We start from the raw sequence: 56,083 nt of genomic DNA, 5'->3' as shown, positions 1-56,083 counted from the left end.
CGTCCGTTTCCTCGTATTTGAGCTTGAACAATTGCGTCGCGTGATCCGTCTGGCGCAAGGTGAAACTGGTGTGGTCGGCCAGGGTACGCGCCAGCGACTGGCTGACGGCCACGGCGTCGCGCACGGCGCTGGCCCGCTCCTGGCCCACCTGGTACAAGACGGCCGCCCACAGCGCCAGCAGCAGGATGAGCGCGAACAGGGGCACCAGGCTGAGACGGTACAGGCGGCGGGCAAGGCGTTGCAGGGGTCTTGTTATCGCTATCACGGGCGCTTGCAGGCTAGATTGATGAAAAGGGGAACGTGGAGGAGCGGCGTGGCGCGCATGATAGCCGAATCGGCCCGCTTGCGCTGCGCCCTGTTGCTGCTCCCCACCGTCCGTTCGTAGTCTGTCGCTGATCCTATTCTGCGTTAATTCTGCGTTAAATCAAACATGCGTGGCGCTGCGCATGCTAAAAAAAGCGCCATGCTGCCGGCACGGGCGTGGCGAGTGGCAGAAAAAGTACAATTCGGCTTGCATCCTCATTAAAATGGTGGCTTCTTCCTCCCATATCGAAAGTTGTCATGCAGAGTAAAAAGCCCGACGCGGCAAGACTGGACAAGATCGTGGCCGAAGCGCGCCGCGCCGCCGACCAGCGCGAGAGCGGCTACCGCGAGCGCTCGCTGAAGATGTATCCGTGGGTGTGCGGCCGCTGCATGCGCGAATTTACGCGTGCCAACGTGCAGCAGCTGACGGTGCACCACCGCGACCATAACCACGACAACAATCCGCCCGATGGCAGCAACTGGGAACTGCTGTGTCTGTATTGCCACGACAATGAGCACTCGCGCTACCTGGAAGCGGATCGTGGCGCCGGCCTGCTGTCGGCCGAGGTGGCGCCCGCCACGCACAATCCGTTCGCCGCGCTGGCCGGCCTGATCAAGAAAAAGGACTGAGCGGGCCGCGCCGCTTTCCCATGCGCATCCTGCTGACCGAAGACGACCCGCAGCTGGGCCGCGCCACGCAGATCGGCCTGGAACAGGGCGGCTACGCCGTCGACTGGGTCACGAGCGCCGAACATGCGCACACGGCCGTGCGCCTGCACGACTATGCCTGCATCCTGCTCGACCTGGGCTTGCCGGGGCAGGACGGCATGCAGGCGCTGGGTGTGCTGCGCGATAACGGCTACAGCGGCGCCGTGCTGGTCGTCACGGCGCGCGACCAGGTGGGCGAGCGCATCGCCGGCCTGGACGCGGGCGCCGACGACTTCATCGTGAAACCGTTCGACCTCGACGAGCTGGCCGCCCGCATCCGCAGCGCCTGCCGCCGCGCCGCGGGCCGCCTGCGCGAGCACCTCGTGCACGGCGACCTGGTGCTTGACATCGCGGACCGGCAGGTGACGCAAGGGGGCGTGCCCGTGACCTTGACGGTGAAGGAATTCCGCATCCTGCAACTGCTGCTGGAACACGGCGGACGCGTGCTGAGCCGGGAACAGCTGGAAAAAAACCTGTACAGCTGGGGCGGCGAGGTGGAAAGCAATGCCGTGCAAGTGCACATCCACCACCTGCGCAAGAAGCTGGGGCGGGACTTGATACGCACGGTGCATGCGATCGGCTATTGCATTGATAAAGCGCAAACGGCTTGATGAAAAAACGGGCTACCCTGAGGCAGCCCGTTCGATGTTGACGCGGATGACGCCTTACATCATCAGACCTTACATCGTCAGAAATCGACGCTGGCCGATAGCCACAGACGGCGTCCGTCCAGGCTGTTGACGTAGCGGTTGGCGTAGTTCAAGGCCGGTGCGCGGTACGGCTGGTAGTCGATGAAGTCCTTGTTGAGCAGGTTGTACACGGCCGCGTTCAGGGTGACGCGCTGGTTCAGCTGGTAACTGCTGCCCAGGTGCAGCATGGTGTAGCCCTTGTAGTCGCCCAGCGCGGCCTTGGCGGCGCGCGTGGAAGCCGAGGTGCCTGGATCGCGGAAGCGCTCGCTGCGGTACTCGGCGCGCAGCCAGCCATTCCATGCGCGCGAGATATCCCAGCTCAAACGGGCGTTGACGGCGTGCTTGGGCGTGTCGCTCAGCGGTTTGCCCGCATTGCTGCCGCTCTTCTGTTCGCTTTCCGTGTACGTGTAGTTGGCGCTGGCCGACAAGGTTTTGCCCAGCGGGAAGCGCGTGTTCAGTTCGACGCCGCGGGTGACGGCCTCATCCACGTTGACGGATTGGCCAAAGGCATCGACGTTGGGCCAGTTGCCGAAGCTGACGCAGCCGGGACGGTTCGGCGACGGACGGTAACTGCAATTGACGAGGCCCGTGCCCGTCGTGATCTTGTCCTTGAATGTATTGTTGAACACGGTGCCGCTGGCGGTCCAGCCGGCCAGGTTGTCGAAGTAGGCGCCGATTTCCGCCGTCGTGCTCGTTTCCGGCTTCAGGTTCGGGCTGCCGACGAGCGGGATCGTGCCCTGGCCGCCGAAACCGTTGATGCCTGGCGACAATTGTTCCACGCGCGGCGTCTTGTAGCCCTTGCTGACGCCGCCCTTGACGGTCCAGCTCGGCGTCGCGTTCCACACGGCATACGCGCGCGGGCTGGTCTGGCCGCCAAAGATGCTGTGATCGTCATAACGGGCGCCGAAGGTCAGCGCGAGATTCTCCAGCACCTGCCATTCGTCTTCCAGGAACAGGGCTTTTTGCGTGAATTCGAATTTCTTTGGCGCCACGCCGTCCGTCATGTCCGCTTTCCACCATTGCGCGCCGACGGTCGCCATGTGTTTGCTCAAAGGCATGACCAATTTGGTGTCGAACACCTGGCTTTCCACTTCCAGCGTGCGCGCGCTGCCGGCGACGGCGCCCGGCGTGCCAGGCGGAATCGTGCGGCCCAGGGTTTCCGTCTTGTTCACCATGTAGCTGCTGTCGAGGGTGCCGAAGCCGAAGCGGCCCGTGTGCGACAGGGTCCACTGGTCGCGGTTGTATTTCTGCTCGGGACCGTAGCCGCCCTGCAAGCCCAGGGTGCCCAGCTGCTTCTTCGAATTGTCGTAGGTCTGGCGGCCCGCGTCGGCGTCGAGGATGACGGTGTGGTGGCGGTTTGGCGTGAAGGCCAGGCGCGCGCCGAAGTTGTCGATGTCCGCGCGCACGGGATTGGCGCCCATGTTCGGGGTGACTTCCGCGCCGGCCGCGTCGCTGTAGCGGATGTCGGCCGCGTCGCGGCGCTGCTTGCTGCCGCGCAGGGATAGGCCCAGCAGGTCGGTGGCGATGGGGCCGCTCAGGTAGAAGCGGCCGCTTTTCACGTCGCCGAAGTCCGATTCCTGCTGCACGGTGTAGTCGGCCGAGACGGAGCCCATCCACTGCTTGCCCACCTTGCGCGTGATGATGTTGATCACGCCGCCCATGGCGTCCGAGCCGTACAGGGTCGACATGGGGCCGCGGATGATCTCGATGCGCTCGATGGCGGCCAGCGGCGGCATGAAGCTTGTCTGCGTGCCGCCGAAACCGTTCGGCGTGACGTTGCCGGCCGCATTCTGGCGGCGTCCGTCGATCAGCACCAGGGTGTAGTCGCTGGGCATGCCGCGGATGCTGATGTTCATGCCGCCCGTCTTGTCGCCCGCCGCGCCCACGTCGATGCCTTCCACGCTTTCCAGCGCCTGCGTCAGGTTGCCGAAGCGTTCCTTCGACAGTTCTTCACGCGTCAGCACCGTGATCGAGGCCGGCGCCTGCTTGATGTCCTGCTCGAAACCGGAGGCGGAAACCACCACTTCAGGCATGCTGGCAGGCGTGCCCGTCTGGGCGTGGGCCGGCAGCCAGGACAGGGTGGCGAGCGCCAGGGCAAGCGTGGTGGGGCGCGGCAGGCGCGCGCGGAGGGGGCTGTGGGACATGCAAACTCCTGGAAGGTGGATTAGTTATTGGTCTGTATTGTTTAAGTAATGGGAATCATGAAAGCAATAAGAATCATTTACAATTACAGGCATGGCTTTCCCAAAAATATTTCGCTCCGGATCATGCGCAGAAGTTCTTAAGAGATTCTTAACTGCCGGCGGCGGCGTGCACACCTGGTCGCTGCGGCGCACCCTGCTGGCCGTGCTGCTGGGGCTGACCCTGGCCCTGTGGGTGGGCAGCGCCGCCATCGTGTATGTGGAAGCGCGCCGCGAAAGCCAGGAGCTGTTCGACCAGTCGCTGACCGAGACGGGGCATTTGCTGCTGTCGCTGGTGGAAAAGGACGTGCGCGAACATGGCTTGGCGGGAACCATCGACCTGCCGTTGCGCGGCCAGCGCAATCCCCACCAATACCTGCTGTTCAAGGTGCGCGACGCGCAGCAGCGCGTGCTGTACCGCAATGACGCGGCGACCGACATCGCCCTGTCGCGCAGCGCGCCCGATGGCCTGTCGTGGACCACGATAGCCGGCCAGCGCTGGCGTCTGTTTTCGCTGTGGGATCCGCAGCGCAGCCTGCAGCTGCTGGTGGCCGAACCGACCAGCCACCGCGACGACATCAGCCGCGGCTTCTTTTACCGCATCGCGCTGTTCGGCCTGCTGCTGGTGGCGCTGGCCACCGTCGCCATCTGGTGGAGCATCCACCGCGTGTTTCGCGTGCTGCAGGCGTGCGCCGAGGAAGTCTCGGCGCGCACGCCCGATGAGCTGGCCGACGTCAGGCTGGCTGGCGCGCCCGCCGAGCTGCATCCGCTGCTGCAGGAAATTAACCGCCTGTTCGGCAGGGTGCGGCACAGCCGCGACAATGAGCAGCGCTTCACGGCCGACGCGGCGCACGAGCTGCGCACCCCGCTGGCCGCCATCAAGACGAATCTGCAAGTGCTGCAGCGTGCCCGCAGCGCGGACGAGCGCGAGGAATTCATCGCCGCCCTGGGCGCCAGCGTGGAGCGCGCCACGCGCCTCGTCAACCAGCTGCTGGCGCTGGCGCAGCTCGATCCGCAGGCCCTGGAGATGCGGCTGGCGCCGGGCGACCTGGCGCACCTGCTGGCGCAGCAAGCCGCGCCCTGGCAGGCGCTGGCCGCGCCGTACGGACTGGCGCTGAGCGTGCACATGGCGCCGGCGCCGTGCGCGCTGCATGCGGATGGCCTGCATATGCTGCTGCGCAACCTGGTCGAGAATGCGCTGCGCTACACGCCGGCGCCGGGTGCCGTCGAGATCAGCTGCGGCGTGGAAGCGGGGCGCAGCTACCTGCGCGTGGCCGATACGGGGCCGGGCATCGCCGAGGAATGGCACGCGCGCGTGTTCGAACGCTTTGTGCGCCTGGTGCAGGTGGAAAGTGCGACGCAGCTGCCCGGCAGCGGGCTGGGGCTGTCCATCGTGCGCCGCATCGCCGAGCGGCATGGCGCGGACATCGTCCTGGGCACCGGCTTGCAGGGCAGGGGGCTGGCCGTGACGGTGGTGTTCCCCGCCGCGTAGCGTGACAGCGGGCTGGGCGATCCGGTAGCGATAAATCGCACAAGGCGCGTCCGGAATGCGGTATCTTTCTGTTATGCACAGCCCAGACAAGCCCATTCCTCCCGACCTCCCCCCGCTACCGCTGGCCGCCGCGCGCGCCCTGCACCTGGCCGCGCAAGGCTTGCTGCAGGCGCGGCGTAAAAAAGCCGTGAAGGCCGACGTGCTGGCCGCCATCCGCCAGATGGGCGTGCTGCAGATCGACACCATCCACGTGGTGGCGCGCAGCCCGTATCTGGTGCTGTGGAGCCGGCTGGGAGATTATCCGCAACCGTGGCTGGAGCAATTGCTGGCCGAGGGCGCGCTGTTCGAGTACTGGGCGCATGAAGCGTGCTTCGTGCCCATCGAAGACTATGGCTTGTACCGCCATCGCATGCTGGACCCGGCCGCCATGGGCTGGAAGTATTCGGTCAAATGGATGGCCGAGCAGGGCGAGGCCGTCGCGTCGGTGCTCGACCACATCCGCGCCAACGGCGCCGCGCGCTCGGCCGATTTTGAACGCACGGATGGCCAGGCGGGCGGCTGGTGGAGCTGGAAACCGGAAAAGCGCTCGCTCGAAGTGTTGTTTACGTCGGGCGTGCTGATGATCGCCAAGCGCCATCAGTTCCAGCGCTATTACGACCTGGCCGAGCGCGTGCTGCCGGGCTGGCACGACGGCTTGCTGCCGCCGGAAGAGCAGGTGCGCCGCCGCCTGCTGCTGGCCAGCGTGAAGGCGCTGGGCCTGGCGCGGGCCGGCTGGATCAGCGATTATTTTCGCACCAAACAGTCACGCGCCAGCCTGGCGCACGATCTGCAGGCGCTGGTGGACGAAGGCGCGCTGCTGCGCTGCACGGTGGACGGCTGGCTGGACGCCGTTTACGTGCATGCGGATCACGCGGAGCTGGCGCGCAATGCCGCCGCCGGCAAGCTGGCGCCCACCCTGACGACGATACTCTCGCCGTTCGACCCCGTCGTCTGGGACCGGCGCCGCGCGCTGGAACTGTTCGGTTTCGACTACCGGCTCGAATGCTACACGCCCGCTGAAAAACGCCGCTATGGCTATTTCACCCTGCCGATCCTGCGCCGCGGCGCCCTGGTGGGACGGCTGGACGCCAAGGCGCACCGCGCACTGGGCCGCTTCGAAATCAAGTCGCTGGCGCTGGAAGAGGGCGTGCGCCTCAGCTCCCGCCTGGTGCAGGACGTGGCCGGCGCCGTGCGTCGCCTGGCGCTGTGGCATGCGTGTCCGGAGATTGATATTGCGCAAGCGCAGCCGGCGCTATTTGGTGTGCAGCTGGCCGCCGCCCTGCACGACGGCGGCGCTGCCGCAAGGCAGGCCGCATGATGCTGCCGCCGGCCCCGCCCGCGCTGCTCGACGCCGAGGGCGTGCCCCATTTTGGCCGCTACACGGGGCAATTGAGCGCCTTCGACTGGGCCGCGCTGGCGCCGCCGCACGCGCGCGGGGCCCTGTGGCGCTTGTTCCACCACAAGCGCTGGCATTACGTGGCGCTGTCGACGCCGGCCATCTTTTGCGGCGTGGCCATCGTCGACCTGGGCTGGACCAGCACGGCGTTCGCGTATGCCTTCGACCGGCACAAAGGCAAGATCGTGGCCAGCTTTTCGCAGGATGGCGTGCCGGGCTTGAGCGCCACGGTGGCGCCGCACGCGGGTGCCAGCAGCCGTTTCCGCTTCCTCTCGCACCTGATCTCCATCGAGGCGCTGCCGCAGCAGCGCTACCGTTTGCGGCTCGATTGCGGCCATTTCGGCATCGATGCGGAGTTCGGACCGCCCGTGGCGCCCACCCTGCTGGCCGTCGGGCCCGTGGGCGAGGGCGGTTCCGTGCACGCGACGCAAAAGTCGGGCGGCCTGCCCCTGTGGGGCACGGTGCGCTGCGGCGCCATGGGCTACAGCCTGGACGACGGCGTGGCCAGCTTCGACTATTCGAACGGCTTGCTGGCGCGCGAGACGGAATGGCGCTGGGCCTCGGCGCACAGCCTGGACCTGGGTTTCAACCTGCAGGCCGGCTATTTCGGCGGGCACGAAAACGCACTGTGGCTCGATGGCCAGCTGTATCCGCTGGGGCGCGCGCATTTCGACTTCAATCCCGACAACCCGCTGGCGCCGTGGCACGTGTGGACGGACGACGATCTGCTCGACCTGCACTTCAAGCCCGAGGGCGCGCGGCGCGAGGATAAAAACCTGTGGATCGCCGCCAGCCGCTACATCCAGCCCATCGGCACCTTCAGCGGCTGGGTGCGCGCCAGCGCCGAGTCGCCCAAGCGCATCGTGGCGCAGCTGGCGGGGGTGACGGAAAGCCACCGCTCGCGCTGGTAGGCGCGCGCGGTTTTTTCGTGAAACGCTTTGCAAAGTCAAATTTTTTTGGCAACGCATCCTATACACTGGCGCAGCCACTCCGGCAATCCCGCTCCGGCAATCCATGAGGCCAGAACATGAGTATCCGTAATCTCGACAAGCTGTTCAAGCCGGCCTCGGTGGCCCTGATCGGCGCCACGGCGCGCGAACGCAAGCTGGGCGCCATCGCCCTGTACAACCTGCTGGGCGGGGGATATCAAGGCGAGATCTGGCCCGTGAATCCCAAGTACGACGAGCTGATGGGCCTGAAATGCTACCGCAAGCTGGCGCACTTGCCGAAGGCGCCGGAGCTGGCCATCATCTGCACGCCGCCCGCCACCATCACGGCGCTGATCCGCGAACTGGGCGCGCTGGGCACGCGCGCGGCCATCGTCATGACGTCCGGCCTCGATCCCGTGCGCGAGCAGTCGCTGCGCATGGCCATGCTGAAGGCGGCCAAACCGCATTTGCTGCGCATCCTGGGCCCCAACAGCATGGGGCTGCTGGTGCCCAAACTGGGCTTGAACGCCAGCTTCGCCCACGTGGGGGCAACGGCCGGCAAGATCGCCTTCGTGTCGCAATCGGGCGCGCTGGTGTCGGGCGTGCTCGACTGGGCCAACGCGCACGGCGTGGGCTTTTCCAAGTTCATTTCGCTCGGTGCCAGCTACGATATCGATTTCGGCGACCTGCTCGATTACCTGGCCGGCGACATCGACACGGCCGCCATCCTGCTGTACATGGAAGATATCCAGGCGGCCCGCAAATTCATGTCGGCGGCCCGCGCGGCCGCGCGCAGCAAGCCCGTCATCGTCCTGAAAGCGGGGCGCGAGGCGGAAGGCGCGGCCATGGCTGCCTGGCACACGGGCGCGCTGGCCGGCTCCGACGCCGTCTACGACGCGGCCATTCGCCGCGCCGGCATGCTGCGCGTGTATTCGGCCGAAGAACTGTTCGATGCCGTGGAAACGCTCACGCACATCCGCTCGCAGCGCGGCGAGCGCCTGGCGATCCTGTGCAACGGCGGCGGCCTGGGCGTGATGGCCACCGACGCGCTGGTGGGCAGCGGCGGCAAGCTGGCCGAACTGTCGCCCGATACCGTGATCGCGCTGGAAAAGGCCTTGCCACGGGGCTGGTCGCACGACAACCCCGTCGGCTTGCCCGGCGACGCGGCCGTGCAGCGCTATGCCGACGCCATCAAGCCCCTGCTCGACGAGCCGCAGGCGGACGCCTTGCTGCTGCTGCACGCGCCCACGGCCATGGTCTCGTCGATCGACATTGCCGAAGCCGTCACGCCGCTGATCAAGGCCACTTCGCGCACGGTGCTGTCGTGCCTGCTGGGCGGCACGACCGTGGCCCCCGCGCGCCAGGTTTTTAATCGCGCCGGCATTCCCACCTACGACACGCCGGAAAAGGCCGTGCATGGCTTCATGCAGATCGTGCAGTACCGGCGCAACCAGGAAACCCTGATGCAGGTGCCGGCGCAGCTGCCCATGTCGGCCACGCCGCGCCGCGCCAGGGTGCGCGAGATCGTCGCCGCCGCGCTGGCGGCCGGCCAGACGGTGCTGGGCGAATGCCGCTCGAAAGAGATTCTGGCCGCCTACGGCATCCCCGTGGCCACCACGCGCATGGCGGCCGACGTGGAAGCGGCGCTGGCCGTGGCGGCGGACATCGGCTACCCGGTGGCGCTGAAGATCCACTCGCCCGACATCGCCCACAAATCCGACGTGGGCGGCGTGGCGCTCGACCTCGACACGCCCGACATCCTGCGCACGGCCGCCGCCGCCATGCTCAAGCGCGTGCGCCGCATGCGCCCCGACGCGCTGATCGACGGCTTTACGGTGCAGCAGATGGCGCGCCGGCCGCAATCGCATGAATTGATCGTCGGCGTCACCACGGACGCCGCCTTCGGCCCCGTGATTCTGGTGGGGCAGGGCGGCATCGCCGTGGAAGTGACGGCCGACCACGCGATCGGCCTGCCGCCATTGAACATGGTGCTGGCGCGCGACATGCTGGCGCGCACGCGCGTGTCGAAATTGCTGGCCGGCTACCGCAACCAGCCGCCGGCCGACATCGACGCCATCTGCTACACGCTGATCCAGGTGGCCGAACTGGTGGCTGACATCGGCGAGCTGGCCGAACTCGACATCAACCCGCTGGTGGCCGACGCGGACGGCGTGATCGCGCTTGACGCGCGCATCCGCTTGCAGCCGGGCCAGCAGCGCGACCGCCTGGCCATCCGCCCGTATCCGCAGGAGCTGGAAGAGCAGGTGACGTGGATGGGGCAATCGATTCTGCTGCGCCCCATCCGCCCCGAGGACGCGCCGCAGCACATGGACCTGTTCCACGCGCTGGACCCGGACGACGTGCGCCTGCGCTTTTTTACCTCGATGCGCGAACTGCCCGTGTCGCAGCTGGCGCGCCTGACGCAGATCGATTACGACCGCGCCATGGCCTTCATCGCCACGCACACGGGGCCGGACGGCAAGCCGGAAACCCTGGGCGTGGTGCGCGCCGTGGCCGACCCGGACAATATCCACGCCGATTTCGCCATCGCCGTGCGCTCGGCCCTGAAGGGCAAGGGACTCGGGCATATCCTGTTCGAGAAGCTCGTCGACTACTTCCGCAGCCGCGGCACGGAAGCGCTGGTGGGCGAGGCCATGGCGCGCAACAAGGGCATGCAGCGGCTGGTGAAAAGCTTTGGCGGCGAGGTCACGCCGTCGGAAGAGCCTGGCGTCGTCAACTTGCATATCGGCTTGCGCGCGCCGTAAAAAAAGCGCGGGGGGCTCGCTGCGGGTTTGTGCAGGATCAAACCCATCCCTGTCGGTAGTCTTTACACTTTCACTTCCAGGATCAGATATCCAGCGTATTTTCGGGAGTGAGTGCATGCTTACGGCAACATATATATTGGTTTCCCTGTCGGTGGAACAGGCCAGCATCCGCATGAGCCTGCTGGCTTTTCAGAAATACATGCATGTGCAGTTGCGCCAGCAGAGCAGGCTCAGCATGGCGCAGCTGCAGTACGCGGGCGACTGGCTGAACCGGCTGTACCAGGGCGGTTACTGGCGCAAGGTCGAGATGTATCTGATTCCCGCCATCCGCCAGGCCGCACCGCATGCGGATGGCTTGCTTGATGAACTCAACGGCCTGAACCACGCGGCGCTGGAAAGCATCAATGTGGTGCAGCAGGGCGCGGGCGCCGCCATCGACCATTCCGAATTGCAGGCCGAGCAGCTGTGCGCCGCCATCGACGCCTTTTGCGCGGCCCTGCTGCAGCGCCTGGAAAAAGAAGAGCGCGAACTGTTCGCGCTGGCGCGCAAGGTCATCGTGGGCGAAGCGTGGTTTGCCATCGCCTACCAGTTCCTCGCCCACGATGCGCGCGCGCAGGAAGCGCGCCGTGGCAAGGCGCAGGTGCTGCCCTTTGTTTTGCCAGCGCCTTTGCCGGCCACCGGCGGCGCTGAAACGGCAGCCGATGAGGCCGCATCCGCGTTGCCCGTGCCGCCACAGCCGCTGCGTGCGCAGGCTTGAACGGGTAGCGAGCGCACACCCCGTCAGGCGGAGTCTGCCGGCGTCGTTTTTGTAATGGTGACTGGCGAGCTGTCATAGGGAAAGATATAGGGAAAAGATTCGTTTTATTCATTTGATAACTTGTTCGGCCCTGTCCGATGCAATACCCCGGGCTTTGTTATGATGGTGGTTTTGATCCACGCGAAACCCGTCATGTTCGAATTTCTCTTCAAGCGTTCTGCCAGCAAGACTGCCGTCCCCGATCCTGTCGTGGCAGAACAGGCCGCCGCCTCGGCGCAGAGCGCATCGCGCCGTGCCGAACAGGTTGCGCGTGCCCATGCCGTGGCGGGCGACGAAGCCGCCGCCTGTGAGTTCATCCTGTCCAGCGAATTTGCCGATGCCCGCCTGATCGCGGCCGAACACGTCCATAGCTTGCCCCTGCTGGAAAAAGTCCACCATGCCATGCGCAACACGGACCGCCGCGTTGCCAAGCTGATGCAGGGCCGTATCGACCTGATCCGTCATCAGGCTGCCGAGACGCAACGCGCCCAGGCCAGCATCGATACGGCCCAGCGCCTGATGAATGATGACAAGCTGAGCCCCAACCAGGTAGCCGAGCTGGACCGCCAATGGCAGGTCATCAAGTCCACGCCCGAGCTGGCGGCCGCCTTTGCCGCCGCGCGCGCCGCGCTGGCCGCCCGCCTGGAAGCGCAAGTGGTGCTGCAGCGCGCCGTAATCGACGCCGTGGGGGCCATGCGCGCGCTGGCCAGCAATGGCCAGTCCGCAGAAGAACTGGCCCAGTCGCTGGCCCGCCTGGACGCGGAACATGCGCAGCATGCACAGTCGCCCGAGCGCGGCTCGCTGCCGAAACACCTGGAACTTGACTTTGCGCAAGCACGCGAACAGGCGCAGTCCGTCTTGCAGGCGCTGCAGCAGCACCAGGCCGTGTTCGATGCGCGCCAGGCTGCGCTGGCTGAATGGCAGGCGCAGGACGCCGCCACCCTGGACGCCGACGCCTTGAAGCGTGGCTGGCAAGCCTTGCCGCGCCTGCCCGAATCGAGTTTGTCCGACAGCTTGCAGCAGCAATTTGCGGCCCTGCTGGCCAGTGCCCCAGCGCCTGTCGTTCCTGCTGCAGACGTGGCTGCGCCAGCGCATGCGGAACCGGCGCCGCGCAAGCCGCGCCAGGAACACGCCCCCGTGTCGAAGGAAGCAACGGAGCAGTTCATCAAGACCCTCGACGCCATGGACGCGGCCTTGCAGGAAGGCTTGCTGCACGTGGCGTCCGAGCACGATAAAACCTTGCGCGATAGCAAGCATGGCCGCTTGACGCCGGCCCAGTCCGACCGCCTGGCCCATGTGCGCGCGCAATTCAAGCAATTGGCCGACTGGGCGCGCTGGGGCGGCAACGTGTCGCGCGAGGAACTGGTTAAGGCGGGCGAGGAATTGCCGGCGCAGCAATTGCCAATGGCCGAGCTGGCCAAGAAAGTGGGCAGCCTGCGCGAGCGCTGGAAGTCGCTCGACACCTTGTCCGGCCCCGCGCCGAAGTCCCTGTGGGAGCGTTTCGACGCCGCCTGCAGCGTGGCATACGCACCGGCGGCCCAGCATTTCAAGCAACTGGCCGAAGAGCGCCACGGCAATGCGGCCAAGGCCCAGGAACTGATCGCGGAAACGGCGGCCCTGGCGGCCGAAGAGAGTACCGACTGGAAACATGTTGCTTCCGCCTCGCAGCGCTTGCGCCAGGCGTGGACGCGCCTGGGCACCATCGACCGCAAGGAAAAGAAACGCCTCGATGCGGAATTTGGCGCCGCGCTGGACGCCCTGTCGAAGCCGCTGGATACGCAGCGCCAGATCGAGACGGCGCGCCGCGAGCAATTGATCGTCGAGGTGGGCCTGCTCAAGCCATCGGAGCGCAACACGGTCGACATGCTGAAAGCCTTGCAGGATAAATGGCAGGAACTGGCGAAAGCCCTGCCGCTGGAACGCCGCGCGGAACAGGCGCTGTGGCAGCGTTTCCGCGCCGCCTGCGACGATATCTTCGCCAGACGCAAGGAAACGGCCCACGCGGCCGACCACGAGCGCCGCGAACACCTGCATGCGCGCGAAGCCCTGTGCGCCAGCCTGGAAACGGCCGTCGTGCCCGAGGGCGACGACAAGACCCGCAGCGCCTTCATCAATCACTTGCTGCGCGACACGCGCGCCACCTGGAACGCCACGGGCCCCGTGCCGCGCGCCAGCGAAGCGAAGATCGAGCAGCGCTACCAAGCGGCTGTTGCCGGCGTGCAAGCGCAGGCGGACGCCATCGCCGAGCGTGCCGGCGCGGCCCAGGCCAACGCCTTGCGCGACAAGCTGCGCCTGGTGCAGGCGCTGGAAGCCGCACTGGCGGACGGCGGCGACGGCGCCGACGCGGCCAGCTGGTCCGAGCGCTGGAGCGCCTTGCCGCCGCTCGACGCCCAGTACGAACGCAGCCTGCAGCAGCGCTTTGCCGCCGCCCAGGCCGCGCTGGGCGACGGTGCTGCCGCCTACGTGCGGCAATTGCAGGCCAACCAGGAACGCTTGCTCGCTGAAGTCTTGCGCCTGGAAATCGTTGCCGGCGTCGACAGCGGCGCAGAATTTGCCCGCGACCGCCTGAAAATGCAGGTGGAAGTGCTGCAATCGTCGCTCAAATCGGGCCAGAAGCCGCTCACGCAAGTGTCGCAGCTGATGCAGCTGTGCGCGATTGCCGCCGCTACCGATGCGCGCACGGCCAGCCGCATCGAAACCCTGCTGCGCCGCATCGGAGGCCACGCCAAATGAGTACATCCGTCCGCGTCCAGCACGCTGATTTTGACTTGAGTCAAGAAATCGCACAATTGCGTGCAGGCAACCCCAAGGTAGGCGCCGTCGTCGGCTTCGTCGGCACGGTGCGCGACATGAATGAAGGGCTGGACGTGGCCGCCATGGAGCTCGAGCACTATCCGGGCATGACGGAGAAATCCATCGAAGCCATCGTGGAGCAGGCGCGGGGTCGCTGGCCCCTGTCCGGCGCGCTGGTGATCCACCGCGTGGGTCCCTTGCTGCCGCAGGAGCAGATCGTGCTGGTGGCCGTCTCTTCCGCTCACCGGGGCGAGGCATTTGCCGCCTGCGAATTCATCATCGATTACCTGAAGACGGAAGCGCCGTTCTGGAAGAAGGAAGACACGCCCGAAGGGGCGCGCTGGGTCGATGCGCGCGACAGCGACGAGACGGCCCTGGACAAGTGGGCCGTAAAAGCAAGCGCCATTTGAAGCGAACGCGCCCCGCACCGTAGCATTTGCCAAAATGCATCAGTTTTCTGCTTTGTGTATGCTTGAAAAGTACTGCCTCACCCCAATTTGGTTAACAACTAATTAACCGGGAGCGCTTTTCATGCGACAAGACAAACTCACTACCAAATTACAGGAAGCCCTGGCCGATGCGCAAAGCTTGGCCGTGGGCAACGACAATCCCTATATCGAACCAGTCCACCTGCTGACTGCCCTGTTGAACCAGGACGACGGCGGCGCCCGTTCGCTGTTGCAGCGGGCCGGCGTCAACGTGGGCGGCCTGTCGAAGGCCCTGGGCGCCTCGATCGAACGCCTGCCGAAGGTATCGGGCACGGGCGGCGATGTGCAGGTCAGCCGCGAATTCGTGGCCCTGCTGAACCTGGCCGACAAGGAATCGCAAAAGGCGGGCGACCAGTTCGTGTCCAGCGAAATGGTCTTGCTGGCCATGACGGACGACAAGTCCGACTGCGGCAAGCTGGCGCGCGAAAACGGCCTGACCCGCAAGGCGCTGGAAGCGGCCATCGACGCCGTGCGTGGCGGCAACAAGGTCGATTCGCAAGAGGCCGAAGGCCAGCGCGAAGCCTTGAAAAAATACACCCTGGACCTGACGGAGCGGGCGCGCAAGGGCAAGCTCGACCCTGTCATCGGCCGCGACGATGAAATCCGCCGCACCATCCAGATCCTGCAGCGCCGCAGCAAGAACAATCCCGTGCTGATCGGCGAACCGGGCGTGGGCAAGACGGCCATCGTCGAAGGCCTGGCGCAGCGCATCGTCAACGGCGAAGTGCCCGAGTCGCTGAAAGGCAAGCGCGTGCTGGCGCTGGACATGGCCGCCCTGGTTGCCGGTGCCAAGTTCCGCGGCGAGTTCGAGGAGCGCCTGAAGTCCGTGCTGAAGGAACTGGCCATGGATGAAGGGCAAACCATCGTCTTCATCGACGAGATGCACACCATGGTGGGCGCGGGCAAGGCCGACGGCGCGATGGATGCCGGCAATATGCTGAAACCGGCCCTGGCGCGGGGCGAACTGCACTGCGTGGGCGCCACCACGCTCGACGAGTACCGCAAGTACATCGAGAAGGATGCCGCGCTGGAACGCCGCTTCCAGAAAGTGCTCGTCGACGAACCGACCGTGGAAGCGACGATCGCCATCCTGCGCGGCTTGCAGGATAAATATGCGCTGCACCACAAGGTGGAAATCACGGACGCGGCCATCATCGCCGCAGCGGAATTGTCGCACCGCTACATCACGGACCGCTTCCTGCCCGACAAGGCGATCGACCTGATCGACGAGGCGGCGGCGAAGATCAAGATCGAGATCGATTCCAAGCCGGAAGTGATGGACAAGCTGGAACGCCGTTTGATCCAGCTCAAGATCGAACGCGAAGCCGTCAAGAAGGAAAAAGACGAAGCATCGCTGCGCCGCCTGGGCCTGATCGAGGAAGAGATCGTCAAGCTGCAGCGCGAATACAATGACTTCGAGGAAATCCTGAAGGCGGAAAAAGCCGTGGTGCAGGGCAGCACGCACATCAAGGAAGAGATCGAGCAAGTCAAGCTGCAGATGGAGCAGGCCACGCGCGAGAGCAACTGGCAGAAAGTGTCGGAATTGCAATACGGCAAGCTGCCGCAGCTGGAAGCCCAGCTCAAGCAAGCCGACAGCGGCATCCCGAAACTCGATCCTGACCAGCCGAAACTGCTGCGCACGGAAGTGGGCGCCGAGGAAATCGCCGAAGTGGTGTCGCGCGCGACGGGCATTCCCGTGTCGCGCATGATGCAGGGCGAACGCGACAAGCTGCTGCACATCGAAGAGAAGCTGCATGAGCGCGTCGTGGGCCAGGATGAAGCGATCACGGCCGTGGCAGACGCCATCCGCCGCTCGCGCGCGGGCCTCTCCGATCCTAACCGTCCATATGGTTCCTTCATGTTCCTGGGACCGACGGGCGTCGGCAAGACCGAGCTGAGCAAGGCGCTGGCGACCTTCCTGTTCGATACGGAAGAATCGATGATCCGCATCGACATGAGCGAGTTCATGGAGAAACATTCCGTGGCCCGCCTGATCGGCGCGCCGCCAGGCTATGTCGGTTACGACGAGGGCGGCTACCTGACGGAAGCCGTGCGCCGCAAGCCGTACAGCGTGATCCTGCTCGACGAAGTGGAAAAGGCGCATGCCGACGTCTTCAACGTGCTGCTGCAAGTGCTCGACGATGGGCGCATGACGGACGGCCAGGGCCGCACGGTGGACTTCAAGAATACCGTCATCATCATGACCTCGAACCTGGGTTCGCACAAGATCCAGGCCATGGAAAGCGATGATCCCGGTGTCGTGAAGCTGGCCGTGATGGCCGAGGTACGCTCGCACTTCCGTCCCGAATTCGTCAACCGCATCGACGAAATCGTCGTGTTCCACGGCCTCGACGAGAAGAATATCGGCGCGATCGCGAAGATCCAGCTGAAGATCCTCGAAGAACGCCTGGCGCGCATGGACATGCAGCTGAGCCTGACGGACGCTGCGCTGCAGCAAATCGCCGAGGCGGGCTACGACCCGGTATATGGGGCACGTCCGTTGAAACGGGCAATCCAGCAGCAGATCGAAAATCCGCTGTCGAAGCTGATCCTCGAAGGCCGCTTCGGCCCGAAAGACGAGATCCGCATCGACGCCCAGAACGGCAACCTGGTGTTTACGGGTGCGCAAGTGGGGCTGGACAAGGTGTAATTTACCCCAAAGGCGAAAGGCTGGGGTGGGACCCTCAGGGTCCCACCCCGGTGTTTGCGGTGGGGGTTGATTTAGCAGTAATAAGCAGGGCGGTATCAGGCTAGACCTGATGCCGCCCTTCTTGCTATCATCGTCACTATTTTCTGACTAATTTTCGGAGGCGGTACGATGGCAAACACATGGCAAGCAGGGCGGCGCATTGGAGTGGGACTGGCCTTGGCGGCGGCCATGCTGGCATTGTCGGCCCAAGCTCAGGCCCAGGAAGAGAAGGTCCTGAACATCTATAACTGGTCGGACTATATCGGCGACGATACGATCAAGAATTTTGAGAAGGAAACGGGCATCAAGGTGCGCTACGATGTTTTCGACAATAACGAAATCCTCAACGCGAAACTGGTGGCGGGCAAGTCCGGCTACGACATCGTCGTGCCGACGGCCCAGTGGGCGCGCCTGCAGATCGATGCGGGCCTGTTGCGCAAGCTCGACAAGAGCAAGCTGACGAACCTGGGCAACCTGGACCCGAACCTGCAGGCGAAATTGTCGAAGATCGACCCGAACAACGATTACCTGGTCGACTGGCTGTGGGGCTACACGACGGTGGGCATCAACGTCAACAAGGTCAAGGCCGCGCTGGGCGGCATGCCCATGCCCGACAACGCCTGGGATTTGATCTTCGACCCGAAATACGCGGCGAAGCTGAAATCGTGCGGCGTGTCCTTCCTCGACTCGCCGTCGGAAGTGCTGCCGGCCGCCCTGCAATACCTGGGCAAGCCCGCGTACTCGAAAACGGCTGCCGATTACCAGGAAGCGGGCAAGGTGCTGCAGGCGATCCGCCCCTACGTGACCCTGTTCAGCTCGTCAGGCTACATCAACGACATGGCCAACGGCTCCGTCTGCGTGGCGCTGGGCTGGTCGGGCGACATCAATATCGCGCGCCAGCGCGCCATCGACGCGAAGAATGGCAATGTGATTCAGGTGCTGGTGCCGAAGACGGCCGCCCTGATGTTCGACACCATGGCCATTCCCGCCGACGCGCCGCACCCGAACAATGCGCACCTGTTCATCAATTACATTTTGCGTCCGCAAGTGCATGCCAGCCTGAGCAACAAGGTGTTCTATGCGAATCCGAATCCGGCCAGCATCAAATATGTGCGCAAGGACATCGGTGAAAACAAGGCCATCTTCCTGTCCGACGCCGACAAGCAGCGCATGGCCGCGCCAGAAGCGACCACGGCCGATATCCGCCGCCTGATGACGCGCATTTATACGAAGTTCAAGACGGGAGTGTAATACGGGAGCGTAAGACGGGAGCGTAAAAACAAGGATGGCGCGAGGGACGGGCCTGTAGGCCGTCGCTGGCGCCATGCGATATTGCCGAGGTGAACACTACTCGTGGTAGCGGTCCATCAGCTTGTGATGACTGCCGCGCATTTCTTCGATCAGTTCAAAGGCGACGAAGCCGATGATGGCGGCGAAGATGGCGATGAAGAGAAAAACGAGGAAGGTTAACATGGTCTTTCAGCCGCCGTTGGACGGCTGTCCGCTGGGTTGCTCAATGTGCCAGAGCAGCGCTCCAACACGTAGTTGATGCAATTAAACTCTAGCAGATCGGCAGCGCTTTGCAAGGCTGCCGAGTTGTAATTCTTACTAGCATTTGTCCCAGCGCACTTTTTGCGCATTTTCTGCTTCAGCTCCCTTATTTCACCACTAGGTCATGCGCCATCACGGCCTTCAAATAGACGCTGATGGGGTCGCCCGGTTCGCGCTGCGAAAACCACCACGCGCTGGCCTTGCGCATTTCCCATTCCTGCTCTTCACCCGTCAGCAGCAGGGCGGCCGCCTGGCCCAGGGTGGGCTGGTGGCCGACGATGAGCACGCTTTCCTTGCCTCCGGGCCAGTTCGCCGCCTTGAGGATGTCTTCCGCCTCGGCGCCCGGTGCCAGTTCCGGCATCAGCTTGAACTTGCGGCCCAGCGCTTCGGCCGTTTGCAGGGTGCGCAGGGCGGGGCTGACGAGGATACGGCAATTTTCCGGTAGTTGCGAGGCCAGCCATTCGCCCATGCGGCGCGCCTGTTTCTGCCCTTTGACGGTCAGGGCGCGTTCCAGGTCGGGGACGCCCGGCTCCGCTTCTGCGTGCCGCCACAAGATGAGATCCATGTTGTACTCCTCTGTGTAGAATTGCCTATTCGCCGACCTCCGCGCCCGGCGTGCCCAGTGTGTGCATCAGGTATTGCTGGGCGCTGAACGGCATTTGCTTGCCGCGCGGCTTGCGGCGCGCGTAATGGCCCGTCGGCTCCAGTTCCCATGCATTCGTATTATCCTTCAAATACGGATTCAGGCCCTCGGCGATCACGCGCCGCTTCAGCGCCCGGTCCAGCACGGGGAAGGCCACTTCCACCCTGCGGAAAAGGTTGCGGCTCATCCAGTCGGCGCTGGCCAGGTAGACATCGTGCGCCAGATCATTGCGGAAGTAGTAAATACGGCTGTGTTCGAGGAAACGCCCGATCACGGAGCGCACCTTGATGTTTTCCGACAGGCCAGGCACGCCCGGCTTCAGGGTGCAGGCGCCGCGCACGATCAGGTCGATCTTCACGCCATCGGTCGAGGCCGCATACAGGGCGCGGATCACGGATTCATCGACCAGCGCATTGACTTTCACGATGATGCGTCCGCGCCGGCCGGAACGGGCGATCTTCGCCTCGTTGCGGATCGCCTTGATGATCTCGCTTTGCAGGCCGAACGGCGCCAGCCACAAATGGTTCAGGTTGTGCGGCTTGGTCAGGCTGGTGAGATGAATGAACACCTCATTGACTTCCACGGCCAGGTCCTGGTTGGCCGTCAGCAAGCCGAAATCCGTGTACAGCTTGGTGGTCGTGGGGTGGTAGTTGCCGGTGCCCAAGTGGGCGTAGAAGCGCAGCGCGCCTTCTTCGCGGCGGATGACGAGCGCCACCTTGGCATGGGTTTTCAGCCCCACCACGCCGTACACGACTTGCGCGCCCGCCTGTTCCAGCTTGTCGGCCCAGTTGATATTGGCTTCTTCGTCGAAACGCGCCATCAATTCCACGATGACCGTCACTTCCTTGCCCATCTTCGCCGCCGTGATCAAGGATTCCATCAGGTCGGAGTTCATGCCGGTGCGGTAGATCGTCTGCTTGATGGCCACGACGGACGGATCGTAGGCGGCGCTGCGGATGAAGTCGATGACCGTCTGGAACGATTGATACGGGTGGTGCAGCAGGATGTCGTGCTTGGTCAGCGCGGCAAAGATGTCGTTGCCGATGGCTTTATGGGCCAGGCCGGGGAAGAACGGCGGGAAGCGCAGCTCGGGCTGCTTGACGTGGTCGATCATCTCCGACAGGCGCACCAGGTTGACGGGGCCGTTGACGCGGTAGAGCCGGCTTTGATCCAGATTAAACTGGTCGAGCAGGAATTGCGACAATTCTGGTGGGCAATTGCGCGCCACTTCCAGGCGCACGGAGGTGCCGAACTGGCGCCCCACGAGTTCGCCTTTTAACGCCTGGCGCAGATTCTTGACTTCGTCTTCATCGACCCACAGGTCGCTGTCGCGCGTGACGCGGAATTGCGAATAGGCAATCACCTCGCGTCCGGCGAACAGGTCCGAGATATGCGCATGGATCACGGACGACAATAAACAGAAGGACACGCCGTCGCCCGATATGTCGTCCGGCAACTTGATGACACGCGGCAAGACGCGGGGCGCCTTGACGATGGCGATGGCCGTGCCGCGGCCGAACGCATCCTTGCCGCTCAGCGAAACGATGAAATTGAGACTCTTGTTGACTACCTGTGGGAACGGATGGGCCGGGTCGAGGCCGATCGGGGTCAGCAGTGGGCGCACTTCGCGGTCGAAATACTGCTTGACCCAGGCGCGCTGCGCCTCGTTGCGGTCGCTGTCGCGCAGCAAATGCACGCCCGCTTCACGCAGGGCCGGCAAGACTTCGCTATTTAATATCTCGTACTGGCGTTCCACCAGTGCATGGCATTCCTTGCCGATGCGCTCCAGGTTGGCCGCCAGGGCAGGGTGGCCGGCCAGCGAACCGCCGATGCTGCCGGCCGCCAGCAGGCTGGCCACGCGCACCTCGAAGAACTCATCCATGTTACTGCTGACGATGCACAGGTAGCGCAGGCGCTCGAGCAGCGGAATGTTCGGGTCTTCCGCCTGGGCCATCACGCGCCGGTTGAAAGTCAGTTGCGACAGCTCGCGGTCAAGCAGGATGCCCGATTTGGTCACTTCCGTGTGCAGTTCAGGTTTCATATTCTTTTGTCTTTGCAGATAGTTAATTCTAGCCGTATTTCATCATGTATGACGCGTTGTGAGTGTAATCATGAAATATGACGTAAGCGTGACATAAGCTGTCATAAAGCGTCGCCCGTCCTGTCATTTTTCGCGCCAAAAAGGGCGATTCCCGGGGCGTAGCCAATTATTTCAGGATTTTTTACCCATGTCATAAAGCTGTCATATTCGCTTGCTAGACTGCGCAGCATTCAACCGGGACTTTGAGCCCTAACAACCCTGAGGACTTGATATGCAAATGAAGCAAATGTTCAAATTTATCGTCGTGGGTGCTTCGGCAGCGATGGCATTTTCTTCCGCTTCCGTCATGGCGGCAGATATGACAGGTGCTGGTGCAACCTTCCCGTACCCGATCTACGCCAAATGGGCTGAGACGTACAAAGCCAACACGGGCAACGGCCTGAACTACCAGTCCGTCGGTTCCGGCGCCGGCATCAAGCAAATCAAGGCCAAGACTGTTGAATTCGGCGCTTCGGACATGCCTTTGAAGGCGGAAGAGCTGGAAGAAGCGGGCCTGATGCAGTTCCCGGCCATCATGGGCGGCGTGGTCACCATCGTCAACCTGGACGGCGTGACCCCAGGCCAGCTGAAAATGACGGGCAAGGTCGTTGGCGACATCTACCTGGGCAAGATCACCAAGTGGAGCGCTCCCGAGATCGCCGCACTGAACAGTGGCGTCAAGCTGCCGGACACGGAAATCACCGTGGTGCACCGCGCCGACGGTTCGGGCACGTCCTTCCTGTTCACCGACTTCCTGTCGAAAACCAACCCGGAATTCAAATCGAAAATCGGCGCTGGCTCGGCCGTGAAATGGGCTGTCGGCGTGGGCGGCAAGGGTAACGAAGGCGTCGCCGCCAACGTACAGCGTATCAAGGGTTCGATCGGCTACGTCGAGTGGGCTTACGCCAAGAAAAACAAGATGTCGCACACCCAGCTGCAAAACAAGGACGGCAACTTCCTGCAGCCTGACGACGAAAACTTCAAGGCAGCCGCCGCTTCGGCACCCTGGACGCAAACCCCAGGCTTCGGCGTGGTCCTGACCGACCAGGCTGGCAAGAACAGCTGGCCGATCACGGGCGTGTCGTTCATCCTGATGCACAAAGTCCAGGCTGACGCAGCCAAGGCAAAAGAAGTCCTGAAATTCTTCGACTGGGCCTACAAGAACGGCGGCCCTGCTGCCGTCGAACTGGACTACGTGCCGATGCCGGCATCGGTCGTGAAACTGGTGCAGGAATCGTGGAAAGCCAATTTGAAAGATGCATCGGGCAAAGCAATTTACTAATCCGATAGTCTGAATACAGCAATATCCATCCTTGCCCCCGCCAGCAGCACGGCGGGGCAGGGAGTTAGCCAGGACCGCCCGCAAGCCCTTGCAGGCGTTCCCGGCTAAAAGAGCAAAATAAAAATAGCAGTACCTGCAGTACCACCCACATGGCACATTATGAGCGCACAATCTACCTCCTCCACGATCCCCATGCCAGGCGGCACCATGACCGATTCCATCAGTCACGCGCAAATGCTTTCCACCATGCGCAAGCAGCGCATCCAGGATTTCATGTTCCACAAGGTGACGATGCTGTTCGCCCTGTCGGTGCTGATCGTCCTGGTCGGCATCATCATTTCGCTGATCATGGAATCGATACCGGCCTTCAAGACCTTCGGCCTGCATTTCATCGTCTCGGCCGAGTGGGACCCCGTCAATGACCAGTACGGCGCCCTGATTCCCATCATCGGCACCCTGGTGACCTCCGTCATCGCCTTGCTGATCGCCTTTCCCGTCAGCTTCGGCATCGCCCTGTTCCTCACGGAAATCTGCCCGGCCTGGCTGCGCCGCCCGCTGGGCACGGCTGTCGAGCTGCTGGCTGGCGTGCCATCGATCATCTACGGCATCTGGGGCCTGTTCGTGTTTGCCCCCCTGTTTGCCGACCACGTCCAGCCTATCCTGAAAGCCACGCTGGGCAACGTGCCCGTCATCGGCCAGCTGTTCAGCGGCCCCATGATGGGCATCGGCTTGCTGACGGCCGGCCTGGTGCTGGCCATCATGATCATCCCCTTCATCGCTTCCGTGATGCGCGACGTGTTCGAAATCGTCCCTGCCGTGCTGAAGGAATCCGCATACGGCCTCGGCTGCACGCGCTGGGAAGTGGTGCGCAAGATTGTCTTGCCGTACACCAAGACCGGCGTCGTCGGCGGCGTCATGCTGGGCCTGGGCCGCGCACTGGGCGAGACCATGGCCGTGACCTTCGTCATCGGCAACGCGAACAAACTGTCGTGGTCGCTGTTTGCCGCCGGTAACAGCATCACCTCGCTGCTGGCGAACGAATTCGGCGAAGCGCAATCCGAACTGCACGTGGCGTCGCTGTTCTCGCTGGCCCTGATCCTGTTTGTCATCACCTTTATCGTCTTATCCGCCGCCAAGCTGATGCTGGCTGGCATGTCCCGCAAGGAAGGCACGAAATGAGCCAGCTCAGCCAAGTTAGTACCCACGACGCTCCGGCCAAGCCGGCCATGAACCCCGTCTACCGCAAGCGCCTGCTGATGCACCGCATCGGCATCGCCCTGTCGGTGGCGGCCATGGCCCTGGGCCTGGCCGTGCTCGTGTGGATCCTGTTCACCCTGGTGATCAAGGGTTTCGGCGCCTTGTCCGTCGACCTGTTCACGCAAACGACGCCGGCCCCCGGCAGCGAAGGCGGCGGCCTGATCAATGCCATCGTCGGCAGCGCCCTGATGGTGGGCCTGGCGACGGTCGTCAGCACGCCGATCGGCATTCTGGCGGGCATCTACCTGGCCGAATACGGCGAAGAAAACAAGCTGGCGCAAGTGACGCGCTTCGTGACCGACATCATGCTGTCGGCCCCATCCATCGTCATCGGCCTGTTCGTGTATGCGCTGTACGTGGCGCACGTCAAACATTTCTCCGGTTATGCGGGCGCCATCGCCCTGTCGCTGATCGCCGTGCCCGTGGTGGTGCGCACAACGGACAATATGCTGCGCCTGGTGCCGAACAGCCTGCTGGAAGCCGCATTTGCCCTCGGTGCGCCGCGCTGGAAGGTGGCGACACTCGTGCGCTTGCGCGCCGTCAAGGCGGGCGTCATCACCGGCGTATTGCTGGCCCTGGCCCGCATCGCCGGCGAAACGGCACCGCTGCTGTTCACGGCCCTGAATAACCAGTTCCAAAGCTTCAACATGAATGCGCCGATGGCCAACTTGCCGTCCGTCATCGCATCGTTTGCGATGAGCCCGTACGACAACTGGCGCTCGCTGGCCTGGGGCGGCGCACTGCTGATCACCTTCAGCGTGCTGGCCTTGAATATCCTGTCGCGTACCGTGTTCAGCCAAAAAGTCCCACATTAAACAGATACCGAGCGAAGCGAACCCATATGAATACGCAAATGAATCCAGCCCAAGACCTGGCACCAAAGAAAAAAACCATCGAGATTTCGGGCCTGAACTTTTTTTACGGCAAAACGCAAAGCTTGCATAACGTCAACCTGGACATCCACGAGAAGAAGGTTACCGCCTTCATCGGCCCGTCCGGTTGCGGAAAATCAACCCTGCTGCGCACCCTGAACCGCATGTACGACCTGTATCCGGGCCAGCGCGCGGAAGGTTCCATCCTGTATCGCGGCCGCAACGTGCTCGACGCCGACCAGGACGTCAACATGCTGCGCGCCAAGGTCGGCATGGTGTTCCAGAAGCCGACGCCGTTCCCCATGTCCGTCTACGACAACATCGCCTTCGGCGTGCGCCTGTATGAAGACCTGTCGAAGGGCGAGATGGATGAGCGCGTCGAGTGGGCCCTGAAAAAGGCGGCGCTGTGGGGCGAAGTCAAGGACAAGCTGACCAAGAGCGGCCTGTCGCTGTCGGGCGGCCAGCAGCAGCGCCTGTGCATCGCGCGCGGCGTGGCCGTGAAGCCGGACGTCTTGCTGCTCGATGAGCCGACCTCGGCGCTGGACCCGATCTCGACGTCGAAGGTGGAAGAGCTGATCAGCGAACTGAAACAGGATTACACGATCGCCATCGTGACGCACAATATGCAGCAGGCGGCGCGCTGCTCCGACTACACGGCGTATATGTATCTGGGCGAACTGGTGGAATTCGGCGAAACGGACCAGATTTTCATGAATCCGGCCCGTAAGGAAACGCAGGATTACATCACGGGCCGCTTCGGCTGATCCGAACAGAATAACGATATACAAGACAACTGAATACGGAGAGACAGCATGTTAGGCGAACATTCATCCAAGCAATACGATAACGAACTCGAAGCGATCCGCTCGAAAGTGCTCCTGATGGGCGGCATCGTTGAAACCCAGTTCCTCGACGCGATGACGTGCTTTCGCATCGGCAATGCCGAGCGTGCCGACCGCGTGATGCGCGAAGACGACGTCGTCAACCAGCTGGAAGTGTCGCTCGACGACGCCTGCAGCCATCTGATCGTGCGCCGCCAGCCGGCCGCCAACGATTTGCGCACCATCATGGCCACCATCAAGGTGATTACCGACCTCGAACGCGTAGGCGACGAGGCGACGAAAATCGCCCGCGTGGCGAAGAACCTGCACAAGCGCGGTAACGGCGTCGTCAACCATTACGAGATGGTGCGCGGCATCGCCAACACGGCCACCGACATGCTGCACGACGCGCTCGACGCCTTCGCCCGCAACGATGGCAAGCTGGCCTTACAATTAATTGCACAAGATGCCATCATCGACCATGAGTTTCGGTCTATCATGCGCAACTTGATTACCTTTATGATGGAAGACCCGCGCACGATTTCGGCGGCGCTCGATACCCTGTGGGTGGCCAAGGCCATCGAACGGATCGGCGACCATGCGAAAAACATCGCCGAATACGTGATTTACGTGGTTGAAGGCAAGGACATCCGCCACACCAAGGTGGCTGCTCCCGCCATTTCCGAGGAGCTCCCTGAGTAAGCTTTATGGCATCTGATAAAACCACGGTATTGATTGTTGAAGATGAGCCGGCCATCGTTGAACTGGTGACCTATTCGCTGCGCGAATCCGGCTGGAATTGCTGTTCCGTACAAAACGTCGCCGATGCCTGGGAATTCATCCAGCACCGCACGCCGCATCTGATCCTGCTGGACTGGATGTTGCCGGACCAGACGGGCTTGCGCCTGCTCTCGCGCATCCGCGCCGACCGCAATTTCGCCGCCATCCCCGTCATCATGCTCACCGCCAAGAGCATGGAAGAAGACAAGCTGGCCGGCCTGAACAGCGGGGCCGACGATTACGTCACCAAGCCGTTCTCGCCGCGCGAGCTGCTGGCGCGTGCCAAAGCCTTGCTGCGACGCAAGAGTCCGGAACATGCGCAGGCGCCCATGCGCGCCGGCAACGTGGCCCTGGACCCCGTCAGCTGCACCGTCATGATGGATGAACAGAAGATCGATATCGGCCATGCCGAATACAAGCTGCTGAAATTCCTGCTGGCCCATCCGGAACGCGTGTTTTCGCGCAGCCAGCTGCTCGACAAGGTGTGGGGCGACCATGTGGTGATCGAGGAACGCACGGTCGATGTCCACGTATTGCGCTTGCGCAAAGCCTTGAAAGAGGCGGAAAGCCTGATCAAGACGGTGCGCAGCGTCGGCTACATGTTGTCTGAAAAGTAAAGCTTGCCTCTATGAATCCGAAATTGCTGTTCTGGGTACCGGCCGCCTTGCGCATGGTGCTGGCGCTGCTGGGCGTGGCCGTCGTCTGGTATCTGTTCGGCGCCACGTATGCGCTGGGCATCGCCTTCGTGCTGATGGCCATGATGGTGTTCGTGCAGCTGTCGTATCTGTTCCAGCTGAGCAATTGGCTGGATAATCCGCAAAGCGCCAGGCTGCCCGACGGCTGGGGCGCCTGGACCAGCATCTTTGCGCGTTTGTACCGCATGCGCCGCGACGACGAGAAAAACCAGGCCGAGCTGACGGAATGGCTGGCGCGTTTCCGCCAGGCCATGCACCTGTTGCCGGACGGCGTCGTCATCATGGACGACGTGCTCTTCCTCGAATGGTGTAATCCTGCCGCCGAGAAACACCTGGGCCTCACGCACGAGCGCGACAAGGGCATGCGCGTGACCAACCTGATCCGCAGCCCCGAGTTCATGGATTACATCATCCTGGGCCGCTACGACCAGCCGCTGACGATCACCTTCCGCAACCGCAAGCTGATCGTGCAAATCATTCCGTTTGAAAACCGCCGCCAGATTCTCGTCACGCACGATGTGACGGAGACGGAACGCATCGAAATGATGCGCCGCGACTTCATCGCCAATGCCTCGCACGAACTGCGCACGCCGCTGACGGTCATCGTGGGCTTCCTGGAAATCGCTTCCGCCGAACTGGACCTGGACGCCGCCACGCGCGCCGCCCACCTCAAGCTGATGACGGAGCAGGGCCACCGCATGCAGCATCTGATCGAGGACATGCTGACCCTGTCACGCCTGGAATCGGTCGATTATCCGCTGCGTCCCGAGCCCGTGGATGTCAAAAAGCTCATGCAGCAGGTCTTGCGTGACGCCAAGGGCTTGTCGGCAGGCAAGCATGAAGTGACCATGGAATGCAACGGCCCCGACGTGCTGGGCAGCTACGACGAGCTGTATAGCGCGTTCGGCAACCTGGCCTCGAATGCCGTGCGCTACACCCCGGCCGGCGGCACCATCACCTTGCGCTGGCAGGATGGCCCGGCCGGACCGCAATTTATCGCGCAAGATACGGGCATCGGCATCAGCCAGGAGCATATTTCGCGCCTGACGGAACGTTTTTACCGCGTCGACAAGAGCCGTTCGCGCGAAACCCAGGGCACGGGCCTGGGCCTGGCCATCGTCAAGCACGTGCTGCTGCGCCACGGCGGGACGTTGGCGATCCAGTCCGTGGCCGACAAGGGCAGCAGCTTTATCGTCAGCATGCCCAAGTCCGTCGTCACGCCGCTGCAGGGCGAATTGCTCGTCAAGTAAGCGGGGGAGGCCGCTCCCTGTTTCCCCGGCGACTGGTGCAAGCTTGGCATAAGTCGTTACAATCAGGCCATGACTTTAATCAACGCCTCTTTTCGCCATGCCGGCGCGCAGCAACTGGCCCAGTCGCTGCAAGCCGCGCGCCAGGATACCCTTTCCCTGTTCGACTGTTATGTCAGTGCCGGCCTGGACGTGGTGGCGGGCCTGCCCCGTCATCCGCGCCTCACGCCGCCCTTGTGGCAACTGGCGCAGATCGCCTGGTTTGCCGAGTGGTACATCCTGCGCGAAGCGGCATCGAGCCACCCGGCCGACGCCATCTATAACTCCCTGCTGACGCGCGGCGACGACTTGTTCGACGCCAACATGGTGGAGCACCGCGCGCGCTGGAAGCTGGAACTGCCCAGTCCCGGCGCCGTCAAAACGTATTGCCGCGAAGTACTTGACCGCGTGCTCGATAAGCTCTCGCGCGAAGCCAATGTTGACAGCGCCCTGGCGCCGTACCGTCTGGCCCTGGCGCATGAAGACCTGTGTGGCGAGGAAATGCTGGCCGGCTTGCAATGGCTGGGCCTGGAAGCGCCGGAATCGCTCGCTGTCAGCCCGGCCTTGCCGCCAGGCGCGGGGGAGATCGCTTTTCCTGGCGGCACCATCGCACTGGGCTCGCCGCGCGGGGACGGGTTTGCCTTCGACAATGAATCGCCGCCTCATAGCTGCTACGTGGCGCCGTTTTCCATCGATGCTTGCGCCGTCTCCAACGCGCAGTTTGCCGACTTCGTCGCCGATGGCGGCTACCAGAACCGCCAGTTCTGGAGCGCGGCCGGCAGCGCCTGGCTGATGCGGCAGGAGCGCTCATCGCCTTTATATTGGCTGCGCGAAGCGACGCAGTGGCGCACCATGCGTTTCGGCCGGCGCACGACCTTGCCGCCGAATGAAGCCGTGCGCCACATCAATCTGTATGAAGCGCAGGCGTACTGCGCCTGGGCGGGCCGCCGCCTGGCGACCGAGGCGGAATGGGAGTATGCTGCGCTGTCCGGCCACCCGCGCTTTCACTGGGGCCAGGTATGGGAGTGGACGGCGACGCCGTTCGAGCCGTATCCGGGCTTTGCGGTGGATGCCTGGCGCGAATATTCTGCGCCGTATTTCATGCAGCACCAGGTGCTGCGCGGCGCCGCCTTCGCCACGCCGCCGCGCCTGCATTCGCCCCGCATGCGCGCCTTCCACGCGCCCGAACGGGGCGACATCTTTGCCGGCCTGCGCACCTGCGCCTGGTAGCGCGCCGAAAACAGACATCATTTCAGGATACCCTTGAGTACAGATAACGCCCCGCAGTTCATTCCCAAACGCATCACGCCCACGCCGGAGCAGGTCGCCATCCAGACGGCGCAAAAGAAAGTGGTCTTGATCGACGCCAATGCCGGCGCGGCCAAGACGACGACCCTGGCCCTGCGCCTGGCCGAGGCGCTGCACCGGGGCCGCGCGCCCGAGCGCATGCTGGCCCTCGTGTTCACCGAGGCGGCGCGCGTGGCCCTGCGCCAGCGCCTGCTGGAAGTGGGCGTGCCGCTGGGCGTCGTCAAGCGCCTGACCATCGACACCTTCGACGCCTTTGCCGCCAAGGTGCTGTTGCAGCTGGAAAATATGCAAGTGGCATCCATGCGCAGCGATGAAGAGCTGCGCCCGATTGCCTGGGAAGCGCTGGAAGTGGTGTCCGAGAAATACGCTCACCGCTACCCGCTGGAAATCAATACGACCAACGGCGCCATCGCCGAATTCCTGAAACTGCAGTTGCGCACCAAGGCCCGCCTGGATTTCCAAAATCCCGACTTCGAGAGCAATTCCCTCGACGACAACCTGGAGCTGCTGGGCATGTCGCGCACGCATTATCTGTGGCTGCGCGAATACGAAGGCTTGCGCGGCGCCGACACGGGCGATATCCAGTTCCGCGCTCCGTTCGACGCCACCTACGACCTCGTGCGCATGCTCGACGGCGACGAACCGCTGCGCCAGCAATTGCCGGCCTTCCAGATCATCGTGGCCGATGAATTGCACGACTTGAACGAAGCGTCGTTCCGCCTGCTGACCATGCTGATACGCCGTGGAAATGCGTTTTTCTGCGGCGCCGGCGACAAGGATCAAGTGATCTACACGTGGTCGGGTGCCGACCACCGCTTCCTGCGTCAGCGTTTCGAGCAGGAATTTCCCGCCTTGCAGCGCCTGCCGCTGACGGCGTCCTACCGCTACGGCCCGCAGCTGGCGCAGGCCGTGGGCGTGCTGAAAAACAAGGCCAGCGTGTCGGCCCTGTCGCGCGCCACCCACATCGAACTGCTCGAGTACGACCATGCGCAGCCGCAAGCGTGCAGCGCGCAGCTGATCGCCGCGCTCGAACACGCGCATGCGGGCACGACGGCCATCTTGCTGCGCGACCGCGACCAGGCCATCCGCGTGGAAACGGCGCTGTTCCAGAGCGGCATCGCGTATGGCCTGGTGGATATGAACAGTTATCTGCTGAGCCTGGAAGTACTGATGCTGCGCGGCATGGTCGCCATCGCCCGCAAGGATTTGCACGCGATCAAGAGCGGCCCGCGCCGCGGCGAGATCCTCGAAGCCCTGGTGGCCTTCGCGGAAATCCCTTTTACACGCGCGGAATTGCAGCAAGCCAAGGCCGACGTGGCCAATTACCCGGATCTGCTGGAAGGCTTCTTGACGAACCAGCTGGCCAAGTCGCAGAACCAGGACAAGGCGGCGCTGACCCTGGCCGCCGTCGATTACCTGCGCGCGCTGCCCCCGGACGCCTTGGCGGGTGATGCGCTGCAGCACATCTTTGGCCTGATGCAGCTGGAACAGACGGCGCGCCGCATCTATGTCGACCCGGCCCAGGCGCGGGTCGTGGCCCGGTCCCTGCACGGTTTTATCGACGTGTGCCGCGAAGCGGGCGTGGCGCTGGGCGGCTTTGCCGGCTGGCTGGGCGAGATGGAAGACGCCGTGACGGTGTCGACCGGCAAGGCCAAACTCGTCATCGCCTGCATCGACCAGATCAAGGGGCTCGAATACAACCACGTGATCTTGCCTTACCTGGCCGTCGATGAGTTCCCGCGCAGCAAGACCGACCCGCTGGAAGAAGAGAACCGTTTCTATGTGGCCGCCACGCGCGCGCGCGACAGGCTCACCTTGCTCACGCCGCAAGACCCCGCCTGGCGCAGCCGCTACATCGCCGCCCTGCAGCTGAAGATTGTTGCGTCCAAGTCATAGATCTTTTGCCGTGCGGCCGCTTTTTGCGAAAGACGAAAGCGGGCATACTGGGCTGGTGTGATTGACAGCAATCTAACCAGACAGGAGCAACTATGAAAGTGTTTTTAACGGGCGCAGCAGGTTTCATCGGCAGTTCCATCGCGGCGGGCCTCGTGCGCGCCGGCCACCAGGTGACGGGCCTCGTGCGCAAGCCGGAGCAGGTGGCCGAGCTGGCTACCATCGGCGTGCAAGGCATCGTCGGCACCTTGAACGACCGCGAGCTGATCATCGAGCAGGCGAAGGCGGCCGATGCCGTCATCAATGCGGCCAGCAGCGACCACCGGGGCGCCGTCGAAGCCATCATTGAAGCGCTGGCCGGCAGCAACAAAGTGTTTCTGCATACCAGCGGCTCGTCCATCGTGGGCGACGCTTCGGGCGGCGAGGGCACGGAACAGATTTATGTCGAAGACAAGCTGCCGGCGCCCACGGCCGACAAGGCGGCCCGGGTCGCCATCGATGATTTGATCCTGGCCAGCGCCGCGCAAGGCGTGCGCGCCAGCGTGCTGTGCAACACCTTGATCTATGGCCATGGCGCCTTGCCGCGCGACAGCGTGCAATTGCCCCGCTTATTGAAACAGGCGCGCAAGAGCGGTATCGTGCGCCACGTGGGTCCGGGCCGCAATATCTGGTCGAACGTGCATATCGACGATGTCGTCAGCCTGTATTTGCTGGCGCTGGAAAAGTCGCCCGCCGGCACCTTTTACTTTGTCGAGTCGGGCGAGGCGGCTTTCCGCGACATGACGGCCGCCATCGCCCAGGCGCTTGACCTGGGGCCTGCACAGGACTGGCCGCTGCCCGAGGCGATTGCCGAATGGGGCTACGAGATGGCGTCGTATGGCCTCGGTTCCAACAGCCGCGTGCGCGGCGAACGGTCGCGCAAGTTGCTGGGCTGGCAGCCGCAGGGACCGTCCGTGCTGGCATGGATCAAGCACGACATGCTGCAGCCGCCGCACGCCACGGCTGCTTGATGCACCTCAGCAAAACCGCATCTGTGTGCGCTAGCGAACGGTGCTTTTGCCTGATCGGGAGTATGATGGCTTTGCTTGGTTGAGACGCACTGCCGTGAAGTTGGCGGCATGTTCGATCTTCCAGCAGGTCAGCCGGTCGCCTCAAGGATCGGCACCAGATTTCCGCCGCTGGCGCGCTTGCGCCAGGCGGCTGTGCACTGCAACTCCAGGTCGCGGTGTGAACTGCGAACCCCTTCAAGGCCGGCGCTAGCCGGTCTTTTTTTTGCCTGTCGTTTCCTCCGCCGCGCCATTCACCGCCACCTGTCCGCCATTCGCCGAAGCGCCGTTTGCGCGCGGCCCAAATCCGCGTATCTTTACGATCAACCAACTTCAAGGGGTGACCGTGAAACCTGAACCAGCTTATTGCCGCCGTACCCAGCTGCTGTGGGGCGTGCTGCTGATCGCCATCGGCGCCGTCATCCTGCTGGACCGGCTCGATGTGATCTATCTCCACGATTACTATGCACTATGGCATTATTGGCCGCTCATACTGGCCGTCTTCGGCCTCAACAAGCTGCTCACGCCCGTGTCCGCCAAGCAGGTACTGAGCGGCCTGTGGCTGATCTTCTTTGCCGCCTGGTGGTATGTGTCGTATGAAGAACTGTGGAACTTGAATTTCTACAATAGCTGGCCAGCCTTGCTGATCGCCTGGGGCGTGGGCCTCGTGCTGGAACCGCTGTTGAACAAACATTTTATTGCCTACCGGGAGTCCGAGCATGAAAAATAAACCGCCGCTGCACTCGCCATCGCAGATCGTGCTGGGCGTCATCGTCATCGGTCTGGGGCTGCTGTTCCTGCTCGATAACCTCGGTTTCATCAGCGTGCGCTATACCTTCCGCTTCTGGCCCACCATCCTCATCATTTTCGGCTTGCTGAAAATTTCGCAAAGCCATACCCGCTCCGGCTACATTCTCGGCGGCGTGATGGTCTTGCTGGGCTTGAGCTGGACCCTGAAAGCCATGGGCTTGTTCTATATCAATTGGAGCATGCTGTGGCCGCTGCTCATCATCGCCGCCGGCGTGGCCGTGGTGTCGAAATCCTTGCCTGGCGCGCAGCAGCGCCAGCGCCGCCGGCATTTTGCCGCGCCACCCGACGGCACCGCTGCGCCCGACGCATTCGGCCAGCCCAGGAATGGCGCCGTTTCCCTCGACAAGGAAGCAGTATCGGCAGCGCCCGGCACGGGCGGCCAGGCGGACGACGACAGCATCATCGAAGTGACGGCCATCCTGGGCGGCTACGTGCGGCGCGTGTCGTCGCAGCGCTTCAGGGGCGGCGATATCAATGTCATCATGGCCGGCTGCGAAATCGACTTGCGCCAGGCATCGATCGAAGGCGAAGCCGTGCTCAACGTATTTGCCCTGTGCGGCGGCGTCACCATCAAGATTCCGCCCGACTGGAGCGTCGTGCTGCAGGGCACGCCCATCCTCGGCGGCTTCGAGGAAAAGACCATCGTGCCGCCGAACCAGGCCAAGCGTCTGTACGTGACGGGTTACGCCATCATGGGCGGCCTGGAAATCCGCAACTAGGCGCGCATGTCCGGGTCCTTGTCGAAGCGGCGCGGCGCCGTGGTGGTGTTCCTGGTGTGCATTGCGCTGGGCCTGGCCCTGGCTTGTATTTTGGCCAGGGTGGCCCACGCACCGTGGCTCAACGCCATCGTGCTGGTGGTGCCCGCCACGCTCGTGTATGCGATCGGTTCGGGCTTTTCCGCGTTTTACCTGTGCCGCGCCTACCCCTTGCACGCCCGCCATCCGCTCGCCATCGCCGGCGTGATGGGCGTGGCGGCCCTGTTCGCGGGCTTGCTGTGGGCTACTTTGCTGCAGTTCTTGAACAGCATCAGCCTGTTGCCGGATGTGCGCTGGCTGGGCGTGAACCTGACGCAGTCGCTGCTGGCCCTGTTCTTCGGCCTGGGCGCGCTGCTGTATTGCCTGGCTGCCGCCGTGCATTATTTGTTGCTGGAATTCGTGCGCGCCAGGATGGCCGAACAGCGGGGGCTGGAAGCGCAACTGACGGCGCAGGAAGCGCAATTGCGCATGCTGCGCACGCAAATCGATCCGCATTTTCTGTTCAATAGCCTGAACTCCATCAGCGCCTTGACGTCCATCAATGCGGCGGGTGCGCGCCAGATGACGGTGCAGCTGGCCAGCTTCTTTCGCCAGAGCCTGAGCCTGGAAGCGCACAAGCACATTACCGTGGAGCAGGAACTGGTGCTGATCCGCCACTTTCTCGCCATCGAGCAAGTGCGTTTCGGCGAACGCCTGCAAGTGGCGGAAGCCATCGACGCCGCCGCGCTGGCGTGTTTTCTGCCACCGATGCTGATACAGCCGCTGGTGGAAAATGCCGTCAAGCATGGTATCTGCGGCTTGACGGAGGGCGGGCTGATCGCTATCGAGGCCCGGCGCGCGGGCAGCCTGCTGCAGATTGCCGTGCGCAACCCGATTGATGCGGATCAAGGAACGGCCCGCGGCAATGGCGTAGGCCTGGAGAATGTGCGCCAGCGCCTGGCCGGCGCCTATGGCCACGAGGCCAGCGTGCACTGGGGCCGGCGCGACGGCCATTTCGAAGTGACGATTTCCATGCCGGCGCAGACCGGCGACACGGAGGAAGCATGATGCAGGCAAGAATGCGGGTCGCCATCGTCGATGATGAATTGCTGGCGCGCAGCGTGCTGCGCGAATACCTGGCGCGCCATGACGATATCGACATCGTGGCCGAGTGCGCCAACGGCTTCGACGCCGTCAAGGCCATCGCGGAACTGGAACCGGAACTGGTGTTCCTCGATATCCAGATGCCGCGCCTGGACGGCTTCGAAGTGGCCGAGCTGATCGGCGCGAAGACAAAGTTGATCTTTGTCACGGCCTACGACCAGTACGCCTTGAAAGCGTTCGAATGCCATGCCCTCGATTATCTGTTGAAACCGTTCAGCGAACAGCGCTTCGAGCAGGCGCTGGCCCATGCCCGCGCCAACCGCAGCTTGCCCGAAACTGTGCAAACGCTGGCGCGCGAGGCGGCCACCCGCGCGGCGCCCCTGGACCGCGTGCTGATACGCGACGGCGCCAGGGTCCACGTGATCGCCAGCGCCCGGATCGACTATATCGAAGCGCAGGACGATTACATCAGTATCCGTTCCGAGGGCAAGTCCTACCTGAAAAGCCAACGCTTATCGGAACTGGAAACCCAGCTCGACCCCGCCAAGTTCCTGCGCGTGCACCGCTCGTATCTGCTCAATATCGACGGTATCCGCCGCATCGAGGCGGCGACGAAAGACAGCCACGTGGCCATCTTGCGCGACGATACGAGGATACCCGTGAGCAAGGCGGGGTATCAGAAACTCAGATTACTGGTGGGCTAGCATTTTCTGTGATGTAGATACATAATCATCTTCGCATGATATCATCAGGAGGTGATGGTGAATGCGCCGAAGACTTGGCCGGTCACGTTTCACGATGACTTCGATGCGGAATTCGATGCTCTGCCGATAGATGTCCAGGATGAATTGCTGGCGAGTGCCGATGCGCTGTCGAAGCTGGGCCCGGCTGCCGGGCGTCCTCATGTAGGGACGTTGAAAAATCCTAAACACCCGAACATGCAAGAGCTGCGTTTCAAGGCTAATAACGGGGCAGAGGTGTGGCGTGCGGTCTTTGCTTTCGATACCCGGCGAGAGGCGGTCATTCTGGTCGCGGCAGCCAAGCAGGGTGTCGACGAGAACAAGTTTTACAGAGATTTGTTGTTCAAGGCAAATGCGCGCTACGAGCAACACTTCAAAAACCTGGCTGCGGCGAAAGCAAGGCAGGACAAAGGCAGGAGATGATTTCAGGAACAGGAGTTTGCTATGGGAAGAAATCTGAACGACGTGATCCACAGTTTGCCGGCCGAGCGTCAGGCAAAAATTGCGGCTCTGTCCCAGGAAAAAATGCAGGAAATGATAGCGCATGCTGCCACGCTGACGGATTTCCGCAAGGCCGTGGGCAAGACCCAGGCGGAAGTTGCGAGGGAACTCGGGATTCAACAGCATGCCGTTTCCCAGCTGGAAAAGCGTACTGATACCTATGTCTCGACCTTGCGCCGGTTTTTGCAATCGCTGGGTATGACATTGGAGATGTCGGTCGTTGCGCAAAACGGCGTTCGTATCGAACTGCAGAATTTTCTGCGCAGCCAGGAAGTTGATGCCGATGTCCATGACAGTGCACTTGCCGCGCCGGCTCAGCCCCCAGGAAAACGGAAAGACGGTGTGCTGCGCAAGCGGGCTGGCAACACCTGAAACAATTATTTGCGCTATTCACCAGCTAGCTGCACATCCCACCACGTGGGCAAGAGTTGCCGGATTTCCGGGCGTGAAAAACGGTCGTCGATCAGATACACGACGCCCTTGTCCGACTGTGTGCGGATGACCCTGCCGGCGGCCTGCACCACCTTTTGCATGCCCGGATACAGATACGTGTAGTCGTAGCCGGAACCGAAGAGCTCGCCCATGCGCTGGCGGATCTGTTCGTTGACAGGGTTGATCTGCGGCAAACCGAGGGTGGCGATGAAGGCGCCGATCAGGCGCGCGCCGGGCAAGTCGATGCCTTCGCCGAAGGCGCCGCCGAGCACGGCAAAGCCGATGCCGCGCGTGTCCAGGCCGAAACGGCCCAGAAATTGCGCGCGGGCAACATCGTCCATGCGGCGCGGCTGCTGCCACAGGGGCACGTCGGGGTAATGCTGGGCAAACAGGGTGGCCGTCTTTTCCATGTAATCGAAGCTGCTGAAGAAGGCCAGGTAGTTGCCCGGCGTTTCCGCGTATTGCTTCGCCATCAGTTGGGCGATGGGCAGCAGCGAGGCGGCACGGTGCTGGTAGCGCGTGGAAATGCTGTCGGCCACGCGCACGGATAGTTGTTCCGCCTGGAATGGCGATTCCACGTCGACCCAGGCCGTGTCGGCCGGCATGCCCAGCGTGTCGCTGTAGTAATTCCACGGACTCAGGGTGGCGGAAAACAGGGCCGTGCTGTGGCTGGCCGCGAAGCGTTCTTTCAAGAACGGCGCCGGGACGATGTTGCGGATGCAGACGGTGGAACCCGTGTCCGTTTTGCTGACGTCGAACAGCGAATGCGCGCCGAAACTCTCCGCCAAGCGGTTGATCAGCAGCACGTCAAAATAAAAGCGCTGCAAGTCCTCGTCCAGCGCGGCAGCGTGCTCGGCCATGTAGTCGCCGATGGCCGTGGCCACGCCTTGCAGCGCGCCAAAGAACTTGTCGGGCAAGGCCGCATGCACGTGGTAGTCGCCATCCTGCTCTTTTAATAACGCCGTCCACTGGCGCGAGAGGCGGTCCAGCGGCTTTTTCAAGCCCTCGGGCGCGAACTTGCGCAGCATTTTCAGGTCGGTCTGCGCCAGTTCCGCCGAATACATGCTGCGCGCGCGCGACACCATATTGTGCGCTTCGTCGACCAGCACGTTGACTTTCCAGTCGTGGGCCAGGGTCATGCCGTACAGCATGGCGCTGAGGTCGAAATAATAATTGTAGTCGCCGATGACGACGTCGCTCCAGCGCGCCAGTTCCATGCCCAGATAATAGGGGCAGATACCCTGCTGCAAGGCGATGGCGCGCACGGCTTCCTTGTCCAATATCAAACCGCTGGCCAGCGCCACCTCGCGCGCCAGCGGCAAACGGTCGTAAAAACCCTTGGCCAGCGGACACGATTCGCCATGGCAGGCTTTGTCGGGATGTTCGCAGGCGCTGGTCTTGGCGCTCAGTTCCAGCACGCGCAAGGGCAGCAGCGGCGCGCTATCCTTGAGGATGGCGCAGGCGTCGAGCGCCATCTGCCTGCCCGGCACCTTGGCTGCGAGGAAAAACAGTTTGTCGAGGCCATGCGCGGCCGTGGCTTTCAACATGGGAAACAGGCTGCCCACCGTCTTGCCGATGCCGGTTGGCGCCTGCGCCAGCAAGCCGCAGCCGCGGCTGCTGGCCTTGTACATGGCTTCGGCCAATTGCCGCTGTCCCGGGCGGAAGTCCGCGTGGGGAAAGGCCATGGCCGTGAGCTGCGCGTCGCGGCTGGCGCGGTGCGCCATTTCCTGCCCGGCCCAGTCGAGGAACAGCGCGCAATGCTGCTCGAAGAACAGGCACAGCGCCTCGGCCGTGCACTCTTCGTGCATGACGGTTTCTTTCTGGCTGGCAATGTCGAAATACACGAGCGCCACGCGCAGCATGGGCAGGTTCAGCTGCTGGCACAGCAAATGGCCATAGATGCGCGCCTGCGCCCAGTGCAGCTGGCGGTGATTGGCGGGCATGACGTCGAGCTCGCCCCGGTAGGTCTTGATTTCTTCCAGCTGCCGCCGCGCCGGATCGTAGCCATCGGCGCGGCCCCGCACGTGCAGGGGGCCGAAGTCGCCGCACAGGCTGATTTCGCGCTGGTAATCGTCGTCGCGCCGGCTCGTGACGGTGGCGTGGCCGGCCATGCCTTCCTGCGCCGTGGGCGAGGGCGTGAAACGCAGGTCCAGGTCGCCCACCTTGGCCGTGAATTCGCACAGGGCGCGCACGGCGATCGTGTATTTCATGCCCCCTCCCATTGCAGGTAGCACACGCTGACGGGCATGGCATGCTGGGCGCAATAGGCGATCCAGCGCAGCTGGTTGTCTTGCAGGCGGTCGCCCGGACCCTTGACTTCGATCATGCGGTAGCGCCGTTCCGCCGGCCAGAACTGGATCAGATCGGGCAAGCCGCTGCGGTTGCTTTTGATATCGAGCAAGATGCGTTCGAACGCCTTTTTCAGGTGCGCGGCCGGCATGCAGGCCAGCGCCAGATCCAGCAAGCCGTCGCCCAGCACATCCCAGCTGACGAACGGCGAGACGATGCCGTGCTTGGCGGCAAGCGTGGCGCGTATCGTCGCTTGATAGGTGCCGTCGTCCAGCTGCGCCAGGCAGGCGGCGAAGTCACTGCTGCGGCGCTGGTAGAAATCGGCGCTGTGCAAGTCGGCCGGGCCACGGTGAAACGGGTGGAAGAAGGCGCCCGGCATGGCCTTGAAGATGGCGGGCCAGCACAGCAGGCCGAACAGCGAGTTGATCAGGGTGTTTTCCACGTAGTACACGGGCGCCTCGTCCTGCATCAGGTGTTGCTGCACCACCCCTTCCACGTAGCACGCTTCGCTTGGATATGGCAGCAGCAGGTCGATGCGGTCGACGGCGGCGGGGGCGCTGGCCGCCTGTTTTGCATGGCCCAGCTTGCGCCGCAAACGGGGGGCCATGCGCAGCAGCAATTGCTGTTCCGCCTCGCTTTCCGGCGCGGCCAGCGCGATGGTCAGGCGTTCGTAGGCCGCTTGCGGCTGTTCATCTTTTTCCAGCACGCGGATGGCGCGGCCCCGGGCGCCCGGGTAGCGGCAATCGGCGTAGGCGCCGTAGGCGGCGGGCCAGTCCTGGCATTTTTCCAGGTGCTGGGCGATCTGGAAGCGCAGCTTGTCGCGCCGGCTGGCCAGCCAGGTATTGTCCTCGGGCAATGGCAGGGCGGCCAGTTCCTGCAGCACTTCGTCCGCCGGCGCGCTGTCGTTGTAGCGTTCGCGGCACTGGTGCAGTACTGCATAGTGTTCGATATCCTGGCGCGTGCGAAAACCGCGCGATTCGGGCGAAAATTCCACCTTTTCGTATTGATACACGCCCAGGTCGGACAGCACGAATTCCGACCAGTCCTGGTGATAGTTGCCAAAGTAAATCAGGCGCAGGCGGTCGCACAGCGCTTGCAGGCCGATGCGGTACAGCACGTCGCCGGAGGCCGGATGCCAGGCGGAAAACGGTTTATTTTCCCCATGCTGCCCGCGCAAGGCCTCGAGCTGCTCCGCCTTGCGCGCCGCCTTCAGGGGAGCGGCGAGGTCGAAGGCCTGGGCGATTTCCCCTTTCAGCAGTTGCTCGAACAGTTCATCGAGCGCAATGACGGGATCGGCTTCCACCCAGCCCGTGTCCAGCAAGGGCAGGGCGGCCGCGCGCGTGTCGCCGATTTCCGGGTAATTGAGCTTGCTGGCGCGAAACAGACAGCCCTTGCGCATGACGAGGCGCACGAACAGGGCGCGCGACGGCTGCGGCAGTGCGCCGAAGTCGGTGATGAATTGCGTTTCTTCAGGACTCAGCAGATCGGCGTAACGCGTGCTGATCCAGCTCAGCACGTCCTGGAAATTATCCAGATAGTACAGGGGATTTTCCAGGACTCTCAACATGGGGATGGCAATAGGGCAAGTTGCAAGGTGATGATTTTTACTGTGTTTATATACAGTTTAAACCTTCAGCCGCCGCTTGCCCAGCGATTTTATGTTCAGTCAGCCGCGCTGTAGGTAAAACCGCTGTCGAACTTTTCGTAGGGAATGAATTTCTCGCGCAGGCTGGCCAGTTCCATATCGGTCAGCAAGCCCCGGTGCGTTTCCGTGCGTCCTTTCGGCAGCGCCACCTCGTAATCGATGATGTCCCTGGCCAGCAGCGTGTGCAGGACCTGCGCCTGTTCCGGCGTCAGGTAGCGCGCATGCGTGCCCAGGGTGTTGGCCAGCTGCTCCCTGAATTCCTCGTCGCTGACCTCGTTGTAGGTATCCAGGTCGGCCATGCTGTTCAACAACATGTGGAACAGGAAATCCTGCAGGTTCTTTGCCAGGTATTGGGCTTCATCCTGGTCATGCCACAGCAGCACGACGGGCATGTCGCCGTCCTGCTGGCCAGACGCGAAAAAGCAGTAGTGGTCGCCCGCGCCCGTTTGCGCAAACGGGATGAAGCGCAAGGCGGGGTCGATCTGCCGGTAATCGTCCCCGTCCAGCAAGGTTGCCGCTTCTTCGGCAACGGCCTTGATATTGAGCAATTCGAAATCATCGGCATGCAGCAGCAGGGTGGGTTTATCCTTTAATGTGGGATAGACCAACTTGTACCAGTCGGGACCATATTCGCCCACGGCCAGCATGCCGTCGCGCTCCAGCTGCCGGTACAGAGGGGGATAGGTGAAGCCTTGTTGCTGTTCAATTTCTGACAGTGTCATATTTAACCTGTTAAATAAGATTCATGCGGCAATGATAGCCGAGGCGATGGCTTGCACGTTTCATTGTGACAATGCCCAGCATTAATAAACTTTTTTGTTTACTTATGCAGTATGACCACGTAGCCTTGCCAGACACTATTGATCGAGTCCGCATGAAAAACATCATCCTGATTTCCGCCGCCTGCCTGCTGGCGCTGTTGTCGACCATCGGCGCCTCGCTGCCCTACCCGATCCTGCCGCCCCTGTTCGCGGCCGAAGCGCCGAATGCCTTCAACAATTTCCTCGGCTTGCCGTCGAAATTGCTGTTCGGCCTGGCGCTGACCATCAACCCGCTGGGCTTGCTGATCGGCTCGGCCCTGCTGGGGCCCTTGTCCGACCGCTACGGCCGCCGTCCCTTGCTGATGCGCACGGCCGTGGGCGCCGCCATCGGCCACGCGATCACAGCCTGGGCGCTGGTGATCCAGTCCTACCCCCTGTTCATCGTCGCCCGTTTCATCACCGGTTTGCTTGAAGGCAATGGCGCCGTGGCGCGCGCCATGCTGGCCGACCAACTGACGGGACCGTTGCGCCTGCGCGCCATGTCCTGGCTGAACGGCGCGTTTTACCTGGGCTGGCTGGTGGGGCCGATTTTGGCGGGCGCGACCCTGGGCTGGGGCGTGACGGTGCCGTTCTGGATCGCCGCCGCCGCGCTGATGCTCGTCGCCGTGCTGGTGGCCGTGGGCTTGCCGCGCGAAACGCCATCGCTGTTGACGACGTCGTGGTGGCAAGTGGCGCGCGACCGCCATTCGCTGAACCTGCTGCGCCATGAGGAGTTGCGCACCCTGTTCATCGTGCAGCTGGCGCTCACCTGCGGCGTGGCCAGTTTTTATGAGTTCTACCCGCTGTGGCTGGTCGAGACGGCCAATTACCATGCGCAGGAGATTGCCTGGGTGAACGTGGGCCTGTGCGGCACGATGACGATTACGTCGCTGCTGGCGGGCGGTCCCAGCCGCCATGCGCCGCTGCTGCGCGCCAGCTGGTATGCGTGCGGCGTGGCGCTGGCCGTGGGGATTTTGGCGCTGGGCAATATCTGGGTGGGTATCGCCGCCATCGTGCTGTTCGGCATTCCGAATGCGCTGTACAACACGGTCATACAGGGCTGGTGCGCCGAGCGTTTCAGTGCGCACGGACAGGGCGCCGTGATGGGCTTGCTGGCCACCACCTTTTGCATCGCCAACATCGTCGTCGCCCTCAGCGGCTCCGTGCTGACCCTGATCGATACGCGGCTGATCCTCGTCGCGGGCGCCTTGTCCGCCGCCTGGGCCGCGTGGCGCATGGCGGCCTGGCGCCGCCAGCTGGCCGGCGAGGTTGACGCCAAGGCGGTGGCATGAACACTGCCGAGCAGACCCTGTTCCTGCTGAAGATGCGCGGGCCGCAGACGGCGCAGCAACTGGCGGCCTTGCTCGATATCACCTCCATGGGTGCGCGGCGCCAGCTGGAAGCGGCGCAGGACAAGGGCCTGGTGGCTTTCGAGGACGTGGCCGACAAGGTTGGGCGCCCGTCGCGGCGCTGGCAACTGACACCGGCCGGCCACGCGCGCTATCCCGACCGCCATGCCGGCCTGACCCTGGAATTGATAGCGCAAGTGAAAACCCTGTTCGGCGAGGAAGGCCTCGATAAACTGATCGGCGCGCGCGAGCGCAGCAGCGAAGCCGCTTATGGCAAGCTCATCGACCCACAGCTTGCGCTGGCGCAAAGAGTGGACAGCCTGGCGCGCGCGCGCGATGGCGAGGGCTACATGGCCCACGCGGTGCCGCAGGACGATGGCAGTGTCTTGCTGGTGGAAAACCATTGCCCGATTTGCGCGGCCGCCTCGGCATGCCAGAATTTCTGCCGCTCCGAGCTGGCCATCTTTCAGCGGGTATTGGGAGACGATTGCACGGTGGAACGCAGCGAGTATTTGCTGGAGGGAGGAAGGCGCTGCGTGTACCGGATCGTGCCGGTGGGGTAAAACCCGGCAAAGGCCGGGATCGTACCCTGCAGGGTACGACACCGGTATCTGCTCCTGGGGCTTGTTACTTTTTAGCCGCTTTCGGCTTGGCGGCAGGGGCCGCCTTTTCAGCCGCGGCGGTGGCACCGGCCGTGGCTTTTTCCGAAGCCTGCGCCACTTGCGCGCTGGCCTTGGCGATCTGCTCTTCCACGGTCTTCACGGCCTGTTTCGTGGCCTTGGTCACTTGTTCGTAGCCGAGGAAGGCATTGTCGATGGCAGCCTTGACGATGGCGACGGCGTTTTCCGAGCCCGGCGGCACGTTTTTCGTGACGTCGTAGATCAGGGCGCTCAGATTGCTTTTCGCTTCGGCCACGTGGGCTTCGGCGGCCGTGGTGAATTCCGTGTGGATTTCCTTGATGATGTCGTCGAGTTGCTGTTTATATGCTTTTGCGCCGGCTACGCCCGGTTGCAACTGGGCGGCGGCGGCGGCCATGGCGGCCTTCGGATCCTTTGCCTGGCTGATTTCCTTGCCGGCGGCAAGGCCATCCTCGATGCCGGACCTGGCGGTGGCCATGTTCAAGGCCAGCACCTGCTCCACGCCTTGCACGGCCTTGGAGGTGAGGGTGTTGAAGGTCATCAGCTGGAATTCAAACAGGGCCTTGGTGGCCGATGCGAATTGTTCGGGATTCGTAAACATGTGGTCTCCTCGGTTTGAATAGATACGTTCTTATCGTTCCATACTCTTTCGACGCCGCAATGCCATCGCTTGATCTCAAGCCGGTGCCCCGTGTGGTCATGGCCCCATTATTTAACAAGCGCCGGTTTTTCGCAACGGCTATCTTTGTACGGTCCCGAGGCCAGTTCCCAGCCAAATCCCAGGGTGGACTGGGCGCACGCCAGGGTCCCGTCGATCTTGCTGCGCCATTGGTACCAGGGCGCCGGTCCGGCCGAGGCGTATGCGCAGGCAGCCAGCAGGGCCGTGGCGATCAGGTATTTCATAAGTGCTCCGAAAGAATAGCCTGCCGGCATTGTAGCGCGCCGGCCGTTCAGGGCGCGGGCGATTGCGGCGCCGCGGCGGGCAGTTGCAGGGTGAAGGTGGTGCCGCTGGCGTCGCCGGTGCTGCTGGTGGCGTCGATATGGCCGCCCAGCACGCCCGTGACGATGTTGTGTGCCACGTGCAAGCCCAGGCCCGAGCCGCCGGAACCGAGCTTGGTCGTGAAGAAGGGGTCATAAACGTGCACGAGGTCGTCGGCGGCGATGCCCACGCCCGTGTCGGCGATGGACAGGGTGATCGTCTGCCCGTCGTCGCTGCCGCGCGCGGTAATGGCGATGGTGCCGCCGCTGCGGCCCTCGAAGGCGTGGCGCAGGCAGTTTTCCAGCAGGTTGCTGAGCACCTGGCCCAGCGGGCCGGGATAGCTGTCCATGGCCAGGCCGTCCGGCACGTCCTGCGTCAGGCTCAGGCCGGCGGCCTTGAGCGGCGTGGACAGGGGCAGCATCAGCTCGGCCACGAACTGGCGCAGCAGGAAGTGGCGACGCTGCGAGCTGGCGCGGTCGACGGCGATCTGCTTGAAGCTCGACACCAGGTCGGCGGCGCGCTGCAGGTTGCGCAGCATGATGGCGTCCGCCTCGCTGGCCTGGGTCAGGTAGGCGCCCAGTTCCGAGCGGCGCAAGCCATCGAGGAAGCTGGCCTGGATTTCGCGCGTGCGTTCGGCCATCGTGGTGGCCACCACCAGGCCGTTGCCGATCGGCGTATTGAGTTCATGCGCGATGCCGGCCACCAGTGCGCCGAGCGCGGCCAGCTTGTCGCGGCGCACCAGTTCTTCTTGCGTGATGGACAGGTTTTCCAGTGCGGCGGCCAATTCGCGGTTCGCCTGCTCCGAGTGTTCCTTGGCTTGCGTCAAGGCCGCCGTGCGTTCGACCACCAGCTCTTCCAGGTGGGCGCGGTGGCGCTGCAGTTCGCGTTCGTGGCGCATGCGGCCAATCGCGATGCCGGCCAGGTCGGTGGCCGTGTCGATCAGCTCCTCTTCGCGCGCATCGGGCTGGCGCACTTCGCGGTAGTACATGGCGAAGGAACCGAGCACGGCGCCATCCTGTCCGAAGATGGGGCGCGACCAGCAGGCGCGCAAGCCGAACGGCGCGGCCAGCTCGCGGTAGGGCGCCCACAGCGGATCGTGCATGATGTCGCTGACCACCACCGGCTCGCGCAGGAACATGGCGGTGCCGCAAGAACCCACGCCGGGGCCGATGGCGACGCCTTCGAGCAGGGCCATGTACTCGGGCGGCAGGCTGGGGCCGGCCGTGCTGTGCATGTGGACGCCGTCGTCGTCGAGCAGCATGATGGAGCAGACCACGCCGCGCGACTGGCCCTCGATCAGCAGCAGCAGCTGGTTCAGCGTGGGGACCAGGGGCGCACCCTTGGCGACCATTTCCAGCAGGGCGCTCTGGCCCGAGCGCATCGCTTCGGCGAGGTTGCGCTCGGTCAAGTCGATGATGCGCGCATGCACGAGCTGGCGGCCCGGCACGGACAATCGCATCAGGCGGATTTCGCAGGCGATCGGGTGGCTGTCGCGGTGGCAGCAGTTGGCGCGGAAGACGACGATCTTGCCTTGCAGGGTATCCTGGATCTTTTCTTCCAGCAATTGCGGCGAGGCGCGGCCATCGCCCTGATGCTGGGGAAACAGCGGCTCCATGCCGCCTTGCAACAGCTCGGCCAGCGGCATGCCGAACAGGTCTTCGGCCAGGTGGTTGGCGTCGATCAGCAGCTTGTTGTCGATATCGAACAGCAGCACGGCGTCGGGCGAACCGGCCAGGATCGAGTGGTAATTGACTTCCAGCGTTTGCGGATGCACGGGGCGCGGCGGCGTGGCGGGCGTGGCGAAGGGACGGACGGCGGGCGCCTCGGCCTTGTGCAGCGCCAGTTCCATGAGGATTTTTTCCGCCACGTCGCGCGCATTGAAGGGCATCTTGATGTAGTCGGAAGCGCCGGCACCCACGCTGCGCCCCTGCTCCTCGGCGCTGGGGGTGGCCGACATCAGCAGCAGCGGCACGCTGTGGCGGCCGCCCGCATTGCGCAGGCGCATGCAGGTGGCGCCGATATTCGTGCCCGCCAGGGCCGCGTCGAGCAGGATCAGGTCCGTGCCGCCGGCCGCCAGTTCCACGCCTTCATCGATATCGCCCGCCAGTCCCGTGCCCAGGTTATGCCGGTCCAGCACATACAGCAGTTCGCGCACATCGTTCGGCGAGTTGCTGACCAGTAGCACATTGGCCCGGTCGGTGATGGAAGATATCAACTGATTCATGGTGTCGCGCCCTTACGCGTTTCATGGGCCTAGTATTACATCAAGGCAAGAAGGAGTAAACGATAATTCTTGATGATCAAAAGCAATCCGTTCAAGCCGCATTTTGCGTTGCCGGTGCCGCTTCCACGTCGGCGCGCGCCTGTTCGATGCGCGGATAGTTATCCTCTATCCAGTCGACCAGCACGGCCAGGCGTTCGGCCGCCTCGCGTCCCAGTGGCGTAAGGCTGTATTCCACCTTGGGCGGGATCACCAGATACGCCTGGCGCAGCACGAAGCCGTCGCCCGCCAGCGCTTCCAGGGTTTGCGTCAGCATTTTTTCGCTGACGCCGCCCACTTCGCGGCGCAGCTCGCTGAAGCGCCGCGTACCGCTCAGCAGCACTACCAGCACCAGCACGGCCCAGCGGCTGGTGAGATGGCTGAGCACGGCGCGCGACGGGCAGGCCGCCGCCAGCAGGTGCGCGCCCTGGTTCTGGCGGGCGAGGGCGGCGCGCAGGCTGGCGCCGGGAGTGTCTGTGGGCATGATAGTTGGCCTGAAAAAAATTTAATTTACACTTACCAAATGGTACGTACTTACAATAAGTAAGTAATAGCCCTATTATAGGGTTTTACCACCCACGTACCAAGGAGAAATCATGATCGTCATTACCGGCGCCACAGGCAACCTGGGCCAGCACGTCATCGCCAGCCTGCTGAAATCCGTCCCCGCATCCAGCATCATCGCCGCCGTGCGCAATCCGGCCAAGGCCGCCGGTCTGGCCGCCCAGGGCGTGCAAGTGCGCCAGGCCGATTACAACGACGGCGCCAGCCTCGACGCGGCATTCAAGGGCGCAACGAAAATCTTGCTGATTTCGTCCAGCGAAGTGGGCCAGCGCGCGCAGCAGCACCAGAACGTCATCGATGCGGCCAAGCGCGCCGGCGTGGCCCTGCTGGCCTATACCAGCGTCTTGCGCGCCGACACGTCGCCGCTGGGCCTGGCCGCCGAGCACGTCGTCACGGAAGCGGCCATCCGCGCCTCCGGCCTGCCGTACACTTTCCTGCGCAACGGCTGGTATCTGGAAAACCATACGGAGCACCTGGCGCCCGTGCTCGAGCATGGCGTCGTGCTGGGCGCGGCGCAAGACGGGCGTTTCTCGTCGGCCGCGCGCGCGGACTACGCGGCGGCCGCCGCTGCCGTGCTGACGGCGGCACAGCCGCAAGCCATCTATGAACTGGCTGGCGACCATGGCTTTACCCTGACGGAATATGCGGCCGAAGTGGCGCGCCAGTCGGGCAAGGCGATTGCGTACAAGGATATGCCGCAGGCGGACTTCAAGGCGGCGCTGGTGAGCGTGGGCGTGCCGGAAGGCTTTGCCGAACTGCTGGCCGATTCCGATGCGGGCGCGGCCAAGGGCGGCCTGGAAGACAATGGCAAGCAATTGAGCGCGCTGATAGGCCGTCCGACGACGACCCTGCCTGACGCCGTGAAGGCGGCGCTGGCCAGATAAGGGGAGGGTGCCGCAGGTTGGGGAAACCGCGCGGCATTCTGGAATGAAAAAAGCCGCAAACTCGTGAAAGTTTGCGGCTTTTTTGCGAATTAGGTAATGGTGCCCACGAAGGGACTCGAACCCCTACACCCGAAGGCACATGGACCTGAACCATGCGCGTCTACCAATTCCGCCACGTGGGCACTGATGCTGCTACTTGTTGCTGTATCTCACTACTGTACTGCTTTACTGCGGACTACAACGAAAACAACTCGTTGCTGGTGGTGCCCACGAAGGGACTCGAACCCCTACACCCGAAGGCACATGGACCTGAACCATGCGCGTCTACCAATTCCGCCACGTGGGCACTGATGCTGCTACTTGTTGCTGTATCTCACTACTGTACTGCTTTACTGCGGACTACAACGAAAACAACTCGTTGCTGGTGGTGCCCACGAAGGGACTCGAACCCCTACACCCGAAGGCACATGGACCTGAACCATGCGCGTCTACCAATTCCGCCACGTGGGCATTGTTACTGCTTGCTGCTTGTCGCTGCGTGTTCTGCAGCGAGGACAAAATCATAAGGGCTGGCGCGCATTCGGTCAATCAACATTTTGCACTTTTCTTCAAGAAACATGTTTTTTCAGCTGAAAACGGCTGCTCCCTATGAAAAAAGGCCAGATCTGCCTCTTTTTTCAGCGTTTTTTCGCCTGTTTCTGTCCGTGGGCTTGCCGCGTGGCTCGGCTGTCGCTGTGCGGCCAGTCAAGTTATGTTGGCGGGAGGGGAGGGATGTTTGGCGCGGAAATGAAAAAAGCCGCAAACTCGTGAAAGTTTGCGGCTCTTTTGCGAATTAGGTAATGGTGCCCACGAAGGGACTCGAACCCCTACACCCGAAGGCACATGGACCTGAACCATGCGCGTCTACCAATTCCGCCACGTGGGCACTGATGCTGCTGTGACTTATTACTTTTACTGCTCGAGTACTTGTTGCAAAATAACTTTACAGCAATTCTGCTATTATAGCGGCTTGAAGAGTTTTGCGCCAGATGAGCTTTCGCTCCATACTGCACATCAACCCTGTACCGCTTTCCTGCAACTGCATCCCCGTGAAGGTTTGTCGCTGCAAGAGACCGAGATTATAGAGCAATATTTGCCGAAGTCAAATGCATTGCGCAGCTTTTCTCCTTTTTTTCATCGGCGGGCGTCTTGTACTGTTTCCGACACGCTGTCCGTTAGGCAAACCAAGGCGTCCTCCGGTACACTACCGGACATCACCGTGTCAATATTGACGGTGATGTCATCGGTCTTTGTCTTCCGTTTGATCACTGTCAATAACAACTATAGAAATACTTTTGAGCCAAAATAACCACACCATCCCCAGCCGGGAGGACATTCTCGGCATATTCCGCAGCGTCAACGCGCCTCTCGATCCGCAGTCTCTCGGGAAAACGCTGCAAGTGCATGCCGATTCCATGGATGTCCTGGTCCGTCGCCTGAAGGCGATGGAGCGCGACGGCCAGCTCAAGTCTGATGCCAGCGGTGTTTTCAGCCTGGCCGACCAGAGCGCGCTCGTCGCCGGCCGCGTCACCAGCCACCGCGACGGCTTCGGCTTCGTCATTCCCGATGACGCCAGCGCCGACCTGTTCCTGCCAGAGAAAGAAATGCAGAAAGTACTGCATGGCGACAAGGTCATGGCCCGCATCGTCGGCACGGACCGCCGCGGCCGCCCGGAAGGCACGATCGTGGAAGTCACGCAGCGCGCCAATACCCACGTCATCGGCCGTTTGATCCAGGAAAACGGCACCTGGGTCGTGGCGCCGGAAGACCAGCGCATCGGCCAGGACATCCTCGTCACCGGTTCGCTGGGCAAGGCGAAGGCCGGCCAGATCGTCAGCGTCGAGCTGACCGAGCAGCCGATGCGCTTCAAGCAGCCGGTCGGCAAGATCGTCGAAGTGCTCGGTGCCCTGGATGACCCCGGCATGGAAATCGAGATTGCTGTACGTAAATTCAACGTGCCGCACATCTTTTCTCCCGCCGCCCTCAAGCAAGCTGAAAAACTGCCGTTCGAAGTGCGCGCCGCCGACCTGAAAGACCGTGTCGACCTGCGCGACGTGCCATTGGTAACCATCGATGGCGAGGATGCGCGCGATTTCGACGATGCCGTGTATTGCGAACCCGTCAAGGTTGGCCGCGCCAACTGCTTCCGCCTGATCGTCGCAATTGCCGACGTCAGCCATTACGTGAAGCCGAACGACGCGCTCGATATCGATGCGCTCGAGCGCAGCACCTCCGTCTACTTCCCGCGCCGCGTGATTCCGATGCTGCCGGAAAAGCTGTCGAACGGCTTGTGCTCGCTGAACCCGGCCGTCGACCGTTTGACCCTCGTCTGCGACGCCGTCGTCAGCGACAAGGGCGAGTTGAAGGCTTACCAGTTCTACCCGGCCGTGATCCACTCTGCCGCGCGCCTCACGTATGACGAAGTCGCTGCCGTGCTGGGCAACACCAAGGGACCCGAAGCGGCACGCCGCGCGGACATCCTGCCGCACCTGCAAAACCTGGAAGCCGTCTACCGCGCCTTGCTGAAAGCGCGCACGGAGCGGGGCGCCATCGATTTCGAGACGACGGAAACGTATATCGTCTGCAATAGCGCCGGCAAGATCGAAAAGATCATCCCCCGCACGCGTAACGAAGCGCACAAGATCATCGAAGAGTGCATGCTGGCGGCCAACGTCTGCGCGGCCGATTTGTTGCTGCGCAACAAGCATCCAGGCACCTACCGCATCCACGCCAGCCCGACCAAGGAAAAGCTCACGCAAGTGCGCACTTTCCTCAAGCAGGTCGGCTTGAACCTGACGGGCGGCGACACGCCGTCGGCGTCCGATTACCAGACCCTGATGCAGCAGATCAAGCTGCGTCCCGACGCGGCCCTGCTGCAAACGATGCTGCTGCGCTCGATGCAGCAAGCCGTCTACAGCCCGGACAATATCGGCCACTTCGGTCTGGCCTACGAGGCGTATGCCCACTTCACCAGCCCGATCCGCCGCTATCCCGACTTGCTGACGCACCGCGCCATCAAGGCCATTCTGCAAGGCAAGAAATACGAGCCGAAGCTGTCTGATAAGGTCGTGCTGAACACCAACGTGTCGAACGCCACGCGCAAGCAGCAGGCCAAGGACAAGGCCGACGGCAAGCCGAAGAAGACTGATTTGACCATCTGGGACGCGCTGGGCGTGCATTGCTCGGCCAACGAACGCCGCGCCGACGAAGCGTCGCGCGACGTGGAAGCCTGGCTGAAGTGCTACTTCATGCAAGATAAATTGGGCGAAGAGTTCACCGGCACCATCACCGGCGTAACCACCTTCGGCGTGTTCGTGCAACTCGACACCCTGTTTGTCGAAGGCCTGGTGCACGTCACCGAGCTGGGCACCGATTACTTCCAGTACGACGATGCGCGCCATGAATTGCGCGGCGAACGCACGGGCAAGCGTTATCAATTGACCGACCGTCTGACGGTGCAAGTGGCACGTGTCGACCTGGAAACGCGCAAGATCGACCTGCGCCTGGTCACCGATGCGGAACTGGCGGGCGAAGATGCGCCGGCCAAGCCGAACGGCGGCGGTAAGCGCAAGGGCGAGAAGAAATCCATGGTCAAGCCCGGTCCCGCGACCGAGCAGCGCCACGAGATCAAGGCCAGCGTCAGCAACGGCGGCAAATCCGGCAATGGTTCCGGCGGCCGTTCCAATGGCGCCAAGCCTGCCGCCAAGGCGCAAGCCAAGGCAGCGCCGAAGGCGGCAGCAGCGCCCCAGGCAGCCGCGCCGAAGCGCAGCAAAAAACCAGCCGCGGCACCCGCTGCGGCGGCACCACGAGCAGCAAAAACTGTATCTGCATCAAAAACAAGCAAGAAGAAACGATAAATAATGAAGAATAAAATGATTTTCGGCTTCCACGCCGTCACCTCGCGCCTGCGTCATGAAGCGTCGTCCGTGGAAGAAATTTTCGTCGATGCCAGCCGCGTCGACGGCCGCATGAAGGACATGATCGCCGCCGCCAAGGCGGCCAACGTGCGCGTCATGCCCGTCGATTCGTCGCGTCTCGACAAGATCGTCGGCACGCGCCGCCACCAGGGCGTGATCGCGTTTGCGTCGCAACTGTCGCTGGCGCGCAATCTCGACGAGCTGCTGGACGCCATCGATGGTCCGCCGCTGCTGTTGATTCTCGACGGCATTACCGACCCGCACAACCTGGGTGCCTGCCTGCGCGTGGCCGACGGCGTCGGCGCGCATGCCGTCATCGTGCCGAAGGACCGCGCCGTGGGCCTGAACGCCACGGCCGCCAAGGTCGCCAGCGGCGCCGCCGAAACCGTGCCTTACATCACCGTGACGAATCTGGCGCGCACCATGCGCGAACTCAAGGAGCGCGGCATCTGGTTGATCGGCACTTCGGACGACGGCGAAAAAGGCTTGTACGAAGCCGATTTCACGGGCCCGACGGCGCTTGTCATGGGTTCCGAAGGCGAAGGCATGCGCCGTTTGACGCGCGACACCTGCGACATCCTCGTCAGCATCCCGATGTTCGGCTCCGTCGAGAGCCTGAACGTGTCCGTGGCATCGGGCGTGTGCCTGTACGAAGCCCGCCGCCAGCGTATCGCGAAAGAGGGCTAAAAAAACGTCCAGGGCGGCGTTGCATTGCCCTGAACGTTGTGTAGCGCTTCCAAAAAAATCAGCCGCCGCCCTTGAGGCGGCGGTTGTTTATCTGCCTCTCCGGCAGCACGCCGCCGAATACGCTACCATTTGCGTTCCACCTTATCCATTTTCATTATGTTCCACCACCTGCGCGAAGATATCAACAGCATCATTGAACGTGACCCCGCCGCCCGCAATGGCTGGGAGGTGCTGACCTGTTATCCGGGCCTGCACGCCATCGTCATGCACGGCTGGGCGCACTGGTGCTGGACGCGGCGCATGAAGTGGGTGGGGCGCTTCATCTCGTATATCGCCCGTATCATCACGGGCATCGAAATCCACCCTGGCGCCGTCATCGGCCGCCGCGTCTTCATCGACCACGGCTTCGGTGTGGTGATCGGCGAGACGGCCGTCGTCGGCGACGATTGCACCATCTACCAGGGGGTCACCTTGGGCGGCACCTCGCTGCACAGCGGCAGCAAACGCCATCCGACCTTGGAGCGGGGCGTCATCGTCGGCGCCGGCGCGCAGGTGCTGGGCAGTTTTACCGTGGGCGAGTACGCCAAGGTGGGTTCGAACGCGGTGCTATTGAAACCCGTGCCGTCCGGCGCCACGGCCGTCGGCAACCCCGCGCACATCGTGCAAAAGGATGTCAGCGCCTTGCGCGAAGGCAGCACGGCGCACTTGTTCGCCGCGTATGGCGTCACGCCCAACGGCGACGATCCCCTGTCGAAAGCCCTGCAGGGCCTGATCACGCATGCCGTGGCGCAGGAGCAGCGCATCGAGACCATCCTCGCCACACTGAAGGCGGCGGGCATCTGCTGCCAGGGCGTGCCTGAATGTGATAAATTTGATTCTGAGCAAATGAACAAGCTGGTTGATTAAGGATACAGGCATGAACACTGAAGTGACGGCAGGCGAAAAAAGCAATGACAATCCGAATCTGCTCGACCCGTTCGAGATCCGCGTGCTGGCCGTGCTGGCCGAAAAGGAAGCGCTGACGCCGGACAGCTATCCGCTGTCGCTCAACGCGCTGACGAACGGCTGCAATCAATTGTCCAGCCGAGACCCGGTCATGGCCCTGTCCGAGGAAACCGTCTACGACGTGCTGCAGCGTTTGATGCAGCGCAAATTCGTCAACGGCATCACGCAGGCGGGCGCCCGGGTCGCCAAGTATGAACACCGCATGCGCATCAAATGGTCGCTGGAACAGGACAAGCTGGCCATCCTGACGATCCTGATGCTGCGCGGCTTGCAGACGGCGGGCGAGATCCGCAGCCGCAGCGGCCGCGTGCATGAATTCAAGTCCGTGGCGGAAGTGGAATCCGGCCTGCAGTTTCTGATCGACAAATACCCGCCGCTGGTGGCGAAGCTGGCCGTCGCCCCCGGCGCCAAGGAGCCGCGCTACGGCCATTTGCTGGGCGGCGAGGCAGCGCTGGCGCAGAGCGAGACGGCGGCCGGTTTCGCCGGCGCCGTCAGCGCGCCGCAGCAGGGCAGCCGTGTCGCCCAGCTGGAACAGGAAGTGCTGCAATTGCGCAGCGATTTCGACGGCCTGGCGGCGCAGTTCGAGGCGTTCCGCAAGCAGTTCGAATAATTTTCCGGGCACGCGCCTATTGGGCCTGCGCGTCGAAATAGGCGGTCCAGGTGAGGCTGGACGCGGCAAGCCCCTGCGCCTTGCCAAATTGCGCCATGGCCCTGCGCGGTTTTGCCAGTCCCGCCAGGGCCACCCCCAGGTTGTAATGGGTATGGCTGTCCGTCGAGCCCAGCTTGAGCGCCGTTTCCAGTAGGTTGACGGCGTCCCGGTACTTGCCCTGGTCGCACAGCACGGCGCCCAGGCAGGTGATCAGGGCGGTGTCTTGCCGGGCCGTTTGCCAGGCGCTGCGCAGCACGGCTTCCGCTGCCGCCATGTGCGCATCCCATTGCCCGGCATCGCCTTCGGCCAGCTGGATATGCGCCTTGCTTGCGGCGATGGCGTCCATTGCCGCCTTAGCCAGGCCAGGCGGCGGAATTGCTTCCGGTTTCATAATCGACGCTGGCGGTAAACTCCCAGTCATCGGTGTCGCGCCCGGTCTTCTCGGACCAAGCCTCGGGAGCGACGCTCAACAGTTCTTCCAGCCACTCGTCCGTTTGATCGGGCATCAGCGTGGGGTTGGCCAGCACGCTGTCATACGTGGCCTTGCCCGAGCCGACGACGAAACAGCGCGCATGCAGGAAACCGTCATCCGACTTTCCTGAGTTGCCGGCATGGTCCGCAAACACCTTGCCATCGAGCTGGTACAGTGCTTGAGCCAGGCACTCTTCGAAGCCCTTGATGTTCTTGACTGGCAACTCGGCGAGTGCTGCGATCAATGGTTCCACCGCAGCATCGGCGTCGCCGTCTTCCAGGGCTGCACGGTCGATTTGTTCTATCAGTTGCCAAAATTTTTCTTCGTTCATTGTTATTCCCTGGTAAATAGTCAATCGATACGGAAAGAGGTCAGGCATGCAATGCCGGTGGCGCGAGTTGTCCCGTCTGTGCATCTTGAGCTTGTTTAGAATATCATCTTGCTCGAATGCCAAGCGCACGGTTTCCCTAAGTAACTATTTTGCGTTCAACACCCCAAACAATTCGAATAAGCGGCTTTTACGCATGAGTTTTTCCTTCCTGTGCCGCTCCTGCGGCGAGACCCACACGGGCATGCCCAGCTTCGGCGCCGACGCACCGTGGCTGTACGAGCAGATGGCGCCCGCCGAACGGACGGCGCGCTGCCAGATGGACAGCGACGCCTGCATCGTCGACGAAGAATATTGCTTCGTGCGCGCCACCATCGACGTCCCCGTGCATGGCTCCGACGAGCCATTCAGCTGGGGCGTGTGGGTGTCATTGAGCGGCGACAGTTTCGACGCGTGGGACGCGTGCTTCAATGAAG

At 63.0% G+C, this 56,083-nt stretch carries 50 protein-coding genes and 4 tRNA genes (2 of these 54 cut by a window edge); 36 read left to right on the top strand and 18 right to left on the bottom strand.

The window, feature by feature from the left end:
- A protein-coding gene (locus tag AC07X6_RS19965) for a PAS domain-containing protein (RefSeq protein ID WP_494792129.1) crosses the window boundary here: on the bottom strand, positions 1-265 show its beginning. The gene continues 2,756 nt to the left of window position 1, outside the view; only the first 265 of its 3,021 coding nucleotides appear in the window; its start codon is at positions 263-265; its stop codon lies off the left edge, out of view.
- A 296-nt stretch (positions 266-561) separates the two neighbouring features.
- On the opposite strand from AC07X6_RS19965, the gene AC07X6_RS19960 reads away from it, so the two are divergent.
- Both AC07X6_RS19960 and AC07X6_RS19955 read left to right on the top strand, forming a co-directional pair.
- Positions 562-933: a YajD family HNH nuclease gene (locus AC07X6_RS19960; protein ID WP_034755042.1), complete on the top strand. Its 372-nt coding sequence runs from the start codon at positions 562-564 to the stop codon at positions 931-933.
- A 20-nt stretch (positions 934-953) separates the two neighbouring features.
- The gene (locus tag AC07X6_RS19955; protein ID WP_230541011.1) at positions 954-1,622 is read left to right on the top strand and encodes a response regulator; all 669 of its coding nucleotides are present in this window, start codon (positions 954-956) and stop codon (positions 1,620-1,622) included.
- Positions 1,623-1,699: 77 nt separating this feature from the next.
- Here AC07X6_RS19955 and AC07X6_RS19950 read toward each other — a convergent pair whose 3' ends face one another.
- Entirely contained in the window at positions 1,700-3,844 is a 2,145-nt protein-coding gene (locus AC07X6_RS19950) for a TonB-dependent receptor domain-containing protein (protein WP_494792128.1), read from the bottom strand.
- 166 nt (positions 3,845-4,010) lie between these two features.
- Between AC07X6_RS19950 and AC07X6_RS19945 the strand changes: the two genes are divergently transcribed.
- The 9 genes from AC07X6_RS19945 to AC07X6_RS19905 all read left to right on the top strand — a co-directional run bounded on the left by AC07X6_RS19945 (position 4,011) and on the right by AC07X6_RS19905 (position 18,518).
- Entirely contained in the window at positions 4,011-5,372 is a 1,362-nt protein-coding gene (locus tag AC07X6_RS19945; protein WP_494792127.1) for a sensor histidine kinase, read from the top strand.
- Between the two features lie 73 nt (positions 5,373-5,445).
- Positions 5,446-6,729, top strand: a complete 1,284-nt coding sequence (locus AC07X6_RS19940; protein ID WP_494792126.1) for a winged helix-turn-helix domain-containing protein — start codon at positions 5,446-5,448, stop codon at positions 6,727-6,729.
- Entirely contained in the window at positions 6,726-7,718 is a 993-nt protein-coding gene (locus tag AC07X6_RS19935; protein WP_494792125.1) for a DUF2804 domain-containing protein, read from the top strand. Before AC07X6_RS19940 ends, AC07X6_RS19935 begins: the two co-directional genes overlap by 4 nt.
- A 116-nt stretch (positions 7,719-7,834) precedes the next feature.
- A complete protein-coding gene (locus tag AC07X6_RS19930) occupies positions 7,835-10,501 on the top strand; it encodes a bifunctional acetate--CoA ligase family protein/GNAT family N-acetyltransferase (RefSeq protein WP_494792124.1) in 2,667 nt (888 codons plus the stop codon).
- A 115-nt stretch (positions 10,502-10,616) separates the two neighbouring features.
- Positions 10,617-11,258, top strand: a complete 642-nt coding sequence (locus AC07X6_RS19925; RefSeq protein WP_230541005.1) for a hemerythrin domain-containing protein — start codon at positions 10,617-10,619, stop codon at positions 11,256-11,258.
- 192 nt (positions 11,259-11,450) lie between these two features.
- Positions 11,451-14,030, top strand: coding sequence for a DUF349 domain-containing protein (locus AC07X6_RS19920; RefSeq protein ID WP_494792123.1), 2,580 nt, complete (start codon positions 11,451-11,453; stop codon positions 14,028-14,030).
- Positions 14,027-14,500, top strand: coding sequence for a molybdopterin synthase catalytic subunit MoaE (gene moaE / locus AC07X6_RS19915; protein WP_230541003.1), 474 nt, complete (start codon positions 14,027-14,029; stop codon positions 14,498-14,500). The genes AC07X6_RS19920 and moaE overlap by 4 nt, the downstream gene beginning before the upstream one ends.
- Before the next feature lie 121 nt (positions 14,501-14,621).
- Positions 14,622-17,228 carry an ATP-dependent chaperone ClpB gene (gene clpB, locus AC07X6_RS19910; RefSeq protein ID WP_070221393.1) on the top strand — a complete coding sequence of 869 codons (2,607 nt, stop codon included), beginning with the start codon at positions 14,622-14,624 and terminating at the stop codon, positions 17,226-17,228.
- Positions 17,229-17,396: 168 nt separating this feature from the next.
- Complete coding sequence (locus AC07X6_RS19905; protein ID WP_494792122.1) at positions 17,397-18,518, top strand: polyamine ABC transporter substrate-binding protein; 1,122 nt, start codon at positions 17,397-17,399, stop codon at positions 18,516-18,518.
- 96 nt (positions 18,519-18,614) lie between these two features.
- Here the strand turns inward: AC07X6_RS19905 and AC07X6_RS19900 are convergent, their stop codons facing one another.
- The 3 genes from AC07X6_RS19900 to ppk1 form a co-directional block, all read right to left on the bottom strand.
- Positions 18,615-18,740 carry a hypothetical protein gene (locus AC07X6_RS19900; protein ID WP_254926692.1) on the bottom strand — a complete coding sequence of 42 codons (126 nt, stop codon included), beginning with the start codon at positions 18,738-18,740 and terminating at the stop codon, positions 18,615-18,617.
- 184 nt (positions 18,741-18,924) lie between these two features.
- A complete protein-coding gene (gene sixA, locus AC07X6_RS19895; RefSeq protein WP_230541001.1) occupies positions 18,925-19,383 on the bottom strand; it encodes a phosphohistidine phosphatase SixA in 459 nt (152 codons plus the stop codon).
- A gap of 25 nt (positions 19,384-19,408) precedes the next feature.
- Positions 19,409-21,502: a polyphosphate kinase 1 gene (gene ppk1 / locus AC07X6_RS19890; RefSeq protein WP_494792121.1), complete on the bottom strand. Its 2,094-nt coding sequence runs from the start codon at positions 21,500-21,502 to the stop codon at positions 19,409-19,411.
- Positions 21,503-21,773: 271 nt separating this feature from the next.
- Here ppk1 and pstS point away from each other — a divergent pair, with 271 nt between their 5' ends.
- The 16 genes from pstS to AC07X6_RS19810 all read left to right on the top strand — a co-directional run bounded on the left by pstS (position 21,774) and on the right by AC07X6_RS19810 (position 37,042).
- Entirely contained in the window at positions 21,774-22,823 is a 1,050-nt protein-coding gene (pstS, locus tag AC07X6_RS19885) for a phosphate ABC transporter substrate-binding protein PstS (RefSeq protein WP_494792120.1), read from the top strand.
- 207 nt (positions 22,824-23,030) lie between these two features.
- Positions 23,031-24,002, top strand: a complete 972-nt coding sequence (gene pstC, locus AC07X6_RS19880; RefSeq protein ID WP_230540998.1) for a phosphate ABC transporter permease subunit PstC — start codon at positions 23,031-23,033, stop codon at positions 24,000-24,002.
- Entirely contained in the window at positions 23,999-24,895 is an 897-nt protein-coding gene (gene pstA / locus AC07X6_RS19875; protein ID WP_230540997.1) for a phosphate ABC transporter permease PstA, read from the top strand. The genes pstC and pstA overlap by 4 nt, the downstream gene beginning before the upstream one ends.
- A gap of 38 nt (positions 24,896-24,933) precedes the next feature.
- Positions 24,934-25,716: a phosphate ABC transporter ATP-binding protein PstB gene (gene pstB / locus AC07X6_RS19870; RefSeq protein ID WP_373631409.1), complete on the top strand. Its 783-nt coding sequence runs from the start codon at positions 24,934-24,936 to the stop codon at positions 25,714-25,716.
- Positions 25,717-25,764: 48 nt separating this feature from the next.
- On the top strand, positions 25,765-26,475 hold the full coding sequence (gene phoU / locus AC07X6_RS19865) for a phosphate signaling complex protein PhoU (RefSeq protein ID WP_076570862.1): 711 nt from the start codon (positions 25,765-25,767) through the stop codon (positions 26,473-26,475).
- 5 nt (positions 26,476-26,480) lie between these two features.
- Complete coding sequence (locus tag AC07X6_RS19860) at positions 26,481-27,170, top strand: response regulator (protein WP_034755074.1); 690 nt, start codon at positions 26,481-26,483, stop codon at positions 27,168-27,170.
- An 11-nt stretch (positions 27,171-27,181) separates the two neighbouring features.
- Positions 27,182-28,498: a phosphate regulon sensor histidine kinase PhoR gene (gene phoR, locus AC07X6_RS19855; protein WP_230540996.1), complete on the top strand. Its 1,317-nt coding sequence runs from the start codon at positions 27,182-27,184 to the stop codon at positions 28,496-28,498.
- Positions 28,499-28,567: 69 nt separating this feature from the next.
- On the top strand, positions 28,568-29,764 hold the full coding sequence (gene senA, locus AC07X6_RS19850) for a selenoneine synthase SenA (RefSeq protein ID WP_494792119.1): 1,197 nt from the start codon (positions 28,568-28,570) through the stop codon (positions 29,762-29,764).
- Positions 29,765-29,797: 33 nt separating this feature from the next.
- The gene (locus AC07X6_RS19845) at positions 29,798-31,738 is read left to right on the top strand and encodes a UvrD-helicase domain-containing protein (protein WP_494792118.1); all 1,941 of its coding nucleotides are present in this window, start codon (positions 29,798-29,800) and stop codon (positions 31,736-31,738) included.
- 92 nt (positions 31,739-31,830) lie between these two features.
- Positions 31,831-32,745, top strand: coding sequence for an NAD-dependent epimerase/dehydratase family protein (locus AC07X6_RS19840; RefSeq protein WP_494792117.1), 915 nt, complete (start codon positions 31,831-31,833; stop codon positions 32,743-32,745).
- Positions 32,746-33,127: 382 nt separating this feature from the next.
- A complete protein-coding gene (locus AC07X6_RS19835) occupies positions 33,128-33,511 on the top strand; it encodes a LiaF transmembrane domain-containing protein (protein ID WP_230540992.1) in 384 nt (127 codons plus the stop codon).
- A complete protein-coding gene (locus AC07X6_RS19830; RefSeq protein ID WP_230540991.1) occupies positions 33,501-34,310 on the top strand; it encodes a LiaI-LiaF-like domain-containing protein in 810 nt (269 codons plus the stop codon). The genes AC07X6_RS19835 and AC07X6_RS19830 overlap by 11 nt, the downstream gene beginning before the upstream one ends.
- Before the next feature lie 6 nt (positions 34,311-34,316).
- Complete coding sequence (locus tag AC07X6_RS19825) at positions 34,317-35,393, top strand: sensor histidine kinase (protein ID WP_494792116.1); 1,077 nt, start codon at positions 34,317-34,319, stop codon at positions 35,391-35,393.
- Positions 35,394-35,404: 11 nt separating this feature from the next.
- Positions 35,405-36,133, top strand: coding sequence for a LytR/AlgR family response regulator transcription factor (locus AC07X6_RS19820; protein ID WP_494792144.1), 729 nt, complete (start codon positions 35,405-35,407; stop codon positions 36,131-36,133).
- Positions 36,134-36,187: 54 nt separating this feature from the next.
- Entirely contained in the window at positions 36,188-36,592 is a 405-nt protein-coding gene (locus AC07X6_RS19815) for a type II toxin-antitoxin system RelE/ParE family toxin (protein ID WP_494792115.1), read from the top strand.
- A 21-nt stretch (positions 36,593-36,613) separates the two neighbouring features.
- Positions 36,614-37,042, top strand: a complete 429-nt coding sequence (locus AC07X6_RS19810) for an XRE family transcriptional regulator (protein ID WP_494792114.1) — start codon at positions 36,614-36,616, stop codon at positions 37,040-37,042.
- A gap of 14 nt (positions 37,043-37,056) precedes the next feature.
- On the opposite strand, the gene AC07X6_RS19805 is transcribed toward AC07X6_RS19810, so the two are convergent.
- The 3 genes from AC07X6_RS19805 to AC07X6_RS19795 form a co-directional block, all read right to left on the bottom strand.
- Positions 37,057-39,312, bottom strand: a complete 2,256-nt coding sequence (locus tag AC07X6_RS19805; protein WP_494792113.1) for an ATP-dependent DNA helicase — start codon at positions 39,310-39,312, stop codon at positions 37,057-37,059.
- Complete coding sequence (locus tag AC07X6_RS19800; RefSeq protein WP_494792112.1) at positions 39,309-40,958, bottom strand: VRR-NUC domain-containing protein; 1,650 nt, start codon at positions 40,956-40,958, stop codon at positions 39,309-39,311. The genes AC07X6_RS19805 and AC07X6_RS19800 overlap by 4 nt, the downstream gene beginning before the upstream one ends.
- Positions 40,959-41,053: 95 nt before the next feature.
- Positions 41,054-41,758, bottom strand: coding sequence for an SMI1/KNR4 family protein (locus tag AC07X6_RS19795; protein ID WP_494792111.1), 705 nt, complete (start codon positions 41,756-41,758; stop codon positions 41,054-41,056).
- A gap of 152 nt (positions 41,759-41,910) precedes the next feature.
- On the opposite strand from AC07X6_RS19795, the gene AC07X6_RS19790 reads away from it, so the two are divergent.
- Both AC07X6_RS19790 and AC07X6_RS19785 read left to right on the top strand, forming a co-directional pair.
- Positions 41,911-43,128 (top strand): MFS transporter, encoded by a 1,218-nt coding sequence (locus AC07X6_RS19790; RefSeq protein ID WP_494792110.1) that lies wholly within the window; start codon positions 41,911-41,913, stop codon positions 43,126-43,128.
- Positions 43,125-43,748 (top strand): helix-turn-helix transcriptional regulator, encoded by a 624-nt coding sequence (locus AC07X6_RS19785; protein ID WP_494792109.1) that lies wholly within the window; start codon positions 43,125-43,127, stop codon positions 43,746-43,748. The genes AC07X6_RS19790 and AC07X6_RS19785 overlap by 4 nt, the downstream gene beginning before the upstream one ends.
- 64 nt (positions 43,749-43,812) lie before the next feature.
- Here the strand turns inward: AC07X6_RS19785 and phaP are convergent, their stop codons facing one another.
- The 4 genes from phaP to AC07X6_RS19765 form a co-directional block, all read right to left on the bottom strand.
- The gene (phaP, locus tag AC07X6_RS19780; protein ID WP_230540984.1) at positions 43,813-44,424 is read right to left on the bottom strand and encodes a TIGR01841 family phasin; all 612 of its coding nucleotides are present in this window, start codon (positions 44,422-44,424) and stop codon (positions 43,813-43,815) included.
- A gap of 107 nt (positions 44,425-44,531) precedes the next feature.
- The gene (locus AC07X6_RS19775; protein ID WP_230540983.1) at positions 44,532-44,726 is read right to left on the bottom strand and encodes a hypothetical protein; all 195 of its coding nucleotides are present in this window, start codon (positions 44,724-44,726) and stop codon (positions 44,532-44,534) included.
- Positions 44,727-44,773: 47 nt separating this feature from the next.
- On the bottom strand, positions 44,774-47,026 hold the full coding sequence (locus AC07X6_RS19770; RefSeq protein ID WP_494792108.1) for an ATP-binding protein: 2,253 nt from the start codon (positions 47,024-47,026) through the stop codon (positions 44,774-44,776).
- A gap of 91 nt (positions 47,027-47,117) precedes the next feature.
- A complete protein-coding gene (locus tag AC07X6_RS19765; RefSeq protein WP_494792107.1) occupies positions 47,118-47,546 on the bottom strand; it encodes a winged helix-turn-helix transcriptional regulator in 429 nt (142 codons plus the stop codon).
- Positions 47,547-47,658: 112 nt separating this feature from the next.
- Between AC07X6_RS19765 and AC07X6_RS19760 the strand changes: the two genes are divergently transcribed.
- Positions 47,659-48,510 (top strand): SDR family oxidoreductase, encoded by an 852-nt coding sequence (locus AC07X6_RS19760; RefSeq protein WP_494792106.1) that lies wholly within the window; start codon positions 47,659-47,661, stop codon positions 48,508-48,510.
- A gap of 97 nt (positions 48,511-48,607) precedes the next feature.
- Here the strand turns inward: AC07X6_RS19760 and AC07X6_RS19755 are convergent.
- The 4 genes from AC07X6_RS19755 to AC07X6_RS19740 form a co-directional block, all read right to left on the bottom strand.
- A tRNA-Leu gene (locus tag AC07X6_RS19755) sits at positions 48,608-48,692 on the bottom strand.
- A gap of 79 nt (positions 48,693-48,771) precedes the next feature.
- Positions 48,772-48,856: transfer RNA gene (locus tag AC07X6_RS19750), tRNA-Leu, on the bottom strand.
- Positions 48,857-48,935: 79 nt separating this feature from the next.
- Positions 48,936-49,020, bottom strand: a tRNA-Leu gene (locus AC07X6_RS19745).
- 330 nt (positions 49,021-49,350) lie between these two features.
- A tRNA-Leu gene (locus AC07X6_RS19740) sits at positions 49,351-49,435 on the bottom strand.
- On the opposite strand from AC07X6_RS19740, the gene AC07X6_RS19735 reads away from it, so the two are divergent.
- From AC07X6_RS19735 to AC07X6_RS19715, 5 genes are all read left to right on the top strand, one after another.
- Complete coding sequence (locus tag AC07X6_RS19735; RefSeq protein WP_474290540.1) at positions 49,406-49,858, top strand: hypothetical protein; 453 nt, start codon at positions 49,406-49,408, stop codon at positions 49,856-49,858. The genes AC07X6_RS19740 and AC07X6_RS19735 overlap by 30 nt on opposite strands.
- Positions 49,845-52,406 (top strand): ribonuclease R, encoded by a 2,562-nt coding sequence (gene rnr / locus AC07X6_RS19730; RefSeq protein ID WP_494792105.1) that lies wholly within the window; start codon positions 49,845-49,847, stop codon positions 52,404-52,406. Before AC07X6_RS19735 ends, rnr begins: the two co-directional genes overlap by 14 nt.
- 3 nt (positions 52,407-52,409) lie before the next feature.
- On the top strand, positions 52,410-53,153 hold the full coding sequence (gene rlmB, locus AC07X6_RS19725) for a 23S rRNA (guanosine(2251)-2'-O)-methyltransferase RlmB (protein WP_034784003.1): 744 nt from the start codon (positions 52,410-52,412) through the stop codon (positions 53,151-53,153).
- A gap of 156 nt (positions 53,154-53,309) precedes the next feature.
- The gene (cysE, locus tag AC07X6_RS19720; RefSeq protein WP_230540977.1) at positions 53,310-54,059 is read left to right on the top strand and encodes a serine O-acetyltransferase; all 750 of its coding nucleotides are present in this window, start codon (positions 53,310-53,312) and stop codon (positions 54,057-54,059) included.
- Between the two features lie 10 nt (positions 54,060-54,069).
- Positions 54,070-54,768: a YceH family protein gene (locus AC07X6_RS19715; protein ID WP_494792104.1), complete on the top strand. Its 699-nt coding sequence runs from the start codon at positions 54,070-54,072 to the stop codon at positions 54,766-54,768.
- Between the two features lie 16 nt (positions 54,769-54,784).
- Here AC07X6_RS19715 and AC07X6_RS19710 read toward each other — a convergent pair whose 3' ends face one another.
- Positions 54,785-55,153 (bottom strand): tetratricopeptide repeat protein, encoded by a 369-nt coding sequence (locus AC07X6_RS19710; protein WP_494792103.1) that lies wholly within the window; start codon positions 55,151-55,153, stop codon positions 54,785-54,787.
- Between the two features lie 7 nt (positions 55,154-55,160).
- The gene (locus AC07X6_RS19705; RefSeq protein ID WP_494792102.1) at positions 55,161-55,610 is read right to left on the bottom strand and encodes a DUF4240 domain-containing protein; all 450 of its coding nucleotides are present in this window, start codon (positions 55,608-55,610) and stop codon (positions 55,161-55,163) included.
- Positions 55,611-55,803: 193 nt separating this feature from the next.
- Here AC07X6_RS19705 and AC07X6_RS19700 point away from each other — a divergent pair, with 193 nt between their 5' ends.
- A protein-coding gene (locus AC07X6_RS19700) for a DUF2199 domain-containing protein (RefSeq protein ID WP_494792101.1) crosses the window boundary here: on the top strand, positions 55,804-56,083 show its 5' portion. 224 nt of this gene lie beyond the right edge of the window; the window shows 280 of its 504 coding nt (coding positions 1-280); its start codon is at positions 55,804-55,806; the stop codon falls past the right edge of the window.

This window comes from Janthinobacterium sp. GW460-12-1-14-LB5 (assembly GCF_059423585.1).
The sequence above is the reverse complement of the archived record's forward strand: the minus strand, read 5'-3'. Positions and strand labels throughout refer to the sequence as shown.

What these genes read in the sequence shown, in the direction of transcription:
- AC07X6_RS19940 (WP_494792126.1), top strand. Translation starts at nt 5,446, where the DNA reads ATGCACAGCCCAGACAAGCCCATTCCTCCCGACCTCCCCCCGCTACCG.
- AC07X6_RS19705 (WP_494792102.1), bottom strand. Translation starts at nt 55,610, where the DNA reads ATGAACGAAGAAAAATTTTGGCAACTGATAGAACAAATCGACCGTGCA.
- AC07X6_RS19840 (WP_494792117.1), top strand. Translation starts at nt 31,831, where the DNA reads ATGAAAGTGTTTTTAACGGGCGCAGCAGGTTTCATCGGCAGTTCCATC.
- AC07X6_RS19900 (WP_254926692.1), bottom strand. Translation starts at nt 18,740, where the DNA reads ATGTTAACCTTCCTCGTTTTTCTCTTCATCGCCATCTTCGCCGCCATC.
- AC07X6_RS19800 (WP_494792112.1), bottom strand. Translation starts at nt 40,958, where the DNA reads ATGTTGAGAGTCCTGGAAAATCCCCTGTACTATCTGGATAATTTCCAG.
- AC07X6_RS19770 (WP_494792108.1), bottom strand. Translation starts at nt 47,026, where the DNA reads ATGAATCAGTTGATATCTTCCATCACCGACCGGGCCAATGTGCTACTG.
- phaP (WP_230540984.1), bottom strand. Translation starts at nt 44,424, where the DNA reads ATGTTTACGAATCCCGAACAATTCGCATCGGCCACCAAGGCCCTGTTT.
- AC07X6_RS19715 (WP_494792104.1), top strand. Translation starts at nt 54,070, where the DNA reads ATGAACACTGAAGTGACGGCAGGCGAAAAAAGCAATGACAATCCGAAT.
- ppk1 (WP_494792121.1), bottom strand. Translation starts at nt 21,502, where the DNA reads ATGAAACCTGAACTGCACACGGAAGTGACCAAATCGGGCATCCTGCTT.
- pstB (WP_373631409.1), top strand. Translation starts at nt 24,934, where the DNA reads ATGAATCCAGCCCAAGACCTGGCACCAAAGAAAAAAACCATCGAGATT.
- AC07X6_RS19815 (WP_494792115.1), top strand. Translation starts at nt 36,188, where the DNA reads ATGGTGAATGCGCCGAAGACTTGGCCGGTCACGTTTCACGATGACTTC.
- cysE (WP_230540977.1), top strand. Translation starts at nt 53,310, where the DNA reads ATGTTCCACCACCTGCGCGAAGATATCAACAGCATCATTGAACGTGAC.
- AC07X6_RS19860 (WP_034755074.1), top strand. Translation starts at nt 26,481, where the DNA reads ATGGCATCTGATAAAACCACGGTATTGATTGTTGAAGATGAGCCGGCC.
- AC07X6_RS19820 (WP_494792144.1), top strand. Translation starts at nt 35,405, where the DNA reads ATGCGGGTCGCCATCGTCGATGATGAATTGCTGGCGCGCAGCGTGCTG.
- AC07X6_RS19805 (WP_494792113.1), bottom strand. Translation starts at nt 39,312, where the DNA reads ATGAAATACACGATCGCCGTGCGCGCCCTGTGCGAATTCACGGCCAAG.
- pstC (WP_230540998.1), top strand. Translation starts at nt 23,031, where the DNA reads ATGACCGATTCCATCAGTCACGCGCAAATGCTTTCCACCATGCGCAAG.
- AC07X6_RS19930 (WP_494792124.1), top strand. Translation starts at nt 7,835, where the DNA reads ATGAGTATCCGTAATCTCGACAAGCTGTTCAAGCCGGCCTCGGTGGCC.
- AC07X6_RS19760 (WP_494792106.1), top strand. Translation starts at nt 47,659, where the DNA reads ATGATCGTCATTACCGGCGCCACAGGCAACCTGGGCCAGCACGTCATC.
- AC07X6_RS19950 (WP_494792128.1), bottom strand. Translation starts at nt 3,844, where the DNA reads ATGTCCCACAGCCCCCTCCGCGCGCGCCTGCCGCGCCCCACCACGCTT.
- AC07X6_RS19810 (WP_494792114.1), top strand. Translation starts at nt 36,614, where the DNA reads ATGGGAAGAAATCTGAACGACGTGATCCACAGTTTGCCGGCCGAGCGT.
- AC07X6_RS19710 (WP_494792103.1), bottom strand. Translation starts at nt 55,153, where the DNA reads ATGGACGCCATCGCCGCAAGCAAGGCGCATATCCAGCTGGCCGAAGGC.
- pstA (WP_230540997.1), top strand. Translation starts at nt 23,999, where the DNA reads ATGAGCCAGCTCAGCCAAGTTAGTACCCACGACGCTCCGGCCAAGCCG.
- AC07X6_RS19825 (WP_494792116.1), top strand. Translation starts at nt 34,317, where the DNA reads ATGTCCGGGTCCTTGTCGAAGCGGCGCGGCGCCGTGGTGGTGTTCCTG.
- AC07X6_RS19905 (WP_494792122.1), top strand. Translation starts at nt 17,397, where the DNA reads ATGGCAAACACATGGCAAGCAGGGCGGCGCATTGGAGTGGGACTGGCC.
- pstS (WP_494792120.1), top strand. Translation starts at nt 21,774, where the DNA reads ATGCAAATGAAGCAAATGTTCAAATTTATCGTCGTGGGTGCTTCGGCA.
- AC07X6_RS19795 (WP_494792111.1), bottom strand. Translation starts at nt 41,758, where the DNA reads ATGACACTGTCAGAAATTGAACAGCAACAAGGCTTCACCTATCCCCCT.
- AC07X6_RS19775 (WP_230540983.1), bottom strand. Translation starts at nt 44,726, where the DNA reads ATGAAATACCTGATCGCCACGGCCCTGCTGGCTGCCTGCGCATACGCC.
- rlmB (WP_034784003.1), top strand. Translation starts at nt 52,410, where the DNA reads ATGAAGAATAAAATGATTTTCGGCTTCCACGCCGTCACCTCGCGCCTG.
- senA (WP_494792119.1), top strand. Translation starts at nt 28,568, where the DNA reads ATGACTTTAATCAACGCCTCTTTTCGCCATGCCGGCGCGCAGCAACTG.
- AC07X6_RS19960 (WP_034755042.1), top strand. Translation starts at nt 562, where the DNA reads ATGCAGAGTAAAAAGCCCGACGCGGCAAGACTGGACAAGATCGTGGCC.
- AC07X6_RS19790 (WP_494792110.1), top strand. Translation starts at nt 41,911, where the DNA reads ATGAAAAACATCATCCTGATTTCCGCCGCCTGCCTGCTGGCGCTGTTG.
- AC07X6_RS19955 (WP_230541011.1), top strand. Translation starts at nt 954, where the DNA reads ATGCGCATCCTGCTGACCGAAGACGACCCGCAGCTGGGCCGCGCCACG.
- AC07X6_RS19935 (WP_494792125.1), top strand. Translation starts at nt 6,726, where the DNA reads ATGATGCTGCCGCCGGCCCCGCCCGCGCTGCTCGACGCCGAGGGCGTG.
- AC07X6_RS19735 (WP_474290540.1), top strand. Translation starts at nt 49,406, where the DNA reads ATGCGCGTCTACCAATTCCGCCACGTGGGCACTGATGCTGCTGTGACT.
- AC07X6_RS19920 (WP_494792123.1), top strand. Translation starts at nt 11,451, where the DNA reads ATGTTCGAATTTCTCTTCAAGCGTTCTGCCAGCAAGACTGCCGTCCCC.
- AC07X6_RS19765 (WP_494792107.1), bottom strand. Translation starts at nt 47,546, where the DNA reads ATGCCCACAGACACTCCCGGCGCCAGCCTGCGCGCCGCCCTCGCCCGC.
- phoU (WP_076570862.1), top strand. Translation starts at nt 25,765, where the DNA reads ATGTTAGGCGAACATTCATCCAAGCAATACGATAACGAACTCGAAGCG.
- AC07X6_RS19785 (WP_494792109.1), top strand. Translation starts at nt 43,125, where the DNA reads ATGAACACTGCCGAGCAGACCCTGTTCCTGCTGAAGATGCGCGGGCCG.
- moaE (WP_230541003.1), top strand. Translation starts at nt 14,027, where the DNA reads ATGAGTACATCCGTCCGCGTCCAGCACGCTGATTTTGACTTGAGTCAA.
- sixA (WP_230541001.1), bottom strand. Translation starts at nt 19,383, where the DNA reads ATGGATCTCATCTTGTGGCGGCACGCAGAAGCGGAGCCGGGCGTCCCC.
- phoR (WP_230540996.1), top strand. Translation starts at nt 27,182, where the DNA reads ATGAATCCGAAATTGCTGTTCTGGGTACCGGCCGCCTTGCGCATGGTG.
- AC07X6_RS19925 (WP_230541005.1), top strand. Translation starts at nt 10,617, where the DNA reads ATGCTTACGGCAACATATATATTGGTTTCCCTGTCGGTGGAACAGGCC.
- clpB (WP_070221393.1), top strand. Translation starts at nt 14,622, where the DNA reads ATGCGACAAGACAAACTCACTACCAAATTACAGGAAGCCCTGGCCGAT.
- AC07X6_RS19830 (WP_230540991.1), top strand. Translation starts at nt 33,501, where the DNA reads ATGAAAAATAAACCGCCGCTGCACTCGCCATCGCAGATCGTGCTGGGC.